The sequence below is a fragment of the Cupriavidus sp. H18C1 genome (assembly GCF_049311595.1).
In the GTDB taxonomy this organism is placed as follows: Bacteria; Pseudomonadota; Gammaproteobacteria; order Burkholderiales; family Burkholderiaceae; genus Cupriavidus; species Cupriavidus cauae.
The window spans coordinates 1,897,300-1,953,341 of record NZ_CP186008.1; the positions used below are offsets into that span (position 1 = coordinate 1,897,300).

Here is a 56,042-nt window from a genome sequence, read left to right on the forward strand (position 1 = left end):
CTGATTGCGGGGGGAATCCTGATGGTGGCGGCGCGGGGGACGAAGCGAGGGTCGGCGCAGGGCTGACGTCAAAACCGTCAATCCGTCAGCCCACCAACCCCACAGCCCGTCAGCCCGTCAACCCGTCAACCCAAGGGCCTGCCTTACTTGCCGATGCAGAACCGCGTGAAGATCGTGCCCAGCAGATCGTCGCTGGTGAACTCGCCGGTGATGCTGTTCAGGTGTTCCTGCGCCAGCCGCAATTCCTCGGCGAACAGGTCCAGCGCCTTGTCCTGCTGATCGGCGCGCTCGGCGGCGAGGTCCAGATGCGACTGGGCGCTGCGCAGCGCGTTCAGATGGCGCTCGCGCGCGAGGAACGCGCCTTCGTTGCCGGCCTGCCAGCCGATCACGCGCAGCAGTTCGCGGCGCAGCAGGTCGATGCCGGCGCCGGTGCGCGCCGAGATCCAGATCTCGGTCGGATTGGGGCCATTGGCGACCACCACGTGGGGGCGGTTGCCGCCGAAGGTGATGGCGCCGACCGCGGGCGCGAGGTCGATCTTGTTGACGATGCGCAGGATCGGCGCGCCGGGCGGCAGATGGCCCGACAGGCGGTCGTCGATCGCGTCGTCGATCTCGGACAAGCCGTGCTGCAGATAGTCGGTGGCGTCGATCAGGTGCAGCACCACGTCCGCGCGGCCGATCGCTTCCCAGGTGCGCTCGATGCCGATGCGCTCGACCTCGTCGACCGCGTCCTCGCGCAGTCCTGCGGTATCGATGATATGCAGCGGGATCCCTTCGATCTGGATGGTCTCCCGTACGCGATCGCGCGTGGTGCCGGCGATCGGCGTGACGATGGCCAGTTCCGCGCCGGCCAGCGCATTGAGCAGCGACGACTTGCCGACGTTGGGCTGGCCCGCCAGCACCACCGACAAGCCTTCCCGCAACAGCGAACCCTGCCGCGCCTGCGCCAGCACGCCGCCGAGCGCGGTGCGGATGGTATCGAGCTGGCCGCGCGCATCGGAGGCCTCGAGGAAGTCGATCTCTTCCTCCGGGAAATCCAGCGTGGCCTCGACCAGCATGCGCAGATGGATCACCTGCTCGACCAGCGCGCGAATCGCCTCGGAGAACGCGCCTTCCATCGAGCGCGCCGCCGAACGCGCGGCGGCCTCGGTGCTGGCCTCGATCAGGTCGGCGACGGCCTCGGCCTGTGCCAGATCGAGCTTGTCGTTCAGGAACGCGCGGCGCGTGAATTCTCCCGGTTCGGCCAGGCGCAGCCCGACTTCGCGGCCGGCCTGCAGGCAGCGCGTCAGCAGCATCTGCATCACCACCGGGCCACCGTGGCCCTGCAGCTCGAGCACGTCCTCGCCGGTGTACGAATGCGGGCCGGGGAAGAACAGCGCGATGCCGTGGTCGATCACCTCGCCCTTGCCGTCGAGGAAGGGCAAATAGGTCGCGCGGCGCGGCGTCAGGGACTGGCCGCAGATCGCGCGCGCAATCGTGCCGGCTTCGGGTCCGGACACGCGGACCACGCCGATGCCGCCCCGTCCGGGCGCGGTGGCGATGGCGGCGATCGTGTCGATGCTGGGCTGGGCGGTCATAGGGCGGTATTGTCGCAGATCAACGCGGCGCCGGCGTCACTGGTTGGAGGTCACTGGTTGGAGGTCACTGGTTGGACGTCACCGGTTGGAGGTCACGGGTTGGAGGCCACCGGTTGGATGTCGCCGGTTGCGCTGCCACCGGTTGGGCCGCCACCGGTTGGATGGCCATCCGGGGGGGAGCCGGTGGGTGCCATCGGCATCTCGGCTCCCTCGAAGGGCGCGTCGGCGCCTGGGCCCGACAGCAGCGCGGACAGCAGGCCGCGTGCGCTGGCCGCATCGGTCTGCGCGCCGAGCCTGGCCTGGCGGGCGACCAGCTTGCGATGCACGCGTCCGGTGTAGCGCCCGGGCAGCACCGGGCCAACCGCCTCGATCGCGTAGCGCAGGCGCTTGCCGGCGACGCGCAGCGCGTGCAGGACGTCGGCCGCCGGCGCGAGCGTCAGGTCCGCCTCCGTGCCCAGATCGCGCCAGCGCGCCTTCAGCGCCCGCACGCTGCGCCGCGCCTTGCGCACGCGCCGGCGCGCCAGCCGGCCCAGCGGCGCATTGGCCTTGCCCGGGATGCCGTCGACCGCGCGGTGCCGCAGCGCGGCCAGGTCGTCGTCGAGCACCGGCAAGGTCTGGCTGCGCTGCGCATGCAGCACCGACAGCAGCGTCGCGCGCGCCGCCTCGCGGCGGGACTGCGCGGTGTCCAGCAGCGCCAGCAGCACCGGATCGCCCGGTTGGCGCGACAGCGCGGGCTGCAGCGTGTCGGCGATCAACACGTCCCAGTCGCGCACCGGCCCGGTGGCCCGCATCAGGTCCCGCAGCACGATGCGCCAGCGCGCCGCCACCGCGCCCGGCAGCGCCGGCGCGAAGACCCAGCGCACGGCACGCAGGTGGCGCACCGCCACGCGCAGGGCATGCAGGTCGTCGGGCCGGTCGCGCCGGTCCATGGCGCGCAGCGCGTCGGCGATCCGCTGCAGATCGGCGGCGGCCAACGCGGCAAAGGCGTCGAGCGCGCGCATCCGGCGTTTCAGTGTGAGAGTGCCCATGTCGCCCTGTGGGGGCCGGCGACTCGCGCCGGCCCGCTGTCAATCCACCTGGCTACAGTGTAGGAAACGACCTCGCCTGATGCGGCGCATGGTCGTCTTTGGGCCCGGCGGCCGTCCAAAAGAAAAAGCCCGACGCTTTCGCGTCGGGCTTCCTGCGGCGAGGTGCCGGTCGGGCTCAGCCCTTGGCCGGCGCCGGAGTCTTGCCCTTGCCCAGCATCCGGTTGATCTGCCATTGCTGCGCGATCGACAGGATGTTGTTGACCACCCAGTACAGCACCAGGCCGGCCGGGAAGAAGAAGAACATCACCGAGAACACCAGCGGCATGATCATCATCACCTTGGCCTGGATCGGGTCCGGCGGCGTCGGGTTCAGCTTGGTCTGCACGAACATCGACACGGCCATCACGATCGGCAGGATGTAGAACGGGTCGGGCACCGACAGGTCCTTGATCCAGCCCAGCCACGGCGCGCCGCGCATCTCGACCGACGACAGCAGCACCCAGTACAGCGCGATGAACACCGGGATCTGGATCAGGATCGGCAGGCAGCCGCCGAGCGGATTGACCTTCTCGGTGCGGTACAGGCCCATCATCTCCTGGTTCATCTTCTGCGGGTCGTTCTTGTAACGCTCGCGGATCGCCGTCATGCGCGGCTGCAGGTCCTTCATCTTGCCCATCGACTTGTAGCTCGCCGCGGACAGCGGGAAGAACACCAGCTTGATCAGCACGGTCAGCGCGATGATCGACCAGCCCCAGTTACCCAGGATGCCGTGCAGCTTCTCCAGCAGCCAGAACAGCGGCTTGGCGAGGATGGTCAGCCAGCCGTAGTCCTTGACCAGCTCCAGGCCCGGTGCGATCTGCTCGAGCATGTGCTCTTCCTGCGGGCCGGCGAACAGGCGCGCATCGGTCGACACCGTCGCGCCCGGCGCGATCTCGCCCAGCGGCTGCTGCACGCCGACGCGATACAGGTTCGGATCGATCTGCTCGACGTAGAAGCTGTGCTGCTTGCCGGTCTGCGGCAGCCAGGCCGAGGCGAAGTAGTGCTGCACCATCGCGACCCAGCCGTTGTCCGACGGGGCGGGCAGCGTGACCTTGCCCTTGGCGATGTCTTCGAAGCTGATCTTGTGGTACTTGTCCGCGTCGGTGTAGACGGCCGGACCGGTGAAGGTGCTGTAGAACTGCGACTGCTCGACGTGGGTACCGTCGCGCGCCAGTTCCATGTACAGCGTCGGCGAGACCGGCTGGGCGCGGTTGTTCGTCACGTCGAAGTGCGTCGCGACGACATAGCTGCCCTTCTGGAAGCGGTAGGTCTTGGCGAAGCGCACGCCGTCCTTCTCGGCGGTCAGCACGACGTCGAGCGAACCGGCATTGCCCAGGTCGCGCGGACCCGGCGCGGCGGTGAACACCGTCGTGTGGTTCGGCAGGTCGCCGTTGATCAGGCCCGAGCGCGCCATATAGGTATGCGCGGCGCTGCGCTGGAACAGCACGACCGGATTGCCGGCCTCGTCCTTGTGGCGCAGCAGTTCGAGACGAGACAGGATGCCGCCCGCGGTATCGATCTCGGCACGGACCACGTCGGTCGTGATGACGATCTTCTCGCCGGCCGGCGCAGGCGCCTGCGGCGCGGCTGCCGGGGTGCCGGTCGGGGACGCGCCGCCCACCGCCTTGGGCACGTCGCTGCGCGCCTGCGGGGCGCTCGCCGGCGTGCTGGTCGCGGCCGGTTGCGAGGCGCTCGGGAAGAACATCGAGGCGTGGCCGTTGGCGCGCTGCCAATTGTCGTAGAGCAGCACGAGGGACATCGAGAAGATGACCCAGAGGATGGTGCGTTTGATATCCATGTCTCGCTGTATCTGGGAATTCAGGGTCTGGGCAGCCGGACGCTGACCGTCGGGCGGCCGGCGTCGCGCGAAGGCGGCACCGGATCATACCCGCCTTGCGCGAAGGGATGGCAGCGGCACAGCCGGCGGGCGGCCAGCCAGCTGCCGCGCGCGGCGCCATGAGCGACGATGGCTTCGCGGGCGTAATCGGAACAGGTCGGCAGGAAGCGGCACTGCGAGCCCAGGTAGGGACTCAGCGCGATCTTGTAGAAGCGCAGCAGGGCAAGCAGGATAGGCTTCATGTCGGTGCCCTCGATCAGGCGCCGGAAGGCGAGGTGAGCGCAGCGGGCGGAGCGGACGGCAGGGGCCGGGCGGCGACTTCCATCAGCTCGGCCAGTTCGGCCTGGCAGGCCAGCCGGACTGCACGGCGGCTGGGGAATTCGGTGCGCGGGAACTTGGCCTGCAATCGCAGCAACACGTCGCGGCCGACCAATTGGTCCTGCCGCTGGCGGAACAGTTCCCGCACCATGCGCTTCACCAGATTACGCTCGGCGGCGCGCGGCGCAAACTTCTTGCCGACCACGATGCCGAGCCGAGCCTGCGGCTGGCCGTTCGCACGGACGTAAAGCACGAAATGGGCGCTGCGGCGCCGCGGGCGCAAAGCAAAAACGGATGAAAACTCATCCGTCTTTGTGAGCCTCGCGGCTTTGGGGAAGGCATGGGTCGGCACGCTGGTCAGACTGGGCTGGCACGCGTTGCCGGGCCGTCCTGGGGGGCAAGGCAAGAAGGGACAGCGGCAAGGGCGGCGGCCGGGACACGACCGCGCCGGGTCCCGCCATCATGCGCCAGCGGTTGCCGGCTGCATCGATGCGGGCCGCCGTCCCGTCACCCGGCCCTTAGACTGCCAGGCGCTTGCGGCCCTTGGCGCGGCGCGCGTTGATCACGGCGCGGCCGCCACGGGTCTTCATGCGCACGCGGAAGCCATGGGTACGCTTGCGGCGGGTAACGGAAGGTTGGTAGGTACGTTTCATGTTGCACTCTCTGGTTGATCTGGGCACGCCCGGCCGGCTAGGGGCCTTGGCTGCCGCGTATGGTTCGCATGGGGGCCGCCGCGGATGCGGTACTGCCGACGCTTGTGATTGTCCTGAAGCTGACCTGACGCCGGCCTTGGGTGTCGCGATACAGGTCTCGCGACGCAGGCTGGGCGGGATGACCGCGCGGCTGGCGCGGGCGACCCGAGCTCAGGTCCGCCGCCGCTCAAGAAATGAAGCGGGTCAGACCCGGCGATGCGCATACGTGATCCCCTGCCGCATCGCAGAACCCGCCATTTAACGGATTTTCTGCGCGCCTGTCAAGGCTGCCGTGGGAGGATGCCGCTGTGCGGGTGCACGCATAGGCTGGCAAGCCCGTTTTCTTGTCCACAGTGGTGCGAAGCACATTTTGGAGTGGCCCAAACACCGCTTTTTCCGCGTGATGCGAAGGACAATCCCCTTTTAAATCAAGCGATTGCCCTCTATAAGTGCCGGCTGCGGCGCTGCACGCTTCCAGGTTGTGCACAGTCATCCACCGAATTTTCACAAGTTGTCCACAGACTTATCCTTTGTGGATAACTTGGGCCGGGGGGTACAATCCCGGTCCAAACACAACACGGCCTGCGTGGCGCACGCACAACCCGAGGTGTGCAGGACATGACGGTTAGGCGGCTTGGCGGGCGGGGGGATCCGACAAGCCGGCTGCGGTAGCGGTCATGCCGGCACTCGGGAGACAGCGGCGCCCGTTTTTTATTGGGACTCGAAAGACTGCTGACGTGACGCCAGGCAGCCGTGGCACTACCCAACAACAACCGATGCAAGATTTCTGGCAGGCGGCAGCCGCGCAGCTCGAGCGCGAACTGACGCCTCAACAGTTCAAAACCTGGATCAAGCCGCTCGCGCCGGTCGCGTTCGATGAGAACGCCCTGTCGCTGCGCATTGCCGCGCCCAACCGCTTCAAGCTCGACTGGGTCAAGAGCCAGTTCTCCGGGCGCATCACCGCGCTGGCCTGCGAGTACTGGGAAGCGCAGGTGAGCGTCCACTTCGTCCTCGACCCTACGGCGTCGGGGCGTGCGGCAGCGAACGGCTATCAGGCCCCCGGCAATCCGGGCGGCCCGTACGGTCCTGCCCAGGATCCGGCCGCCCCCGGTGGCGTGGGTCCGGCCGCCCATCTGGCGCCGGCCTACGGCGCCGGCCAGGCGATGGGCCAGCCGCCGGCGCACGGCGGCCAGGCGCCCGGGCCAGGCGCGCTGATGTACGGCGCACCGGAGCAACCCGGTGCCGGCGTTGCCGCGCCGGCCGGCTATGGCGGCATCCACGGCGGCATCGGCGCCGGCATGGGCAACCCGCAGGCCGCTCCCTACCCCGGTGGCGGCCAGCCGATCGGCGCCGACGTGGTCGATGTCGACGTGCCGCAACTGGACCCGGCCGAGGCCGCGGCGCGTTCGTATCGCGTCGCGCAGCAACCGATGCCCGGCCAGCAGCCGGCCGACACGGTCCATGAGCGTTCGCGGCTCAACCCGATCCTGACCTTCGACAATTTCGTCACCGGCAAGGCGAACCAGCTGGCGCGCGCCGCGGCGATCCAGGTCGCCAACAATCCCGGCAAGTCATACAACCCGCTGTATCTGTATGGCGGCGTCGGCCTGGGCAAGACCCACCTGATCCACGCGATCGGCAACTTCATGCTGATGGAGAACCCGCGCGCCCGGATCCGCTATATCCATGCCGAGCAGTACGTCTCCGATGTGGTCAAGGCGTATCAGCGCAAGGCGTTCGACGAGTTCAAGCGCTATTACCACTCGCTCGACCTGTTGCTGATCGACGACATCCAGTTCTTTTCCGGCAAGAACCGCACGCAGGAAGAATTCTTCTATGCGTTCGAGGCGCTGATCGCCAATCGCGCCCAGGTCATCATCACCAGCGATACCTATCCGAAGGAAATCACCGGCATCGACGACCGGCTGATCTCGCGCTTCGACTCGGGCCTGACCGTCGCCATCGAGCCGCCCGAGCTGGAGATGCGCGTCGCGATCCTGATGAAGAAGGCCGCCGCGGAAAACGTTTCGGTGCCGGAGGAAGTGGCCTTCTTCGTCGCCAAGCACCTGCGCTCGAACGTGCGCGAACTGGAAGGCGCGCTGCGCAAGATCCTCGCGTTCTCGAACTTCCACGGCAAGGACATCACGATCGAGGTCACCCGGGAAGCGCTGAAGGACTTGCTGACCGTACAGAACCGGCAGATTTCGGTAGAAAACATTCAGAAGACCTGCGCCGATTTCTACAACATCAAGGTCGCCGATATGTATTCCAAAAAGCGGCCTGCCAATATCGCGCGGCCGCGGCAGATCGCGATGTATCTGGCCAAGGAACTGACGCAGAAGAGCCTGCCTGAGATCGGCGAGCTGTTCGGGGGACGCGACCACACCACCGTGCTGCACGCGGTACGCAAGATCGCCGACGAGCGCAGCAAGGACGCCCAGCTCAATCACGAACTGCACGTTCTGGAACAGACCCTGAAGGGTTGAAAACCCGGCGCTGGGGATTTTGCGGGACGGGTAGCGCGGGCTGGCATACTGTGGTCTGCGCGCCGCGCGCGCCGCGGGCGCGGAAAAGCCCGGCGGCAACCCGCAAACCCGCGCGGGACAAGGCTTTGCGGGCCGCCGGCAAATATTGGGGGGATCGTGGCTTTTGATGCACAATATGCAGACGAGCCACACATCGTCCGGCTTTGCCGAGCCGCCCGATCCGAGGTAAAATGCGACATTAACTCCTTGATTCCTAAGTGATTTTGGAGTTGCGCAAAACACCCGGCGGACGCTGACTATAAACGACGAAGGACATATTCAATGCAATTGGTCAAAACCTCGCGAGACAATCTGCTGCGTCCGCTGCAAATCGTGAGCGGCATCGTGGAGCGCCGCCACACCCTCCCGATCCTGGCCAACCTGCTGATCCGCAAGTCCGGCGCCAACGTCTCCTTCCTGTCCACCGATATCGAAATCCAGATCACCACGCACGCCGAATGCGGCGTCGGCAGCGACGACGTGGCCACCACCGTGGCCGCGCGCAAGCTGCTCGATATCCTGCGTGCGATGCCCGACGGCGATGTCGCGCTGTCGCTGTCGGACAAGCGGATGACGGTGCAATCGGGCAAGAGCCGTTTCGCGCTGCAGACGCTGGCCGCCGAGGAATTCCCGACGGTGGCCGAGGCCACCGAGTTCAACGCCAGCGTCACGCTGCCGCAGAAGACGTTCAAGCATCTGCTGGCGATGGTGCATTTCGCCATGGCCCAGCAGGACATCCGCTACTACCTGAACGGCATGCTGCTGGTGGTCGACGGCAAGAAGCTGATGGCGGTCGCCACCGACGGCCACCGCCTGGCCTACTGCGCGGTCGAGCTCGAACAGGAAGCCGCGGGCGGCGGCGCGCGCCAGGAAGTCATCATCCCGCGCAAGACCATCCTGGAACTGCAACGCCTGCTCGAGGACAACGACGATCCGGTGCAGGTGCAGCTGGCCGCGAACCAGATCAAGTTCACCTTCGCCAACGTCGAGCTGATCTCGAAGCTGGTCGAAGGCAAGTTCCCCGATTTCCAGCGCGTGATTCCGAAGGGCTACAAGAACGCCTTCGCGATCGATCGCATCAAGCTGCAGCAGGCACTGCAACGCACCGCGATCCTGACCACCGACAAGTTCAAGGGCGTGCGCTGCATTCTCGATACGCACACCCTGAAAATCAGCTCGACCAACGCCGACCAGGAAGAGGCGCAGGAAGAGCTCGAACTCGATTATTCGGGCGATGCGCTCGATATCGGCTTCAACGTGACCTATCTGCTCGACGTGCTGGGCAACCTCAAGAGCGAGCAGGTCCAGGTCAGCCTCGGCGACTCGAATTCGAGCGCGCTGATCACCGTGCCGGAAGACGACAACTTCAAGTACGTCGTCATGCCGATGCGCATCTGATGTTCCGGTAAAGGATCGCAAGATACGCAGAATCCGGAGCATCGAACGGCAGGCTACGGCTCTCGCGGCGGGCAAACAGCCCGTGCGACCGACCCGCAGTAGCAGGGGCAGGATCATGGCGATCCGCCCCTTTGCCGTTTTTATGTAACCGCCATGCGGAGGGGCCGATGGCCGCGTCGTAACCCGGCGCGCCGCGCTCCCCGCATTTGCCGTGAGTAGGAAAACATGACCCAACAGCAGAACCCGCAACAGGAAAACAGCTACGGCGCCTCCTCGATCCAGATCCTGGAAGGCCTGGAGGCGGTACGCAAGCGGCCGGGCATGTATATCGGCGACACCTCGGACGGCACCGGCCTGCATCACCTCGTGTTCGAGGTGCTGGACAACTCCATCGACGAAGCGCTGGCCGGCTACTGCACGGAAATCCAGGTCACGATCCACACCGACAACTCGATCTCGATCACCGACAATGGCCGCGGCATTCCGTCCGGCATCAAGTTCGACGACAAACACGAGCCCAAGCGCAGCGCCGCGGAAATCGCGATGACCGAGCTGCATGCAGGCGGCAAGTTCAACCAGAACAGCTACAAGGTCTCGGGCGGCCTGCACGGCGTCGGCGTGTCCTGCGTCAACGCGCTGTCGAAATGGCTGCGCCTGACGGTGCGCCGCGACGGCCAGGCGCATTTCATCGAATTCGCCCAGGGCGCGGTGCAGAACCGCATCGTCGAAACGGTCAACGGCCCGGACGGACAGCCGGTCGAAGTCTCGCCGATGAAGGTGCTCGGCCCGACCGACAAGCGCGGCACCGAGGTGCACTTCCTCGCCGACCAGGAAATCTTCACCAACGTCGAGTTCCACTACGAGATCCTGTCCAAGCGCATCCGCGAACTGTCGTTCCTCAATAACGGCGTGCATATTCGCCTGACCGACCAGCGCACCGGCAAGGAAGAGGATTTCGCCTTCTCCGGCGGCGTGAAGGGTTTCGTCGAATACATCAATCGCGCCAAGTCGGTGCTGCATCCGAATATCTTCTACGCGAATGCCGAAAAGGAAGGCATTACCGTCGAAGTGGCAATGCAGTGGAATGACGGCTTCAACGAGCAGGTGCTCTGCTTCACCAACAATATCCCGCAGCGCGACGGCGGTACCCACCTGACCGGCCTGCGCGCGGCGATGACGCGCGTCATCAACAAGTACATCGAAGAAAACGAGATCGCGAAGAAGGCCAAGGTCGAGACCACCGGCGACGATATGCGCGAAGGCCTGTCGTGCGTGCTGTCGGTCAAGGTGCCCGAGCCCAAGTTCAGCTCGCAGACCAAGGACAAGCTGGTGTCGTCGGAAGTGCGGCTGCCGGTCGAGGAACTGGTATCGAAGGCGCTGGGCGACTTCCTGCTGGAAACGCCGAACGACGCCAAGATCATCTGCGGCAAGATCGTCGACGCCGCCCGTGCGCGTGAAGCCGCGCGCAAGGCCCGCGAAATGACCCGCCGCAAGGGCGCGTTCGACGGCATGGGCCTGCCCGGCAAGCTCGCCGACTGCCAGGAGCGCGATCCGGCGCTGTCCGAACTGTTCCTGGTCGAGGGCGACTCCGCAGGCGGCTCCGCCAAGCAGGGCCGCGACCGCAAGTTCCAGGCAATCCTGCCGCTCAAGGGCAAGATCCTGAACGTCGAGCGCGCGCGCTTCGACAAGATGCTGTCGAGCCAGGAAGTGCTGACGCTGATCACCGCGCTTGGCACCGGCATCGGCAAGGACGACTACAACCTCGACAAGCTGCGCTATCACCGCATCATCATCATGACCGATGCGGACGTCGACGGCTCGCACATCCGCACGCTGCTGCTGACCTTCTTCTACCGGCAGATGCCCGACATCATCGAGCGCGGCTATGTCTATATCGCGCAGCCGCCGCTGTACAAGGTCAAGCACGGCAAGGACGAGCGCTATATCAAGGACGACAACGAGCTGAACGCGTACATGCTGCGCCTGGCGATGGAAAAGGCCAGCCTGCTGCGCCCGGACGGCAGCGAGATCACCGGCGAAGCGCTGACCGAACTGGCGCGCCAGTACCAGCTCGCCGAAGCGGTGATCGGCCGCCTGTCGCGCGTGGTCGACAGCGACGCGCTGCGCGCGATCGCCGACGGCGTCGAACTGAACCTCGACTCCGCCGAAGCCGCCGAAGCCTCGGCCCGCGCGCTGAAGGCCAAGCTGTCGGAAATGCACGCCAAGCGCCTGAACGGCGCCGCGGTCAACGACGATGGCACCGCCGACGTCTACGCGCAGTTCGACGAGAAGAACGAGAAGCACCGCCTGATGGTGGCCCGGCGCCATCACGGCAACGTGCGCCTGTCGCACATCGATTCCGACTTCGTCCACGGCGCCGACTACGCGGCGCTGGCGCTCGCCGCCAAGACGTTCCAGGGCCTGATCCCGGTCGGCACCAAGGTCCGCCGCGGCGAAGGCGAGAAGATGCGCGAGCAGACCGTCAACGATTTCCACGGCGCGATGCAGTGGCTGCTGTCGGAAGCCGAGCGCGGCGTGTCCCGCCAGCGCTACAAGGGCCTGGGCGAGATGAATCCCGAGCAACTGTTCGAAACGACGCTGGACGTCACGCAGCGCCGCCTGCTGAAGGTACAGATCGAGGACGCGATCGCGGCCGACCAGATCTTCACGACGCTGATGGGCGACGAGGTCGAGCCGCGCCGCAACTTCATCGAGTCGAATGCGCTGGTGGCACGCAATATCGATGTGTGATCGCGCAGCGCCGTAGCACGGCGGCCTGTTCAAGCCGAGGCAAGACGCCCGACCGTTCAACGGCCGGGCGTTTTTTTATGGCCGGCTCAGAAGATTCAGAAGACCCGGGGCATTCAGGACATTCAAGGCATCACCCGATAAGTCGACTGCACCAGCCCCGAAGGAAAGCTGCGGCTCGATACCAGCGCAAGGTCGATGTCGTGCGGCAGTGCGCCGAACAACGGCCTGCCGGAGCCGATCAGCACCGGCACCGTGGTGATCACCATGTCCGCGATCAGGCCCTCGCGCAGGAATGACTGCACCAGCTGCCCGCCGTCGACATACACGCGACGCACGTTCTCGCGCGCAAGTGCCTCCATCGCTTCCGTCGGCGTCCAGTTGGCAAAGCGGACCTTGCCCTTCAGCGCCTCGGGTACCGGCGTATCCGCCAACTGCCTGGACAGCACGAGCACGGGCCGGTCGTAAGGCCATGGATCGAAGCTGAGCACCTTTTCATAGCTGCCGCGTCCCATCACGATCAGGTCCTTGTCCGCGATGAATTCCGTGTAGCCATGGTCCTCGTCGGGATCGTCGCGCTGCAGGAGCCAGCCGATATCGCCGTCGGGGCGGGCGATGAAGCCATCCAGGCTGGTGGCGATGAAGACGTGTGCGGTGGTCATTGGGTTGCCTCCAAGGGTGCGGGACCGTATTCTTGTCCGCGTATGACCCGGGCACAAGGCTCCGCACCGCCTTTCTGTGGATCGGTCGGCCGCTATGCCAGGCCATGCCACGCACATCCCACGCACATGCCAGGCACTATGCCGCGCGCAATACCCCTGCGCCGGCAATGCCGTTGCCGCCGTGTCGCGCCCGCGCTTCCCTTACCAGCGCCTGCGGTGGCCTGCCGAGCGAACGCAGGAAGGCCCGCCGCATCCGCTCCTCGTCGCCGAATCCCGTTTGCGACGCGACTCTGCCGATCGACGTCTCGCCTGCCTCGATCAGCGCATGGGCCGCCTCGAGGCGGAGCTTCTCGATCGCCTTCGCAGGCGACATGCCGGTCTGTGCCTGGAACGCCCGGCTGAAATGCCGCTTGCTCCAATGCACGTGCTCGGCCAGCTGTTCGACCGATAGCGGCTCGTGCAGATGTTCGCGCGCGAAGTCGAGCGCGAGCCGGACGCGGTCGGACTTGGGTTCGAGCGCAGCCAGCGTGGAAAATTGCGATTGCCCGCCCGTGCGGCGGTAGTGCACCACCATCATCCGCGAGATGGACTTGGCCAGCGCATCGCCGAGGTCGGCCATCACCAGGGCCAGCGCGAGATCGATGCAGGCCGTCATGCCCGCCGACGTCCACACCGGCCCGTCGTTGACGAAGATCTTGTCCTCATCGACCTGCACCGCGGGAAAGCGCTGCTGCAGTTCGCGCGCCAGCGCCCAGTGCGTCGTCGCCCGGCGTCCGTCCAGCAGTCCCGCCTCCGCCACGATGAAGGCACCGGTGCAGATGCTGGCGATGCGCCTGGCGCGCGGCGCCGCTCGTCGCAACTGCGCGATCAGCGCGGGCTCGGTGGGAGCTTGCGTCGTGGTGCCGGCGACCAGCAAGGTGTCGTAGTGCCGCCTGCCGATTGCCTGCGTCTCGATCTTGACGCGCGACGATCCGGCCACCATGCCGCCGTCGGCGGACACCACCGCAATCTCGTAGCGCGGTTGCGACGACAGCTCGTTCGCCAGCTCGAAGACGGTCAGTGCCGCCATGTCGAGGATCTGAAAGCCGGGATAGACGACCAGGGCAATGCGCGCGCTCATGATGTCCCCTTTGGAGGGTTCCGCCGATTGGATGCCGGCCATTGTAGCGGCAGGGCCGCCAATCGGCCGGCCTTTCCCCGTGTCCCTTATTGCGGTTTTTTGGTCATTTGAGCCATCGCCGGTTTCCACCAGAATGAGCTCAGACGGCAACGCATCGGGCACCAGCGGCACGGCAGGGCCAATGGGCTCCAGTGCGAGCTGCCGAATCCCCTTTGACCGATACAGCGATACAGCGATACAGCGAAACAGGACATCGACATGCAACTCACCGACAACACCATCTTCATCACCGGCGGCACCTCCGGCATCGGCCGCGGCCTGGCGGAAGCCTTCCACAAGCTCGGCAACCAGGTCATCATCGGCGGCCGCCGCAAGCATCTGCTGGACGAAGTGACCAAGGCCAACCCGGGCATGGACGCGGTGGAGCTGGATATCGCCGACCCCGCAAGCATCGCGCGCGCGGCAAGCGAGCTGACTGCCCGCTATCCCGGGCTCAACGTGCTGATCAACAACGCCGGCATCATGCCCTTCGATCAGGCCGACGCCGCGATCGACGAGGCGACCATGCAGGCCACCGTGACCACCAACCTGCTCGGCCCGATCCGCATGACCTCGGCGCTGATCGAACACCTGAAGCGCCAGCCGCGCTCGGTGGTGATCCACAACACGTCGGTGCTGGCGTACGTGCCGCTTGCCAACACCGCGGTGTACTCGGCGACCAAGGCCGCGCTGCATTCCTACGCGCTGTCGCAGCGCTTCATGTTGCGCCACACCTCGGTGCGCGTGCAGGAAATCGCGCCGCCCTGGGTCAACACGGACCTGATCCAGAAGAGCGACGACCCGCGCGCGATGCCGCTCGATGCCTTCATCGAGCAAACCATGGCGGCGCTGGCGACCGATGCGGAAGAAGTGCTGGTCGAAGCGGCACGTCCGTTGCGCGACAACCCCGGCGCGGGAGAGCATGCGCTCGTCAATGGCTTCAACGAGAGCATCGCCGCCACGCCGATCCCGGTGGGCTGAGACGCCGCCAAGCGCGTCGGCGCATGGCGCGATGGCTACCCGAGTCGCCTGAATCAGACCCCGCCTGCCGGCGGGGCTTTTTTGTTGGGGCTCGCAATTCGAGCCCGGCCCTGTCTACGGTCGATACCTTTCCACGATGTCGAGATTGCCGCTCGAATCGGCGCCGCCGACAACCAGAACGCTGCCGTCCTGGAGCAGCGATGGCGCGGCCCGGCTCCGTGGCATCGACATGCTGGTTGCTACGGTCCAGACGTTGACGTCCGGGTTATAAATTTCCGCGGTCGCCGTTGTGCCCGCCGAGGTGGCGCCGCCGGCGACAAGCACGCGACCGTCCGCCAGAAGCGCCATCGCGGGCAGGAAACGTTCGGCATGCATGGTGCTGGGCGTCCATGTCGACGCGACGGGATCATAGAGCCACGCCGTATCGCCGGTGCCGGTCATGAGGACCTTCCCATTGGCCAACAACACGGACTCGGCCACTGTGCTCGTGCCGCCGGGGGAACGCCAGCGGCGTGCTGCTGCCGGTATCGCCGACCGGATACAGCTCCGCCGCCCCGACCAGTCCTCCCGGCCCGAGACCCCCAACCAGAAGCACCTTATCGCCACCGGGCAGCAGCGTCGCCGCATGCTGACCCCGCGGAAAGGCCAGCGGCGTCGCCAGCAACGTCCAGGTATTGGTGACCGGATCGTACCGTTCTGCCGTCGTGGACGCCGCGCCGCTGGTGCTGCTGCCGATGACCAGCACCTTGCCGTCCGGCAGCAGCGAAGCGGTATGCCGGGTGCGGCTGTACGCCATGCTGCCGGCCGACTGCCAGCTGCCGGTGGCCGGATCGTAGAGCTCCGCCGTCGCCGTGTTGCCTCCGGCGACGAGCACCCGACCGTCTTGCAGACGCGTAGCGGTCGCCTCGACATGGGCACTGACCATGCTCGCCGTCGCTGCCCAGAGATCGGTGACCGGGTCATAGAGAAACGACGAAACACTGGCCGCCGACGCAAGGTAGCCGCCGGCCACGAGGACCTTGCCATTGTTCAGGGTCGTCGCGGACATGTAGTGCATGGGACCCGGCAGGGAATGCGCCGTTATCCAGCTGCCCCGCGCGGTCACGCCGATCCGGATCGTGGCCTGCGTACTGCCGGCCCGGTTGGTCGCGGTAACCGTGTACACGGCTTGCGGCTGGATCGTGGTCGCGGTGCCGGCAATCACGCCGGTCTGGCTGTTCAGGCTCAGGCCCGCGGGCAAGGCGGGACTCACCGAAAAGCTCGCCGCCGCGCCGCCGGTAACGACAGGCGTATTGGGAACGATCGCTTCGCCTGCGACATACAGCGCAGATGGCTGCGTATAGGCAAGGCCGGATGGAGCCACAACGGCGGCTTCCACGGCGATGCGCAGCATCGCCGTCGCTTCCCCGGCCGCATTGCGTCCCGTCACGGTATAGGTTGCCTCGGCCGCCGCGGCGGCTGGCGTGCCAGTGATCACTCCCGTCTGCGTATCGAACGCGAGCCCCGCGGGCAGCACGGGCGTGATGGTGTAGGCATCGATCGGTCCGCCACCATTGGTCGGTCCGTTCGCGGCAATGGGCTCACCCACGGTGTAGACGACGGCGGGCTCCCGATAAGCCAACTGGCTTGGGGCCACCGGAGTCTTCCGCACTTCGATCTGCACTCTGGCGGTCGCGCTGCCGGCGCCGTTCTGCGCCGTCACGACATGGACTGTCGACGGAGTGACCGCGGTGGGCGTCCCCGAGATAATCCCCGTGGCGGCATCGAGAACCAACCCATCCGGCAACGCCGGTGCGATGGCGTAGCGCTCGATCGCACCGCCGCTCGCACTGGGACGATTGGGCACGATGGGCTTGTCGATCTCGTAGACGGCCGACGACATGTCATAGCTGAGGCCGGCAGGCGCCTGCTGCGTCGGGGTTGGGGCCGGCGCCTGCTTGTCATCGTCATCGTCGCCGCCGCATGCGGACAGCAGCGACAGACAGCACAGGCACAGCAACAGCAGCCATTGGGTCGGCCGCTGCAATGGGTGCCGCGGGCGAATTGCGGCATGGCGCGAGAGATTTGTCATTTTTTCCCGGGTCCAAAATGCGTTGATTTACGGCGCTCCCGAATGGGCAACGGTATTGCGTGGCAAACCGATACGCAGCCGTTGCGACAATCGCATTCCAATATGGCCGAAATGCAAATCCACCTGATAAATCGGCGATGGCCCAGGAATTGGCGCGAATATACACCAGGTAATGCGCGGAATGATCGGCGTCAATAACGCCGGTTTCCGCAGGTTTCACCAATGGACGGAGCGGGTACGTGGCGCCAATGGTGTCATTCCGTGTATTGCATAAAGCAGTGCCTCAACAACGCCATGTCGTCGGCAAGTCCAGCAGGAAGTCGGCGATCACCAGGGACCTCGCCCCCGGCTTCGGCTGCCAATCGGTGACATGCCCGCCCAGCGGCGCCCACCAGGGCGCTGCGTCGGCGAGCACGGAACGGAAGTCCACCGCTTCGGACTCCACCACGCCGCGCCGCGGGTTCGCCAGCACCCATCGCATTCCGGCCACCAGACTGGAGGCGACCTGCAGGCTGGTCGCCGAGTTGTACGGCGCCAGCGCGCGCGCGCTCGATGCCGAGGTGCGAGCCGTACCAGATGCCGCCGTGGCGGCCGCTGAGCAGCAGCACGCCGAGTTCGTCCTCGCCGCTGACAATTTCGTCGCGCAGGATGCGTGCGCCGCGGACCCGGCTGGCGGCGCGCTCGTCGAGCCATGGCATCGAGGCGAGCGTGGCGTCGGTGGGGCGGTAGGCGTAGTAGACCGTGGGACGATACGGCGGCTGGCCGGCTGCATCGGCTGCATCGGCTGCATCGGCTGCATCGGCTGCATCGGCTGCATCGGCCGCATCGGCTGCATCGGCTGCATCGGCTGCATCGGCTGCATCGGCTGCATCGGCTGCATCGGCTGCATCGGCTGCATCGGCTGCATCGGCTGCATCGGCTGCATCGGCTGCATCGGCTGCATCGGCTGCATCGGCGGCACCGGCGGCACCGGCGGCACCGGCGCCCTGGGCGCCATCGTCGGTAAGGTAGGCCGCGATCGAGATCGATTCGTTGTGCGTGATCAGGTAGGCGTCGAACGGCCCGTGCGCCGGCGACCACGAGCGAACGCGTGTCCGATGTCCGGGCCGATGCATCGCGATCGCGGCACCGCAGCCGTCGCTGTGCCGGTAGCCGCCGGGAGGCAGCGCGGGTTCATGCGTGCCCCATCCGAGTTCCGCGTCCTGCAGGCATTCGGTAATGAAGCCCTGCGCGGACCAGGTGTTGGCGAATTCGCCCTCGCGCGGGAAGCCGGGCGCTTGCTGGCTATCGTATTCGCTGATCTGGATGACGCGTAGATCGAGACGGCGTGCGAGCGCGGCCCAGCCCGCGCGATGCCGCGGTTCGACCGCCTCCAGCCCGGCATGGCCCGCCAGCTCCATCAAGGCCGCCTTGACCAGCACCGAGACCATGCCCGGGTTGGCGCCATGCGCCACCAGCGCCGTCGGCAGCCTCTCGCGGCCGCGGGCGAATGCCAGCATCCGTTCGCGCAGCGCGTAGTTGCTCAGCTGCGAGGCGGGCGTGTCGCCGGCATAGTCCCAGGGCTCGATGCCGGCGTCGATGTAGAAGGCACCGCGGTCCTGCGCCAGCGCGATCAGGTCGCGGCTGCAGACCGAGGGCGCCAGGCTCAGCAGAAAGGTCCCCGGGCGCAGCAGCGGGCCAAGCACCGGCGCGAAATTGTCCGCGGCAATGCCAGCCTCCACCGCGTGGAGACGGTGCGCCGCGACGATCTGGCGACGGCGGTCGTCCAGCGAGCGGTCCACCACGGTGATCGCCGCCCGTGGCCAGGTTCGCTGCAGCAGCGGCAGCACGGCCTGTCCGATACAGCCAAAGCCGACGATGACGATGTGTTCGATCACGTTGAACTCTTCAGCTCGACAACGGCGATGCCGGTCATCTTGCGCGCCTGGAAAACCACGGCGCAGCGAACCGAATCCCGCCCCCATCGATTCGATTCCCTATCCGGACTGGCGAAGGCAATGGTATCGCCGCGTGCGGCCACTGCCAACGGGACGGCGCGGATTTCACAGTGTCCGACGGCCATCGGGCCGGCAGGCGCCATTCCGCCGGGCTATGCTGACGTGGCCGCTTCAAAGGACGGGCGTCGGTGCCGTCGCGCTTTTCAGGAGCTTGGTCACGGCCGCGAACTCCTCGTTTCCATATCCCGCGTCTTCCGCGTCGCGCAGCAGCTGCGCAATCAGCGCGGGCAGTTCGCTGCGTAGCCCCTGCCGGCGCATCGCCTCTTCGATGCGCCGGGTGGCATCGACCGAGATCGACAAGGGGCTCTGCGAGATCGCGAAATCGCCCTTCTCGATCACGTTGCCCTCGTGACGCAGGAACGCGCCGAACGAGGGAGACATCGCCTCCACGATACCGCCATAGACGCCGACGTCGAGCCCCTCTGCCTGCGCCAGCGCGGCGCCCTGGAAGAAGCCCATCGAGGCACCATAGACGTACGACAGCGTCGCCAGATCCATGGTGGCCGCGGCGGCAGCGTCTTCGCCGAGGTAGACGATATTGCCGCCGAGCGCCGCGAGCAGATCGCGCGCATCGGCATGTGCCGCACGGCTTCCGGAAACGAGGATGGTCGTATCGGGCTGGCCCATCTGCTCGGGGGGCGACCTGGATGGCGCCGTCCAGGTAGGCGGCGCCCAGCTCATGCGCCACAGCCGCCAGTTCCCTCGCATCCTGCGGGCTTCCGGTGGTCAGCTGCACCACCAGCTTGCCCTTCATCGCCGCATTGAATCCGTCTGCCGAGAGGATGGCGTGCGTGGCCGCGTAGTCGTGCACACAGATGACGACGGCTTCGGCTGCGGCGGCTGCCTGCGCGGCCGTATCGGCGACGATGGCGCCATGGCTTGCCAACGACGCGGCCTTGTCCGGCGTGCGGTTCCACACATGCACGTCCATGCCCGCCTGCAACAGCAGGCTGGCGAGTTTCGTTCCCATCTGGCCGAGGCCGATCACGGCTACCGTTTTCATCTGCGCACTCCATTCGTGTAAGCGTTGGTGCAGTATGCGAATGTACGGTTTTGGTGGTCAAGTACGCACTAAAATGACAGGTACTATCCAATTGGTAAGCATTGGAGATAAATCGAATGAAACGCAGCCAGCCTTATAACTGCGGCATCGGCCCTGCTTTCGAAGTGATCGGCGGCAAATGGAAGGCGCTGATCCTGTACGAGCTGCATGCCAAGCCCTTGCGGACCGGAGAGCTTCGCCGACTGCTCGAAGGCATCACCGAGAAGATGCTGATCCAGCAATTGCGCGAGATGGAGGCGGACGGCATCGTGCGGCGCGAGGTGTTTCACGAGGTACCGCCGCGTGTGGAATACTCGCTGACGCCGGCCGGACGGGCATTGAATCGGGCGTTGGGGCCGGTCGCCGAATGGGGGCAAAAATATGCGGCATCCCGATGACCCCCGCGCGTGGCAACGGGCCGAGTTGGTGACCCAGTTGCGCGCGCTCGGCGTGCCACCCGGCGCCGTGCTGCTGGTCCACGCGTCGTTCCGCTCGATCAGGCCCGTGCAAGGGGGGCCCACAAGGATTGATCGAGGCGCTGCGCGAAGCGGTCGGCCCCGCCGGCACGCTGGTGATGCCGTCGTGGGGCGATGACGACGACGCGCCCTTCGACCCGGCCACCACGCCGGCATCGGCGGACCTTGGCGCGGTCGCCGATGCCTTCTGGCGACTGCCCGACGTGGTTCGCAGCCACCACCCGTTTGCCTTCGCGGCGGCGGGACCGCAGGCGCATCGAATCACCGCGGATCCCTTGCCGTTGCCGCCACATATTCCGACCAGCCCGGTCGGCCGCGTGCACGAGCTCGATGGACAGGTGCTGCTGCTTGGCGTGGGCCATGATGCCAACACCACGATCCATCTGGCCGAACTGATGGCCGGCGTGCCTTACGGCGTGCCGCATCACTGCACCGTGCTGCGAGACGGCAAGCCGGTTCGCGTCGACTATCTCGAGAACGATCACTGCTGCGAGCGCTTCGGCCTGGTGGACGGCTGGCTCAACGAAAAGGACCTTCAGCGTGAAGGCCCCGTTGGCAATGCCGGCGCCCGGCTGATGCGGGCGCGGGACATCGTCGATATCGTGCTACCGGAATTGGCTCGCGATCCGCTGGTCTTCCTGCATCCGCCTCACGTTGGCTGCGAGGAGTGCGATGCCGCGCGGCGGTCGATCAGCACCAAGTAGCGCGCGACGGAGCGAATGACGTAGCAGGACACGTAGCCGGAATGGCGCGCTCAGCCGCCGATGCCGAGCAGCTCCACCTCGAAATTCAGCGTCGCGTTCGGCGGGATCGTCCCCGGCACGCCGCGCGAGCCATAGGCGGTGCTGCCCGGGCATACCAGCCTGGCCTTGCCGCCGACCTGCATCTTCTGCACGCCCTCGGTCCAGCACGGGATCACGCGATTGAGCGGGAACGAGATCGGCTGCCCACGCTTGTACGAGCTGTCGAATTCGGTGCCGTCGGTCAGCGTGCCGCGGTAATGCACCTTGACGGTATCGGTGGCCTTGGGCGAGGCGCCGTTGCCCTTGGTCAGGTGCTGGATCGACACGCCGGAAGGCAGGGTCTGGGCCGGTTCGGCGGCATGGGCGGCGAAGGCCAGCGCGCCGAGGGTGACCAGCGAGGCGAGGGAAGCAAAGGAAGCGAAGGAAGCGAAGCCGGGGGAGTCGGGTCATTGCGGTAATCCGTCGAGTCAGGGGAAGGCACAAGGATAAACCGAATGAAGCGCGGGACGGTCCGCGGTGCCATGCGGTGCCTCGCTGCACGCGCCACAGCAAGCACTGCCGCACGCACCACGGCAAGCACTGCCGCAGGCACCGACAGACCGCCCGACTTCACCCGCTCCCCCCTGTAACCGCTGGATCAAGCCGTCCGCAGCCCCTCGCGCAACTGGTACTTCATCACCTTGCCCGTGGGCGTGCGCGGCATCGCCTCGACGACGCGCACCTGCCGCGGCACCTTGTACTTCGCCAGCCGTTCGGCGCAGTAGGCCTGGATGTCCTCGACATCGACGCTGGCATCGGCCTTCGTTACCACCACGGCCGCCACGCTCTCGCCCCACTCCGGATGCGGCATGCCGACCACCGCCACTTCCGAAATCGCCGGATGGCCCGCCAGCACGTCCTCGACCTCCTTCGAATAGACGTTCTCGCCGCCGGTGACGATCATGTCCTTGACGCGGTCGACGATGAACAGATAGCCGTCCTCGTCGATCCGCACCAGGTCGCCGGTGCGATACCAGCCATCGTGAAATGCTGCCGCGGTGGCGGCGGGATCGCGGTAGTAGCCCTGCATCATCGACTGGCAGCGCATCCAGATTTCGCCGACCTCGCCCGGGACGGCCTCGTGCTGTTCGTCGCGCATGACCTTGATGGTGCAGCCGCTGACGGCGTGGCGACCGATCGAGCCCGCCTTGATCACCTGTTCCTCGGGCAACAGCGCGGTACCGGTGGGGCCCGTCTCGGTCATGCCGAAGACCTGATAGAAGCGCTCGGAGCGGTAGCGTTCGGCGAGCACGCGCTCGGTGCCGGCATCGATCGGGCCGCCGCCGTACAGCCAGGCGCGCACGCTCGACAGGTCGTAGCTGGCGAAATCCGGCCCCATCTTCATCGCCATCAGGTAGGCGATCGGCGCGCCGAAGAACAGCGTGCATCGCTCCTGCTGCACCGTCTCGAGAAACCGCACGGGATGATATTCGGGCAGCAGCACCACGGTGGCGCCGACGAACAGGCTGCCGACCAGCAGGTTGTTCAGCGGAAAGCTGTGCCAGATCGGCATCGCCAGCAGGACGCGATCGGCGGGACCAAGGCCGTAGACCAGGCTCGATCCGGTGCCGGCGAGAATCACGTTCGCATGCGAGTGCATGCAGCCCTTCGGCCTGCCGGTGGTGCCCGAGGTGTACAGCAGCTCGGCGAGATCGTCGGCAGCGACGTCGACCGGGCGATAGGCGTGCTGCTCGCCTTCCGGGGCGATGACCGGCAGCCCCGCGTCATTGCCGGCTGCGGACAGGGCAAACCCCGGCGGCGCGCCGTCCAGCTGCCGATGCAGATCGGCATCGACCAGCCACAGCCGGCTTTCGCTGTGTTCGAGGATATAGGCGGTTTCGGGCGCGGCGAGCTTGTGATTGACCGGTACGGCCACGGCACCGATATCGAGGATCGCGTAGTAGGCGATCACCCATGCGGCCGAATTGCGGCCGTGCAGCGCGACCTTGTCGCCCTTGCCGATGCCTTGCGCCTGCAGCCACGCGGCGGTGTGCTTGACGCGCCGTCGCAGCTCGTCGTAGCGGATACGCTGCGCGCCATCGACGATGGCGATATCCGAGCTGCGCTGCCGGGCGACGCTGTCCAGCGCCTCATTGATCGTCCACATGGTGTCTCCTCCTTGGGGCCGTTCCTGGTTCGGCCGTTTTGTCTACCGTCGTCTACCGTCTGGCTTGCTGCTTCCTCCCCGGTGATTCCATTCGAGCCGACGCCTTCAGGCGTGCGGTTGCGCCGTTCCCATCGCCAGCGCATCGACCGCGGCGGCGATCTCGCTGCCGCCGGTTGCCGCCCCCGTCGGCGACACCGTCGCCGGCACCAGTCCGTCGGCGCAGAACAGTTCGGCCGCGGCCAAGCCAGCCGCATCGCGCTTGATCCGCAGGCGCCATTCGGCGGCCTCGGCCAGCAGCACGGCCTGGTACGTGCGCGCCATGCCCCATGCCAGGCGCCGGCCTTGCGCCTCTTCCGGGGCGTTGATCATCGGAATCAGCGTGTCCAGTGCGTTCTCGATGCGCTGGCGCAGGCCGCGCGTCGCATCGAGCGACAGCCCGCGCAGCCGCCGCACCACGTCCTCGATCCAGGCCTCGCCATGTTCGGAGGCGCGCAGCGCGCGCAGCACGTCGTGCGCCAGCACGGAGGTCGTGCCCTCCCAGATGCAGTGCACATGCAGATTGCGGAACAGCCGCGGCAGGCCGGTGTCCTCGATATAGCCAGCGCCGCCGAAGCTCTCGAGCAGCTCGCTGCCGGCCCAGACCGCCTGCCGTGCGCAGGCCAGCTTGGTCAGCGGCGCCATCAGGCGCGACAGCGTGCCGTCGGCCCCGTGTTCGGCCGCACCGATCAGCGCCGCGGTCTGGAAGTTGAGCGCGAGCATCGCCTCGTATTCGGCGGCGATGCGCGCCAGCCAGGCGCGATGCATCGGCTGCTGCGCCAGCGGCTTGCCGAAGACCTCGCGCTTGCCCGCGTAGTCGCGCGCCAGATCGAGCAGATGGCCAACCCCGGCCGGGCCGCCCCACGAGGCCCACAGCCGCGCGATATTGAGCAGGCCCGCCATCTTGCCGACGCCCTGTCCGATCTCGCCGACCGGCACCGCGATGGTGTCCTTCAGATCCAGCTCGGCAGTGGGCAGCGCGCGCGTGCCGAGCTTGTCCTTCAGCCGCCGGACTTCGATGCCGTTCCAGCTGCCGTCCGGGCGGCGCAATTCGACCAGGAACAGCGACAGGCCGCGGCTGCCGTCCTGCGCGCCCTCGGGCCGCGCCAGCGCCAGGGCCATCTGCCCGGTGGTGGCCGAGGTGAACCACTTGGTGCCGTTCAACAACCACCTGCCGTCGCTCGATCGGCGTGCCGTGGTCGAGCTGCGGCCCACGTCCGAGCCGCCCTCCTTCTCGGTCATCCATTGGCCCGAGGTCCAGGCGTGGTGCCGGGCGGTCAGCTTCGGCACATAGCGCTGCGCGAGTTGCGGATCGTGCTGCAGCAGCAGCCGCGCGGCACCGTCGGTCATCACCAGCGGGCAGTCGGCCACCGCGCAGGCGGGGTCGTACAGGTTGACCAGCCCGGCCTGCACCACACGCGAATGCTCGCCGTAGGGCGTTTCATAGGGCAAGGCGACCAGCCCTTCCTCCTGGCCAATCTGTACCAGCCGCAGCCATGCGGGATCGACGCGCAGCTCGTCGACGCGCCGTCCCCAGGGGTCGTAGGGAATGTGCTGCGGCGGATTGCGTTCGGCCTGCTCGGCGAGCGGCAGCAGTTCGGCGACCGCGCGCTCGCCGAGCCGGTCCAGCGAAGGGCTGGCCTCGGCGAACACTTCCGCGGGAAGCAGCCGCTCCAGCGTCAGCCGCAGCGTCGGATCGGTACGAAAGCGGTTGCCGGGCTTCGGCGCGGCCTGATGGAAGTCACTCATGCCGTCTTCTCCTTGACGGGTTGGCAGCGGTGGGCTGCGGTCCAAGGGGATTGCACGCAGAAGGCGACGAGGCTGGCTACCAGGTCGGCGTCCTCCTCGTCCGGGTGCGGCGCGCTGAGCGGGCCCACCAGCGTTTCGGCAATGGCGCCGACGATGGCGGTGCCGACCAGGTGCGGATGCTGCGGCGCGATCTCGCCCGCCTCGATGCCCTGCTGGACCAGCCTGGCGAAGATCGCGCGGTAGGGCTCGCGGAACTGCATCCGCGCCACGTCGATTGGCGGATCGACCGGCTCGGCCAGCAGCGCCCAGGCCAGCTGGCGACCGCGCAGGGCACGCCGCGCAAAGGTCTCGACCACCCGGGCCAGCCGCTCGCGCACGGTGCCTTCGGTATCGAACGCGGCCGCGCAGGCGTCGATCTCGGTCTGCGCGGCCCGCTTGAACACCTCGTTGAACAGATCCGCCTTGGTGGCGAAGTAGCGATAGATCAGGCCGGCCGAGATATCGACCTCGGCGGCGATGGCCGGAATGTTGGCGGCGGCGTAGCCGCCACGCGCGACCAGCTTGAGCGCGGCCTTGATGATGCGCTCGCGGGTTTCCGCCAGGCGGGCTTCGACTTTGGGGGTTCGACGGTAGGGCATGGAAGAAGTATCTATGCTTTCATTTCTTCGTGCAAGGTTGAGTTTCTGGTTGTAGACTCGGAAAAAATTCGACGGAAAGGAGACGCGCCATGGACAGGCTGCCGCTTCGCCCCTATGCGTTCGGGTGGTTCCAGGTCGAGTACGGCGATGCGCTCAAGCGCGGCGATGTGCGTCCGGTGCGGGCCTTCGGGCAGGAATTCGTGCTGTGGCGCGATCACGATGGCACGGCCCATCTGATGGACGCCTACTGCCGCCACCTCGGCGCGCATCTCGGCCATGGCGGCCGCGTCGTCGGCAACGAGATCCAGTGCCCTTTCCATGGCTGGCGCTACGACGGCCGCGGCGAATGCACGCGCATTCCGTACAGCCCCGACGCCGCGCTGCAATCGCGCGGCATGCGCCGTTGGCCGACCGTCGAATGCAATGGCCTGATCCTGGCCTGGTGGCATCCGCAGGACCGGGCGCCGACCTACGAATTCCCGCGGCTGCCGGAATACGGCCACGGCGAATGGTCGCGCTATCACCGCCACGCCTGGCAGGTGCAGACGGTCTGGCAGGAGATCCAGGAGAACATCGTCGACAGCACGCATTTCCACTACCTGCATGGCGTGGAAAGCCTGGCGGTGGTCGACCGCTTCGAGCCGCGCGGCCCGGTGCTCGACGTCAATATCGTCCACCAGTTCAAGACGCCGCGCGGCGTGCAGCGCGGCTACATCCAGACCACGCTGTACGGGCCGTATCTGGCCACGGTGCGCTTCCGGATCGGCGATCTGGCCGAGATCCTGTTCGTCGATGCGATCACGCCGCGCGAAGCAAACGAGGTGGAATTGCGCTTCAGCCTGATGGCGCGGCTGTCGGGGATCGAGGCGCCCGACATGAGCCTGGAGCTCGTCAACGAGGCGATCCGGCAGGTCAGCCAGGACGTGCCGATCTGGAACCACAAGGCGCACCGTCCTCGCCCGAGCCTCGCGCGGGGCGATGGGCCGGTGATGAAGTTCCGCGAATGGGCGCGCCAGTTCGCGGTGGAAACCGTACCGATCCGGGAGGTGGCCTGTGGCGTCGCAGAATGAGCTGGATCCGCACAGCGTGTTCGCCTATGTCGGCAACCGCATCCTGCCGACGGCGCTGGCGCGCGGGCCGTGGAGCCCGGATGCGCAGCACGGCGGCGCGCCGGCCGGCCTGCTGGCCGCGATTGCCGAGCGCGCAATGGCCGACGAGCCGGGATGGTCGATGGTGCGGCTGACGCTGGAATTGCTGCGGCCCGTACCAATCGCGCCGCTGCAGGCCACGCACGAGGTCCAGCCAGGCGGCTCGGTGCGGCGCGTGGCCCTGAGCCTGATGCATGAGGACAAGCCGGTCGTGCGCGGCGTCGCGGTGTTCATGCGCGAACGGGCGGTCGACCTGAGCCCGGCCGCCGCCGCATGCCCGTTGCCGCTGCCGGACCAGTGCAGCGAGCCGATCCGCATCCCGGGCATGGTCGAGCAGACTTCGTTTCACTACACGGCGATGGAGAGCCGCGTGGCGGCCGGCAGCGTCGCCGCGCCCGGCCCCGCCGCCGCGTGGTTCCGCTTGGCGGTGCCGCTGATCGACGGCTGGCCCACGCCGCCCAGCGCCCGTGCGGTGGCCGCCGCGGACTTTGGCAACGGCATCAGCTGGGCAGTGCCGCTCGACCGCTTCGTGTTCGCGAACGCGGACCTGACCGTCTCGCTGCACCGGCAACCGCAAGGGGGAATGGGTCGGCGTGGATTCCGTCACGGTCGCGCAGCCGAGCGGTATCGGGCTGACCACCTCGACGCTGTACGACGAAGCCGGCGCGATCGGCGTGGCGCAGCAGAGCCTGCTGATCAAGCAGCGATAGATGGTTGCCGTGGTTGGCGTGATTGCCGTGATTGGCGGCCGGGCGCAAGCGGGCAAAGGGAACGCTACACTGGGCGTTTCCCGCAACCGCTGAACGCCCATGCAAATACGCACCTACCGCGAGTCCGACGAAGCCGAAGTGGTATCCCTGTGGAAGCACTGCGGCCTCACACGTCCATGGAACGATCCGCACCGGGACATCGCGCGCAAGCTCGCCGAACAGCCGGAGCTGTTCCTCGTGGGCGAAGTGGACGGCAGGCTGATGGCGACCGCCATGGTCGGCTATGACGGCCATCGCGGCTGGATCTATTACCTCGCCGTGCATGGCGATTTCCAGGGGGCGCGGGCATGGCCGCGAGCTGATGGCCGAGGCCGAGAGGCTGCTGATCGAACGCGGCTGCCCGAAGCTGAACCTGCAGGTCCGCGCCGGCAACGAAGCCGTGCTCGACTTCTATCGCGCGCTCGGCTATGCCGCCGATGCCACCGTCACCCTGGGCAAACGGTTGATCCCGGATAACTGAGTCCGACGACCGAGCCCGACAACCGAGCGGCCGGGCTCAGCCCATCCGGTCCGGCATGCTGGTGCCGAGCTTCCGCAGCCACGGCTCCAGCTGCGGCACGATGCTCGGGTTCAGCGCGACGCCTTCCTCCAGTTGCCTGGCCTTTCTGTCGAGTGCGGCCCAGCCCGGCAGCCGGACCTGTTCGACGCCCGGCCGCGGCGGGTTCTGCGCGCAGGCATCGGCGATCCATCCCATCTGGTGTTCGAACGCGTCCTCCCCCGGCGAATGCCTTCGGGTCGAGGATCTGCAGGAAGACCGTATTGCCCCAGCGCTGCCCGGGATCGTCGCGGCCGTGTCCGGCCAGGCCCGCGGTCAGCGCCTCGACCATCAGCGACAGCGCGTAGCCCTTGTGGCCGACGTCCAGGCCGCCGAGCGGCAGGATCGAGCCCTTGTGCGGCGCCTGCAGGACGGCGGGGTCGTCGCTGGGCTCGCCATTCTCGTCGATCAGCCAAGCGTGCGGCAGGCGCTTGCCCTCGCGATAGAGGCGCGTGGTCAGACCGACCGTGGTGATCGACGTGGAGACATCGATCAGCGCGGGGCCGCGCGGCGTCGGGATGCCGGCCGCCATCGGGCTCGGCGAGAACAGCGGGCGTGTGCCGCCGAAGGGCGCGACCATCATCGCCGCCGGCGCCGACGAGTACAGCAGCATCATCAGCCCCTGCGAGGTCGCGCGCTCCAGATAGGCCGCCAGCGCGGCGATATGGTGGCTGCGGCGGATGGTGACGGTGCCGGTGCCGTACCCCTTCGCCTTCTCGATCGCGACATCGAGCGCGCGCAGCGTCAGCCACGGCCCGGGCAAGCGCTTGCCGTCCCAGGTGGCGACGGCCGCGCGCTCGGAAATCACGTCGTAGTCCTCGGCCACCCGCATGCTGCCGCTCTCGATCTCGGCCAGATAGACCGGCAGCAGTTGCAGGCCATGCGTGTCGTGGCCCATCAGGTCGCCCTCGACCAGGACGTCGGCGACGTCGCCGGCGCGATCGATCGGCATGCCGGCGCGCGTCAGCAAGGCGACTGCCATATCGCGCAGCGCGGCCGCGTGATAGCGCGCGCGAACTTCAGAAGATGCGTTGGTCATCGGGCTTTCCTCGTATCGGTCGTGTATCGGTCGTGTCGGTCGTGTATCGGTCGTGCATCGGTCGTCTATCCGCGGCCTGTCAGTCCATCGATCTTCCAAGGTGGCCTGCGCCGGGCGATGGCGTGCCGCTGACGCGGCCCGGAGCGCGCTTCCCGATGCATCGGGGTCATGCCACACACGCCATTGTTGACCAGCACGACAAGACAGCCAACCTCGAGTCCGAATGACGGACCGGTTGGCATGCCACGTCCGGATACCCCCATCATTGACCGCTGAAATCGCGCGGGAGCCCACGGCTCTCTTCACCCACATCGCATCTGGAACCCATGACCGAACATCACATTGCCCCTGCCTCCCTGCATCGATGGGTCGTCGACCTGTGGCGCGCCGCCGGCTCCGATCAGCGCGAGGCGCAGCTGACCGCCGACCATCTGGTGATGGCGAACCTGACCGGCCACGATTCGCACGGCGTCGGCATGATCCCGAAGTACGTGCAGTCCTGGCTCGGCGACCAGCTGCAGCTGAACCGGCGCGTCAGCGTGCTGCAGGACACCGGCAGCATGCTGAGCCTGGACGGCAACCGCGGCATGGGACCGGCGGTGGCCGAGGAAGCCATGGCGCTCGCCATCGCGCGGGCCCGGGAGCACGGCGTTGCGGTGATGGGGCTGCGCCAGTCGCACCATCTGGGACGGGTCGGCCATTGGGCGGAACAGGCGTGCGCCGCCGGCATGATCTCGATCCACTTCGTCAACGTGCTGTCCAAGCCGATCGTCGCGCCGCATGGCGGCTATCAGGCGCGCTATGGCACCAATCCGTTCACGATCGGCGTGCCGGTCGCCGGCAAGCCGCCGCTGGTGATGGACTTCGCCACCAGCGCGATCGCGCTGGGCAAGGTCCGCGTCGCCCACAACAAGGGCGTAGCGGTGCCGGCCGGCTGCCTGCTCGATGCCGACGGCGCCGCGACCGAGCTGGCCTCGGTGATGTACCCGCAGAACGGCGAGCCGCAGGGCGCGCTGCGGCCCTTCGCCGAGCACAAGGGTTATGCGCTCGCGGTGATGTGCGAGCTGCTGGGCGCGGCGGTGACCGGCGGCCATACGGTCCGCCCCGAGACGCTGACGCATCCGCATGCGATCTGGAACAACATGCTGGCGATCGTGTTCGATCCCGAGCGGCTCGCGGGCAGCACCAGTTTCGGCGCCGAGCTGGAAGCGTTCGTCGACTGGCTGAAGTCGTCGTCCTTGCAGCCGGGACACGACGCGATCCGCATGCCCGGCGATCCGGAACGGGAACGCCAGCATGCGCGCGCAGGCGGCATCCCGATCGATGGCGGCACGCTGGCGCAACTGGACGATGCCGCGGCGCAGGTGCAGGCCAGGCGCGGCGAAGCGCCGGGACCGCTGTCGCGGCTCGCGATGCGTTCGGCTTGAGCGCCTGCAGGCGATGCCACCGCGCCTTGGCCTCGGTGCATCGTCCGGCTGCATCGGCCGGCGGCATCGCTCAGGGGTATCGCCCGGGGTATCGCCCCGGGGTGTCGTCGACAGGGCGTATGCTGGCACTGGTGCCGGCCGCGCCAGCGCGCCATGCTGGGCGGAGCCGGCGGTTCCCGATCGATCGATGAGGCAGACAGATGAGCAATATCGGATTCATCGGCCTGGGCGTGATGGGCGCCCCGATGGCCCAGCATCTACTCGAAGGCGGACATACGCTGTACGTCCATAGCCGCAGCGGCCCACCGCAGGCGCTGCTCGATGCCGGTGCGAAATCCTGTGCGAACGCGGCCGAGGTGGCGCGGCAGGCGGAGATCGTCATCCTGATGCTGCCGGACACGCCCGACGTCGAACGCGTGCTGTTCGGCGACGACGGCGTCGCGGCGGGCTTGTCCGGCGGCAAGGTGGTGGTCGACATGAGTTCGATCTCGCCGATCGAGACGCGCGAGTTCGCCGGCCGCATCGAAGCGCTCGGCTGCGACTATGTCGATGCGCCGGTATCGGGCGGCGAGGTCGGCGCCAAGGCCGGCACGCTGTCGATCATGGCGGGCGGCAAGCAGGCCGCGTTCGATCGCGTGCTGCCGCTGCTGCAGCTGATGGGCAGGAACATCACGCTGGTCGGCGGCGTCGGCGACGGGCAGATCGCCAAGGTCGCGAACCAGGTCATCGTCGCGCTGACGATCGAGGCGGTCGGCGAGGCGCTGGTGCTGGCGGCGAAGGCAGGCGCCGACCCGGCGCGCGTGCGCCAGGCGCTGATGGGCGGCTTTGCCAGTTCGCGCATCCTGGAGGTGCATGGCGAACGGATGATCCGCCGCACCTTCGATCCGGGCTTTCGGATCGCGCTGCATCAGAAGGACCTGAACCTCGCGCTGTCCACCGCCCGCAAGCTCGGCCTGAGCCTGCCCGGCACCGCGTCGTGCCAGCAGCTGTTCAATGTCTGCGAGGCGCTCGGCGGCGAGGCCTGGGACCACTCCGGGCTGGTCCGCGCGCTCGAACACATGGCCGACTTCGCCATCGGCGATACGCCCGCTTCGGCGAGCGGCGACAGCGCCGGCCGCGGCGCATAAGCAGCGGCAGCAGCAACGACGGCGGCAGCAACGGCGGCGGCAACGGCGCCAACAACGCGGACCACGTCGGCCAGGGACGGCTCGCGCCGCCGCGCCTGGCCGACCTGTTGGATCGCGTGGATCGCGCCGCCAATGCCCGATGCAATCGGGCCAAACCCGCATGCACGCCCCCGCACCTGCCCCGGCATCAGCACGGTGAATTTCTCGGGAATTACCCTTGTTTGCGTTCAAATACATCACACCATGATGTATCTTTCGTAGCCATCGACGGTTCCGCACCGTCGTGAGGGCGCTGGTCCCGGTCCGTCATCGGGACTTCCGCCAGCCCTGACCTGCAGCCGCCCTTGCCACGACGAGGGTCGCCTGCCGTCGCCGCGCCGGCATACGCGCCCGCGCGCCGCGACATTCCCGAGTGCCATCGCGACAAGCCTGCGCCAAGACAGGCGGGGATGGCTGTTCCGTTCACCGTTTCGAATCCTGCGGGCGCCATCATGCGAATACGCAAACAAACCGATTTCTTCTCCGGACTGATGTTCATCACCGTCGGCCTGGGCTTTTCGCTGGTCGCGCGCGGCTACACCATGGGTACCGCGGCGCGCATGGGTCCCGGCTACTTTCCGTTCTGGCTCGGCATCGTGCTGGCGCTGCTCGGCGCGATCGTGGCGATCGGCGCCATGTCGCCAAAGGGCGAGTCCGACCGGCTCGCACGCTGGGACCTGCGCACCGTGCTGTGGGTGCTCGGCTCGGTGGTGCTGTTCGGCCTGGTGCTCAAGCCGCTCGGCATGGTGCTGTCGGTGATCCTGCTGGTGCTGATCGCGTCGATGGCCAGCCACGAATTCACCTGGCGCGGCGCGCTGCTCAATGCCGCGGTGCTGGTAGTCATCAGCCTGGTTGCCTTCGTCTACGGCATCAATCTGCAAATGCCGGTGTGGCCGGCTTTCCTGTCGGCTTGAGGAGGCCCACGCTATGGAATTGCTCAACCATCTGGCGCTGGGATTCTCGACCGCGCTGTCGCTGCAGAACCTGGCCTATGCGCTGCTGGGCTGCGTGTTGGGGACGCTGATCGGCGTGCTGCCGGGCCTGGGGCCGCTGGCGACCATCGCGATGCTGCTGCCGATCACCTACACGCTGCCGCCGGTCGCGGCGCTGATCATGCTGGCGGGCATCTACTACGGCGCGCAGTACGGCGGCTCGACCACCGCCATCCTGGTCAACCTGCCCGGCGAGTCGTCGTCGGTGGTGACCACGCTGGACGGCTACCAGATGGCCCGCAAGGGCCGCGCGGGCGTGGCGCTGGCGACCGCCGGCCTGGGGTCCTTCTTTGCCGGCAGCGTCGCCACGCTGATCCTGGCCGCGTTCGCGACGCCGCTGTCGGAGCTGGCCTTCAAGTTCGGTCCCGCCGAGTATTTCTCGCTGATGGTGCTGGGCCTGATCGGCGCCGTGGTGCTGGCCTCGGGCTCGCTGGTCAAGGCCGTGGCGATGATCGTGCTCGGCCTGCTGATCGGCCTGATCGGCACCGACGTCAATTCGGGCGTGGCGCGCTTCTCGTTCGACGTGCCGGAACTGACCGACGGCATCAACATCACCGGGCTGGCGATGGGCCTGTTCGGCTTTGCCGAGATCATCGTCAATCTGGAGCAGAGGGAGTCGCGCGAGACCTTTACCGACCGCGTGACCAACCTGTTCCCGACCAGGGAAGACTTCAAGCGCATGATTCCGGCCGTGCTGCGCGGCACCGCGCTCGGCTCGGCGCTGGGCGTGCTGCCTGGCGGCGGCGCGTCGCTGTCCTCGTTCGCGGCGTACTCGCTCGAGAAGAAGACCTCGAAGCATCCGCACGAATTCGGCAAGGGCGCGATCGAAGGCGTGGCCGGACCGGAATCGGCCAACAACGCGGCCGCGCAGACCTCGTTCATTCCGCTGCTGACGCTGGGCATTCCCTCCAATGCGGTGATGGCGCTGATGGTCGGCGCGATGACGATCCACAATATCCAGCCCGGCCCGCAGGTGATGACCAGCAACCCCTCGCTGTTCTGGGGCCTGATCGCTTCGATGTGGATCGGCAACCTGACGCTGGTGATCCTGAACCTGCCGCTGATCGGCATCTGGGTCAAGCTGCTGAAGGTGCCGTATCGCTTCCTGTATCCGGCGATCCTGACGTTCTGCTGCATCGGCGTCTACTCCGTCAACAACACGGTGTTCGACGTGTTCGTCGCGGCGGCATGCGGGATGATCGGCTACATCTTCATGAAGCTGCGCTGCGAGCCCGCGCCGCTGCTGCTCGGCTTCGTGCTGGGGCCGATGATGGAAGAGAACTTCCGCCGCACGCTGCTGCTCTCGCGGGGCGACTTCCATGTGTTCATCGAGCGTCCGCTGTCGCTGGGCCTGCTGGTGGCGGCCGCCGCGCTGGTGGCGGTGGTGGCGCTGCCCGCGGTCAAGGCCAAGCGGGAGGAGGCGTTCCAGGAGGAATAGGGGGGGCCGGGAGCGGCGGCTGGTTCGCCGATGTCATTGGCTTCATGCGGCCGCTTCCTTCTCTGCTTTCCCTCTCTCCTGCCCTCTGCGGCCACCGGGAGAGGGCATCCGCTTGCCAGCTTGCCGGAACGCACGCCGCTACGCTGCGTTCCAGACGCGCGCGAGGAAGTCCCGGATCAACGGACATACCTGCGCGAAATGCGTCTCCAGCAGCCAGTGCCCGCCGTCGGTCATATGCAGTTCCGCACGCGGCAGGTCGCGCAGATAGGCACGGCCCGCCGCCTCGGGCATATAGCCGTCGTGCGGTCCCCACAGGATCAGCGTGGCCGGCTGGTGCTCGCGCAGATAGGCCTGGTAGCGCGGGAACCAGTCGAGATTCGCCTTCAGCCCCTCCATCAGCCGCACGGCCACTTCGCGCCGGACCGGTGTGTCCATCAGCCGCCAGTGCAGCGTCCATAGATCCGGCGGCACGCGCGGCACGAGTTCGGGCCGGATTTCGCCGATGAACTCGTCGCGAAAGCCATGCTCGCTGGCGGCCGCCTCCAGCGGCGCGCGATTCGCCGGCGACGGGTCGTCCCAATAGCGCCGGATCGTCTCGTACTTGGGCCCGAGCGCGTCCTCGTAGATGTCGCCGTTCTGCACGATCAGCGCGCCGATCCGCTCGGGCGCCCGGATCGCGAGCCGCAGGCCGATCTGCGAGCCGTAGTCGTGCAGGTAGAGCGCGTACCGCTGCAGCCCGAGGGCGTCGGCGAAGCGCTGCAGGAAGGCCGCGTAGGCGTCGAAGTCATAGCCGAACTGCCCGAAGTCCGGCGTATCGCTGTAGCCGAACCCCGGAAAATCCGGCGCCACCGCGTGCCAGCGGTCGGCCAGCGCCGGCAGCAGGCGGCGGTATTGATAGGACGAGCACGGGTAGCCGTGCGGCAGCAGCACCGCGGGGGCGTCCTTCGGGCCGGCTTCGCGGTAGAAGATGCGCATGCCGTCGAGGTCCAGCGTCCGGTGCGCCACGGCGTCCAGGCGAGCGGCAATTTCCGTAGCCCCTGATGTGGGGGAGACCGCGGACAGATCGTGCGGATCGTTCATCGTCGCTCCTCCCAAAGATGGATTCGGACGAGGATGCAAATTGCATTCCGACGCCTGGCGCCGCGCGCTCACGCACGCTCCCCCGCTTGTTGTCCCTTGTTCCCCGCTTGTTCCAAGCCTGTTTGCGCCTTGTTTGCCGCTCGTTTGCCGTCTTTTCGCCGTCTGTTCTCTGCCCTGCCCAGTGTCGCTGCCATCGCGATTGTGCAAACCGCGCAGTTTTTGCGTGACGCGTGCGCCTCCGCGCGCCGAATGCAAAAGCAACGGGCCGTTCCCGCAAACGATCGAGCGCCGCGCTCGTAACATGCCCTTCCGTTGTTCACCACACGGGCAGCTTGCGCGGACCCGGCCACCACCATCGCAACGTCGCGCCCCGGCACCGGGGGTGGTGGCCGGTTTTTTTGGAGTACCTGGGTACCCCACCCAGCCATGTACAGCCACGATATGAATTCAAGTACAACTGCACGACTCGGCGGCTTTATACTGCCCCGCATGAGCGACGCAAGTTCTCCCCTCCAGCCCGAATTCAAGAGTGCCGAAGAAGCAGCGGAATATGACCGCTGGTTCCGGACCGAGGTTGAAGCCGCCATTCGTACGGCCGATTCGCCCGACGCCACCTTCATTCCGCACCGGGAAGCAATGGCGCACATCCGCACCCGCCTGCTCAAGATGGGTGCCGCCAGGTCCGACAAGCCCCAGTAACGGCCCGCCCCTTCCCTGTCACGATTACCAGTAGAAGCCAGGCAATGCCTCGGGTTCATTGGCTCGATTCCGCGCTTGCGGACCTCGATACCATCCTGTCCCATATCGCCGAGCACAATGCCCAGGCAGCATATTGGCTATACGAGGACATTGACCGGATGACGGCTGCCCTGCCGGATCGTCCGTATCTATATCGACGCGGCCGTGTCAGTGGCACCCGGGAGCTGGTTATCCATCCGAACTACTATGTGGTTTATCGGCTCGTCAACGCAGAGATACAGATGCTTCGTGTCATGCACTCTCGCCAGCAGTATCCAAAGCGGGTGAAACGTTCGACCTGAGCGGGCAGCACTGCATAACTGCGGCTTGGATCAAACCCACCCCGCCCGATGCAGCTTGCGCCAGAGCGCCGTGCAGGCCAGCGCGGTGCCGGCGATCACGGCCGGATAGGCGAACGGCAGTTTCAGTTCCGGCATGAATTCGAAGTTCATGCCGTACAGGCTGAACACCACGGTCGGGATCGCGAGAATGGCACCCCAGCCCGCGAGTCGCTTGACCACCTCGTTCTGTCCCACCGTGACCAGCGCCAGGTTCACCTGCACCGCGGTCGTCAGCATTTCGCGCACGACGTCGAGCGTTCGCAGCAGCCGGCTGGCGTGGTCCTCGACGTCACGGAAATAGGCCCGCAGATCCCTGGGCACCAGTTCCTCGTGCAGGCGGATCAATTGCCCGCACATCTCCTCGATCGGATAGACCGCATTGCGCAGCCGCAGCACCTGCCGCTTGATGTGGTACAGCCGCTCGATCGCGGCGCGGTCGAACTGGTCGCGGAACAGGCCCTGTTCGAGCTGCTCGAAGGTGTCCTCGAGCCCGTTGACGATCGGCATGTAGTGATCGACCACGAAATCCATCAGCGCGTACAGAACGTAGCCAGGCCCATTGGCGAGCGCGTGCGGCTCGTGCGCGCAGCGATCGCGCACGGGGGCGTAGGTGCTGCTGGCCCCGTGGCGGACCGACACCACGTAGTTGGGGCCGACGAACAGGTGCGTCTCGCCGATCTCGACGCTGTCGCCGACCAGCTGGGCGGTATTGAGCACGATGAAGACGCTGTCGCCGTAGGCCTCGAGCTTGGGGCGCTGATGGGCGTTCAGCGCGTCCTCGACCGCCAGGTCGTGCAGGCCGAATTCGAGCTGCGCCTGGCGCAGCAGCGCCAGGTCCGGTTCGTACAGGCCCAGCCAGACGAAGGTGTCCGGCGTCTTCAGTACCTCGCTGATGTCCTCCAGCGAGACCTCGCCCAGCCGCTTGCCGCCGCGGTAGGCCACGCAATTGACGATCGCACCCATGAATGCTCCTCGGTCAGGATGCGCAATCGTAACAAGCGGCGGCGCCGGCGAAGAACGAAGGTCGACCTTGCGGCGATCCTGTCCCTGCCTGCCGCCTCGCGCAGCGAAACGTCGCGCCGTGCAGGTCACCTGATCGACAATTGTTACAGTTCGCCGGGGAGAGGCAGTTAGAATGCGATATTTCCACGCTTACCCGGCTATGTCCCAGAAGAAATCGCCACACTTCGAGCTGCGTAGTGGCAACGTCGACGCCCTCCTTCTTGCGCTCCATACTGCGGATACCTCGGCGCTGCGAGACGATCTGCTGTCGCGCTTCGAAGCTACCCCCGATTTCTTCTCGAACGATGTCATCGCGCTGGACCTGCGCTCGCTGGAAGACGGCCAGCGCCCGGAACTGGGCGCGGTGATCGACACGCTGTCCACGCTGAAGGCCCGCGCGATCGGCGTGGTGGCGCGCCAGGAGCAGCACGACTGGGCCCAGGCTTGCGGGCTGCCGATGCTGGACAGCCAGAGCCGCCGCGGCAATGGACGTGCCGGCACCGCGCGCGGGGCCGAGCCGGCCGCTGGCCCCAGCGAAGCCTCCGCTCCCGCCCCGGCCCCGGCGCCCGAGCCGCCGCGCGCCGCCACGACGCTGCTGATCGACAGGCCGCTACGCTCGGGCCAGCAGATCTACGCGCACGGCGACGTCGTCATCATGGACGTGGTCAGCTTCGGCGCCGAGGTCATCGCCGAAGGCAATATCCATATTTACGCCCCGCTGCGCGGCCGTGCGCTGGCGGGGGTCAAGGGCAATCCGGACGCGCGCATTTTCTGCACCTGCCTGGAGCCCGAACTGATTTCGATCGCCGGCATCTACCGGACCGCCGAACAGAGCCTGCCGCCCGACGTGCTGGGCAAACCCGCGCAGGTCCGGCTTGCCGACGAAACCCTGATTCTCGAGCCGCTTCGCATGAAGTGAGTCCGGCCGAGTCCCGCAACATCGCAGCGCAAGCTTCAACCCTATTACTGGACCAAGAGCCATGGCAAAAATCATCGTTGTGACCTCCGGCAAGGGAGGCGTCGGCAAGACCACCACCAGCGCGAGCTTCGCCGCCGGGCTGGCCCTGCGCGGCCACAAGACCGCCGTGATCGACTTCGACGTCGGCCTGCGCAACCTCGACCTGATCATGGGTTGCGAGCGCCGGGTGGTCTACGACCTGATCAACGTGGTGCAGGGCGAAGCCAATCTGCACCAGGCGCTGATCAAGGACAAGAAGTGCGAGAACCTGTTCATCCTGCCGGCCTCGCAGACCCGCGACAAGGAAGCGCTGACGCACGAGGGCGTCGAGAAGGTGATCAAGAACCTGATCGACATGGACTTCGAGTACATCGTCTGCGATTCGCCGGCCGGCATCGAGACCGGCGCGCTGATGGCGATGTACTTCGCCGACGAGGCGCTGATCGTCACCAATCCGGAAGTCTCGTCGGTGCGCGACTCGGACCGGATCCTGGGCATCCTGTCGTCCAAGACCAAGCGCGCCAGCGAAGGCGAGCCGATCAAGGAACACCTGCTGATCACGCGCTACAACCCGAAGCGCGTGCACGGCGGCGAGATGCTGTCGCTGACCGATATCCAGGAAATCCTGCGCATCAAGCTGATTGGCGTGATTCCGGAGTCCGAGGCCGTGCTGCACGCCTCGAACCAGGGCACGCCGGCCATCCATCTGGAGGGCACGGACGTTGCCGACGCCTACGGCGACGTGGTGGACCGCTTCCTCGGCAAGGAAAAGCCGATGCGCTTCGTCGATTATCAGAAGCCGGGCTTGCTGTCGCGCCTGTTCGGCAACAAGTAAGGAGGGCTCATCCCCATGTCGATCCTGTCCTTCCTGCTCGGGGGAGAAAAAGAAATCCGCGTCGGTCGCCAAGGAGCGGCTGCAGATCATCCTCGCCCATGAACGCACCGGCCATTCCGCGCCGGCCGACTATCTGCCGGCACTGCAGCGCGAACTCGTTGCCGTGATTTCGAAGTATGTGAAGATCGGCGATCAGGACCTGCGCGTGAGTCTGGAGCGCCAGGACAACCTCGAGGTGCTCGAGGTCAAGATCGAGATCCCGCAGAGCTGATCACCGGCGGCGGACCGCCCGGTCCGCCCGCCTCCCCCCTTGGCGGGGTGTCCCGACGCGGACGCCCCCCGCCCTCCCCCGCCCCTCCCCCTTTTCGGTTTCCCCACGCCCTCGCCGGCGCGACTTTGCACGCCGCAATGCACCATTGCGGGCAACTGTCGCGGCCTGACAACGGAATTGCACCAGGCGCGTCCATTCGGCGCCGCGGGAGCAAGGATTGGTGTCGGAACGGTTTTACGTTTTGATAAATTTTCGCGGCGTCTACCGACAACGTAGAGCCAATAAATGCCGCCGCGATCCGGCGACAGAACCACAAGACAGAAAAGGAGCACCATGAAGAAATCGGCCTTGACTCTCGCACTCGGCACCCTGTTCGCCGGCAGCGCCTACGCGCAAACCTCGGTCACGCTGTACGGGATCGTCGACCAGAGCATCCGCTACACCACCAACGCCAACGCCGACAATGACGGCCTGGTCGAACTGACCAACGGCGCCATCACCAACAGCCGCTGGGGCATCAAGGGCAGCGAAGCCCTGGGCAACAACCTGAAGGCTATCTTCCAGCTGGAAAACGGCTTCGATCCGGATACCGGCCGCGGCAACCAGGCCACCGGCACGCTGTTCGGCCGCCAGGCTTACGTCGGCCTGTCGGGCGACTTCGGCACCATCAAGCTGGGCCGCCAGTACACCGAGGGCTTCAACCTGTTCGGTGACTACGATCCGCTGACGATCGGCAACTACAACCAGAACGCCTGGCCGTTCTTCCTGACCCAGCTGCGCCGCGACAACGTCATCAGCTATGACGGCAAGTTCGCCGGCCTGAACGTTGGCGCGAGCTATGGCTTCGGCGAGCAAGCCGGCAGCGTCCGCACCAACCAGTACTGGGGTGCCCGCGCCTCCTACGCCTTTGGCCCGTTCGGCATCGGCGGCGTGTATCAGGAAATCCGCGACATCAACGAGAACAAGCAGCAGATGTGGGGCGTCGCCGGTAAGTACACCATCGGTGCAGCCAAGCTGTTCGTCGGCTACATCGGCGGCAAGGACCACACCGGCGTCATCGACAACGGCTTCCTGAACCCGGATCAAGCCACCACCGGCAACCCGATCCCGGCGGGCGGCAACCACGCTGCCAACCCGCGCAAGGACAAGATCGGCTATGTCGGCGCCAGCTACCAGCTGACCCCGGCGCTGGCCCTGACCGGCGCGTTCTACTACGACGACATCGACAACAAGGATGGCGTTGCCGGCAACGATGGCAAGCGCTACACCGGCGTGCTGCTGGCCGAATACGCGCTGTCCAAGCGTACCCAGGTCTACGGTACGGTCGACTACAACAAGGTCAAGGACGGTGCCCGCACCGAACTGCCGGGCAAGAGCAACCAGACCGGCGTGGCCGTGGGTATCCGCCACATCTTCTGATCGGCATCGTCTTCTACCGATCGACAGGCAGGAAAGCACCTTCGGGTGCTTTCTTGCTTTGGGGCAGCCCCAGGCGCCAGACCGCCGCCCCGCCCTCCTTGCGCAACGTCAGCTTGCCCCGGTGGCATCGCATTACACGGCGCACGAACATTCCGGCCGGAGCACTGCGCGACAGCGCGGCGACGGCTGCGTTGGGCGACGCGGCAGCTGTCGCAATCTCGACGCAGCAGACGCGGCGCGAGAGGCCGATCCGCAGGTGCACCGCCGCGCCGGGCGAGGCATTGAGAATCGCGCGGGCCAGCAGCCGGGTGACCGCCATTTCCAGCATGCGGGCATCGCCATTTACCCATGTCAGGGTCGGCAGCTCCTCGCAATGCAAGACCACGCCGGCCTCGTCGGCCGCGCTCCATGCCGCATCGGCGCATCCCGCCACCAGTGCCGCCAGATCGACCGCTTCGCGGCGATACGGGTGAACGGCCTCCTCGATCAGGCAGCCCAGTTCGTCGACCCGCGTCAGCGCCTCGCGCGCGTGCGCGACGACCTGCGCGGCGAACGCGGGTGCTGCCAATGCGCCGGCGCGATACAGCCCGGTGAGCGCCAGCATGTCGGTGGGCGGAACGCGCAGGTCGTGCGCCAAGCCATGCACCACCGCGCGCCATACCGGATCGCCCCGCCGCGCCGCGCTGCGGACCCAGCGGCGGCGCCATGCGCCGAGACGGGCAAACCAGTCGCGCAGTCTCATGGCAAGGACACCGCCTCCAGCCGATAACCGTGCGTATAGACGGGAATCAGCCGGAAACCGCGATCGGCGCGCAAACCGAGCTTGCTGCGCACGCGCGACATATGGGTATCGATGGTGCGCGACAACGGGGAGATTTCCCTGCCCCAGACCGCGGCAACGATATAGTTGCGCGCGACGATGCGGCCCTCGTTGCGAAACAGCAGCAGCGCGAGGTCGAATTCCTTCGGCGTCAGTTCGACCGGGCTGCCGTTAAGCGTGACGGTGCGCGCGGCGCTGTCGAACACATAGCCGCCCAGGCTGACGCGCGCGTCGGTGCCGCCGCGATGGCTGTCGACACGGCGCAGCAGCGACTGGATGCGCGCGGTCAGTTCGCCCGGCCGGATCGGCTTGACCATGTAATCGTCCGCCCCCGCGCACAAGCCGCTGACCACATCCTCTTCGGCGCCGCGGCAGGTCAGGAACATCACCGGCACGCGCCGGTCCAGATTGGCGCGGGTCCAGTGCAGAACTTCCTTGCCGCTCATGTCCGGCATCTGCCAATCGAGCAGCAACAGATCGAAGCTCTCGTCGCGCAAGCGCAGCAGCAGCTGCCGGCTCAGTCCGAAGCTGACGCAGCAATGGCCGGCCTCGGTCACGATTTGCTGGATCCACGCGGCCTGCGCGGGTTCGTCTTCGAGCGATGCGATCTTCATGCGCAAACTCCGTTCACGGTGTAGAGCGATCGAACTCCGGCCCCTATGCGGCCGGTCCCTTCCCATCGAGCATCGAACCACCCCGCATTTAAGACGGCGCGCGGCCGTTTACAAATAGGGAATTGCCTCAATTTGAGGTTTCAACAAAATCTCACTTTCGGCATACCGGGGTCTGAACGTACGATGCCTGCGCGGATGGCAATCGCCGCGCCAGTGCCAGCGGCAATCGACCACGAAGGCGAATGCATGCGCTCTCGCGATCCGCGGCCGGTGGCCGGCGACAGCCCTGCCGGCAGGCTTCCCAGTCGCGCCCGGGCGCCACCGCAACCGGCGCGCAATCGAATCGACACGCGAGGAGAGCAGACGCCATGAGAATCGCCGCGCTGCAGGACGATCCCACGCAAGCCGTCGTGCTGGAACAAACGCTCAGCCTGCAAGGCCATCGGTGCATCCGCTTCCGGGAGGGGGCGGACCCTGATGATGGCGTTGCGCCAGGAAGCGTTCGACATGCTGCTGCTGGATTGGGAGGTGCCGGGAATCGCCGCGCAGGACGTGCTGCTGTGGGTACGGCGCACGCTCGGCAGCCGCTTGCCAGTGATGTTGCTCGGCGATGCCGACGAGGAGTGCCAGCTGTGCCGCGGTCTAGCCGAAGGCGCCGACGCGTTCATCACCAAGCCGGTGCGGCGCGCCGAACTGGCCGCGCGCGTCCAGGCACTGGCGCGTCGCATGCTCGAAACCGGGGGAAGGCTGCTTCGATCTGTCGGTCGGGGCCTACCGCTTTTCGACCACCGACCGGCGCGCGTATCTGACCGGCGCCCCCGTCATGCTGTCGCCGAAGGAGTTCGATCTGGCGATCCTGCTGTTCCGGCATCTGGGCCAGCTGGTGTTGCGCCAGACCATGATCGACGAGGTCTGGCGCCGTCCGCTGCCGGACGGTTCCCGCACGCTCGACAGCCATCTGTCGCGCGTGCGGACCAAGCTGGCCCTGTGGCCGCACAACGGCGTGCGGCTGACCACGGTGTATTCGGCCGGCTGCCGCCTCGATGTGGTCCACCCCATCTAAGGAGCGAACCATGGCTTCCCTCGCCAGACGGCTGCTCGCGGAAGCGGTCGGCACGTTCGGATTGATCTTTGCCGGATGCGGCGTGGTGGTGCTGGCCGGCTGCAAACCGGACACCGCCGCGGACCTGCTGTGCATCGCGCTCGCCTTCGGGCTGGCGGCCTATGCGATGGCGCGGGCGGTCGGACCGATCTCCGGCGCGCATCTGAATCCGGCCATCAGCCTCGGACTGGCAGCGGCACGGCGCTTCCCGTGGCGCGACGTGATTCCCTATGGCATCGCCCAGCTGGTCGGCGCGGTGGCCGCGGCGACCTTGTTGATGCTGGCGGCGCAGGGCCGGCCGGATTTCGCCTTGTCGTCCGAGCGCTTCGCCGCCAACGGCTACGGTCTGCATTCGCCCGCGGGCTACGACATGCCGAGCGCGCTGGCGATCGAATTCGCGGCGACCGCGATGCTGGCGCTGGTGACCGCCAGTGTCACGCGCCGGCGGCGGCTGATCGCGGCGGGCCCCGTGGTACTGGGACCGGCGCTGGCGATGGCGCATCTGCTGGCCTTGCCGGTCACCTATGCCGCGCTCAATCCAGCCCGCGCCACCGGCCAGGCCCTGTTCGTGCAGGGCTGGGCGATGGCGCAGCTGTGGTTGTTCTGGCTGGCGCCCGCGGCGGGCGGGCTGATGGGCGGGCTGATCGCGTTCTGCCTGCTCGACGAGGACGGCTTGCTGACCGAACCGGACGAGCTGACGGCGTTGGCATGCTGGGCCGCGGCCGACTCGGCCGAGCCCGGCTGCGATCGGCAACCGCCGGCATGAGGGGGGCAAGCGATCGCGGGGCGGCGGTCCGTCGCGCAGACCGGATTGCCGCGGCGGCTCAGTCCGCCTTGATGCCGGCTTCCTTGACGATGCGGCCGTTGTCGTCGTACTCGGCGCGGATTGCCGCGGCAAACTGCGCTGCGCTGCCGCCGGTCGGCACCTCGCCGCCCTTGAGCAGGCGTTCCCGGACCTCCGGCGCGGCCAGCGCCGTGTTCAGTTCGGCGTTGAGACGGGCGACGATCGCGGCCGGCGTCTTGCCGGGCGCGAACACGCCGAAGGTGGAAGTCAGATTGGCCTTCGGATAGCCCAGTTCGGCGAAGGTCGGTACCTCGGCCAGCGCGTCGATGCGCTTCGGAGCGCCGACTGCCAGCGCGCGCAAGGCGTCCGGCCTGCATCTGCTGGGCCAGCGCGGGGCTGGCATTGGTGCTCATCACCTCGAACTGGCCACCGAGCGCGTCGTTCATCTGCTGGCCGGCGCCCTTGTACGGAATCAGCGTCAGGTCCGCTTTCGACCTGGCCTTGACCTGCTCGAGCACGACATGGCCGACCGTGCCGAGTCCCGAGGTCGCCCACCGGACCGCGCCGGGCTTGGCCTTGGCTTGCGCGACCAGGTCCTGGAAGGTCTTGCCGGCGAAGCTGGAGGTGGCGACCACGATCACCGGGGAATACATCACGCTCATCACCGGCGCGATATCGCGCTGCGGGTCGTAATGCACCTTGCCGACGTGCGGGTTCAAGGTCAGCGGACTGGTCGACGAAAAGCCGATCGTGTAGCCGTCCGGCGCCGCCTTGGCGACCGCGTCCATGCCGATGCTGCCGCCGGCGCCTGCCTTGTTCTCGACCACCACCGACGTCCCCATCTGGTCGGACAGCCGCTCGGCAAGCGCGCGCGCCACCGTATCGCTGATGCCCCCGGTCGGATAGGCGACGATCAGGCGGATCGGGCGCGACGGATAGTTGTCGGCGGCGGACGCCGGCGCGCTGCCGATGGCGGCAAACGACGTGACGGCGGCAAGGGCGGCGAGTCCGGGCAGGCGGAAGGCAAAGGGCATGGTGGCAGCGACAGGGATTTGTAGATGTGGGATGGCCGGGGATGCCCGGGGATGGCTGCCATAACCGGCATGAGCCTCCATCCACGTCGTCCGGCAAGCCGGCGCAGGCCGGCGTCGGGCGCTATCTTAGCCCAAGGCACCGGGCTGCCACTGTGGCACCCAGGAGACGAACAACTCGTTGGCCCGATCGTACAGGCGCCAGGTGGTGCCGCACTCGCGGCACTGGAAGGTCAGCATGCTGAACGGCACGCCAGCCGCGCTCTGGCTGACCAGCGGCGCGGTGTGCTTCAACGCCAGCCGTTCGTGGGGCTCGCGCCGGCGCATGTCGGCGGCCAGCGCGAGGCAATGGGCGCAGGCCTCGGGTATGCCGGGCGCGGGCAATGCATCGCGGGAGCGGGAAGGAACGTCGTTGGCGGGCACGGCGGGAGGCGGGGCGGCAACACCCCGCGATGGAAATCGGCAACGCCGCCATGATGCCGCAAATCCTTGCACCGCTGGCGGCCCAGCTTGCGCGCGATCGGTGACGATGGCTTGTGAAACGAGGATCCAGGCCTGTGAAGACGTGCCGCTTCAAGCGGAATCTGCAGATTGCCGAAAGTTCTTTTTTGACGAGTTCGTCACACTCTCGCCATGCGTTCACCGCATGGCAGCGACGCGACGGCCTCGACGGCGGTGCGCCTGGCCATGCCCCTGCCAGACACCAGCCTCCATCATGCGCGTTCCTCTGACCATCCACCGATTTGCCGGCATCCGGGACGTCCGGCAGGCCGTGCAGCGCCGCCCCGGCGAGCTTCTGCAGGCCCTTCATCGCGACAGTTCCCACCACATCGTCCAGCTTGGCTCCAACCGCTATCGCTTCGAGCTCGTCGAGGGCAGATCGGGACGGTGGGAAGGCGCCCTGGTCGAAGTGCCATTCAGGCACATGACATGGCGGCAGCAATTGCTCGCCATCGTACGGACCTTGTGCCGGCTGCTTCCGTGCGGGTCCGTACGCGCCGCGCGCGTCCGGCATACCGTCGGACATTTCACGCAGCCGGGAGAACGGGCCGGACTCGTTCCCGAACTGGGCTTTGTGCCCGCGGATGACCGGCTGGCCTGGCTGTACCACGTCTGTCGGACATTGCGTACTTCTCCAAATCCCAACGTCGACATGCCTGCCAGCCTGGACTTCCGCGATGCGGCCGTGTCGGACGAAGATCTGAAACTCATCGACAAGCAGCTGTGCGGCTTGCCCGATGTGCTGTCCCTCGACCAACTGGAACTGATCCTCGAACCACTGTGTTCGCTCGCGCTGGCCCGGGGCACGCCTGCGCGAACGCGGCGCGACGGCATGGTGGCGTCGCTCTGCGACAAGTTTGCCGGGACACATCGCTTCGACATGGCGACCGCCAAGCGCATCGTGCAACTGAGCCGCGGGTTGTGCGCCGGACCGGCATTCCAGCGGTGGCTGGAAGACGGCGCGACCCAACTGGCCGATGCCGTCGTGGCCGCGGTCAATCCCAGCGCAATGAGCCGGCCCGCCACGCCGCTTGCGGACGCCGACGCAAATACCCTCAATGGTTTCAATCTGATCAGCCGGCACCTGAAGGATCTCGCCGCCATCCTGCCGGGCTTGCCGCCAGCGGCAGTGAGCCCGATGTTGCGGTGCATGGCCGACATTGCGGACCTTCCCGATGGGGACCGTGTGAGCCGGATCGAGTTGACAGCCATCGTCGCGCGCGCCCACGCGCTGGCCCTCGAACGGCATAGGGCAAGCGACGAAGCGCCGGATGCGCCACGCAAACCGGCGCGCGTCTGGGGCAAGCGAGCCGACATGCCGATCCGCGCACATCAGTAAGATTCTTCCCCGTCACCCTGTGACGCGTCCCGATCCTTTGCTAATCTGGAATGGCGTACCGCCGACTCGACTGGCGGACCGCCCGCCGCCGCGGATGCCGGCGCGGGCCGCAGTCCTTCCCCGACCCGACCAGGAGTGGATGATGAAAACTGCACGACAGGTCCTTGCGTCCAAGCCGACGCAAGCCATCTACAGCATCCAGCCGAGCGCGACCGTCTATGCCGCGCTCCAGTTGATGGCGGAAAAGAGCATCGGCGCGCTGCTGGTGATGGAGCACGGCAAGATCGTCGGCATCCTCAGCGAACGCGACTACGCGCGCAAGGTGATCCTGATGCAGCGAACGTCCCGCGAAACCCTGGTGCGGGACATCATGACCACCGCGGTGGTCTATGTCCGCGCCGATCAGACCACCGACGAATGCATGGCGCTGATGACGCAGCACCGCCTGCGCCACCTGCCGGTGATGGAAAACGACGAGCTGATCGGCATGCTGTCGATCGGCGACCTGGTCAAGGACATCATTTCCGAGCAGCGCTTCATCATCGAACAGCTGGAGCAGTACATCGCGGGAAGCCGCTAGCGCCCCGGCGGCCAGCGCTCGGGCGGCATAGTCGGTAAACGCATATAATTCTGCGTTTACTGAATAACAGATGAAGCCGGTCCATCAGGGCCGGCTCCGGCCGCGCTCCCCGGCCGCCCGCCGCCGCTGCTCCGATGTCCCGCCCCGCCGTACCAGACCGCCCTACCCCCGCCTCCGCTTCCACCCCATCATCGATTGCACCGTCCGGCACCGCGCTCCCCGCGTCGGGGCAGACCGTTGCCGCCGCGGTGGACCACCGCGCGATCATGCGCGTGATCGGCGGCATCGTGCTGTGCATCCTGCTCGCGGCGCTCGATCAGACCGTGGTGATTCCGGCGGTGCCGGCGATCGCGCAGGATCTCGACGGCTTCGGCCATCTGTCCTGGATCGTCACGGCCTATCTGATTACGTCGACCGTCACCACGCCGCTCTACGGCAAGCTGTCGGACTCGTTCGGCCGGCGCCGGCTGCTGCTGGTCGCAATCGCGCTGTTCGTACTCGCCTCGCTGGCCTGCGCGATGGCGGGCTCGCTGCAGCAGCTGATTCTCTTTCGCGCGTTGCAGGGCATCGGCGGCGGTGGCCTGATGTCGCTGGCGCAGGCGGCCATCGCCGACGTGGTGTCGCCGCGCCAGCGCGGGCGCTACCAGGGCTATCTGGCGGCGGTATGGGCGGTGGCGTCTGTGGCCGGACCGCTGGTCGGCGGCTGGGTATCGGACCATCTGTCGTGGCGCTGGCTGTTCTGGATCAATCTGCCGCTTGGCCTGCTGGCGATGTGGTTGTGCCATCGCTGCCTGCGCGCCCTGCCCGGGCCGGCCGGCAAGGCGCGCGTCGACTGGGGCGGCGCGTTGCTGCTGACCGTGGCGATCGTGTCCTTCCTGCTGGCGATGAGCTGGGGCGGCGAGCGGTACGACTGGCTGTCCGCACCGATGGCCGGATTGGCGGCGCTGACCGCGCTGAGCGTGCTGGCACTGGTCTGGCAGGAACGGCGCGCCAGCGATCCGATGCTGCCGCCGCGCCTGTTCGCCAACCGCAGTTATGTGTTGGGCGTCGGTGCCTCGGCGCTGGCCGCTTCCGCATTGTTCCTCTGCGTCTTCGCGCTGCCGCTGCATTTCCAGTTGGTGCGCGGCGCCGATGCGGCGATGTCGGGCATGCTGGTGGTGCCCTTCCTGCTGTCCACCGTCGCCGGCAACTTCGTGGTCGCGATGTTCGCCCCCCGGCTTGGCCGGCTGCGCGGGCTGCTGACCATTGGCTTTGCCGCCGCGGCGCTGGGCCTGGCGTCGCTGTCGACCGCGACGCCGGCCAGCCCGTTGGCGCTGCTGCTGGCGGCGATGATCGTGACCGGCGTCGGCCTTGGCATCTGCATGGTCGGCACGCTGATGAACGTGCAGAATGCGCTCGAGCGCCGCGACACCGGCGCCGGCACCGGGGCACTGCTGGTGCTGCGCTCGCTGGGCAGCGCGCTCGGCGGCGCGATGGCCGGCACGCTGCTGAGCCTCGCCTTCCGCGGCGCCTTGCAAGCGGCCGGGCACGACAGCGTGGGCGCGCCGCTGGATCTCGGCGCCCTGCGCCATGGCAGCGAGGCATTCGCACAGCTGGCGCCCGAGGTGCAGCGGCTGCTGACCGGCGGCGTCGAGGCGGGTTTCCACTGGATCTTCGCGACCGGCGCCGCGGCCGCCCTGCTGGCGCTGGGCCTGGTCCGGCGGACGCCCGACGTCGAGCTGCGCGGCGCCGTGTCGGATCACGTCAAGCCGTTGGCGATGGAATAACCGGGCCACGGCCGAGCGCAAGCCGGTTGGTCTTGGTCCCTTGGTCCCTTGGTCCCTTGGTCCCTTGGTCCCTTGGTCCCTTGGTCCCTTGGTCCCTGGTCCCTTGGTCCCTGGTCCCTTGGCCCCTGGTTCCTTGGCCCCTTGGCCCCTTGCAGCCCTTGGACCCTTGGACCTTTGCGGTCCCTGCCCTTCACCCTTGGCGCCATCGCCCGGCGTAGACTACGGGTCACCGTTCGCACCGTTCGCACCGTTCGCCGGAGATCGACGCCATGACCCGCTTCCCCTTCTCTAGCCAGCCGCCACGCCGCCACCGCGCTGCCCTGCCCTTGGCCGCCGCGCTCGCGCTGTCCGCGACGCTCGCCCATGCCGCCGGCGAGCCGGGCGCGAACCGCCCTGCCGGCGCTCCGACGACGTCCCAGGCGTCTCCGGCATCGTCGGCCAGTTGTCCGGCCACGCTGAACTTCCGTTTCCCGCGGCTGCAGGACGAGGCCGAACAGAACCTGTGCCAATACGCCGGCAAGGTCGTGCTGGTGGTCAATACCGCCAGCTATTGCGGCTTCACGCCGCAGTACGAGGGCCTGGAGGCGCTCTACGCCAAATACCGCGAGCGCGGGCTGGTGGTGCTGGGCTTCCCGTCCAACGACTTTTCACAGGAGCCGGGCTCGGAAAAGGAGATCGCCGACTTCTGCTTCAACACCTACGGCGTCAAGTTCCCGATGCTGGCGAAGACGCATGTGCGCGGCGACCAGGCCAATCCGATGTATGCGCGGCTCGCCAGAGAAAGCGGCACCGCGCCCAAATGGAATTTCCATAAATACCTGATCGACCGCGACGGGCGCGTGGTCGCCAGCTATCAAAGCTCGGTGAAACCGTCGGACCGGCAACTGGTCTCGCGCATCGAGCAATTGCTGGCCGCACCGCGCCAGGCGAATGCGGCGGCGGCGAATTGATCGGCTGACGATGGCCCGAAGCTGGCCCGAACCGCCGCAAGAATCTGCAGAACACCACCAAGCAAAACGAGGAGAACGATGAAGCTGGCAAGAATTGGCAGCGCCGGTGCCGAGCGGCCGGGACTGATCGATGCACAGGGCCGCGTGCGCGACCTGTCGGCGCTGATCGGCGATATCGACGCACGCGCGCTGTCGCCGAACTCCCTGGCCGAACTGGCGGCGCTGGACCCCACCACCCTGCCGCTGGCCGAGGCGCAGCGTTTCGGCACGCCATGGACCGGGATCGGCAAGATCGTCGCCATCGGGCTGAACTACGCCGACCACGCGGCCGAGGCCAACATGCCGATCCCCGCGGAGCCGATCGTGTTCCTGAAGGCGACCAGCTCGCTGAACGGCCCGAACGATCCCGTGATGTTGCCGCGCGATTCGGTCAAGACCGATTGGGAGGTCGAACTCGGCGTGGTGATCGGCACGCGCGCGCAGGACGTGCCGGCGGCGTCGGCGCTCGAACACGTGGCGGGCTACTGCGTGGTCAACGACGTCTCGGAGCGCGAATTCCAGATCGAGCGCGGCGGCACCTGGGACAAGGGCAAGGGCTGCGACACCTTCTGCCCGGTGGGACCGTGGCTGGTCACGCGCGACGAGGTGCCCGATCCGCAGGCGTTGTCGCTGTGGCTCGACGTCAATGGCGAACGGATGCAAAGCGGCACCACCGCGACGATGGTGTTCGATGTCGCCACGCTGGTCAGCTACGTCAGCCGCTTCATGACGCTGCATCCCGGCGATCTGATCTGCACGGGCACGCCGCCGGGCGTCGGCATGGGCTTCAAGCCGCCGCGTTTTCTGCGGGCCGGCGACACCATGCGGCTCGGCATCGACGGCTTGGGCGAACAGACGCAGCGCGTGCTGCCCTACACGCGCTCGGTGTGATGGCGCACTGAACGAGCGCTGAACAGGCGCGAAACGGGAGGGGACTCTGATCCCATCGAGGCGATCGAGTTCCCCCAACCCTGCGCGCGTCATGGTGGACCGTACCCCGTTAGCAACAGTTCTGAAAACAAATGCGGCGCAAAGAGCGAATCGCATAGGCACTCGCGATCCTAAGTGGAATACTGTGCTTCATGGACTAAGCCAGTACGAGTGTCGTCATGTCAGAAGTTGATCCCCCCATTCTTGTGTCCCGCCTCGGAGCCGATCTCACCCCGGCTTATTGCGAGTTGTCCGATACCCTGGACAGCCGCGCCGAACTCGAGGCGATTCGCCGCACCATTCACCAACACCCCGAACTCGGATTCGAAGAGCACCGCACCGCCGAACTGGTGGCGCAGCGCCTCGAGCGTTGGGGCTATGCGGTGACGCGCGGGGGTCGGCGGCACGGGCGTGGTCGGCACGCTGCGCAACGGCGACAGCGGACGCAGCGTCGGCATCCGCGCCGACATGGACGCGCTCCCGATTCTCGAATCGACCGGCCTGCCGTACGCCAGCGTCCATTGCGGCAAGATGCACGCGTGCGGCCACGACGGCCATACCGCGATCCTGCTGGGCGCCGCGCGCCAACTGGCGCGCACGCGCAATTTCGACGGCACCGTCCATCTGATCTTCCAGCCCGCCGAGGAAATCGGCGCCGGCGCCAGCGGCGCGCAGCGGATGCTGGCGGACGGCCTGTTCGAACGCTTCCCCTGCGATGCGATCTTCGGCCTGCACAACCATCCGGGCGTGCCGGCCGGCACCTTCATGTTCCGCGCCGGCCCGATGATGGCGGCCTGCGATACCGTAACGATTACGATTCGCGGCAAGGGCGGCCATGCCGCGCGGCCGCACCAGTCGATCGATCCGATCCTCGTCGCCGGCAGCCTGGTGATGGCGCTGCAGACCATCGTGTCGCGCAATATCGATCCGAACGAAACCGCGGTGGTGACGATCGGCTCGCTGCATGCCGGCCACGCGCCCAACGTGATTCCCGAAAGCGCCAAGCTCGAACTGAGCGTCCGTTCGTTCAGCCCCGAGGTGCGCACCACGCTGGAAGCGCGCATCCGCCAGCTGGTGACCTCGCACGTCGAGGGCTATGGCGCCGCGGTCGATCTCGATTACCGCCCGGGCTATCCGGTGGTGGTCAACAGCGAAGCCGAAACGGAGTTCGCGCGCCAGGTCGCCGAGGAGCTGGTCGGCCCGGACAAGGTCGTCGGCCAGATTCCGCTGATCTCCGGCAGCGAGGACTTCGCCTATTTCCTGCAACAGCGTCCCGGCTGCTTCGTGCGCCTGGGCAATGGCGCCGGCCGTCCGCTGCTGCATAACCCCGCCTACGACTTCAACGACGACAACCTGACGGTGGGCGCGGCGTACTGGACGCGGCTGGTCGAGCGCTATCTGGCCGCCTGACCGGCGGCCTCTCCAGGCAACCCAATCCAAAAGGCAAACCCGCTCAGCGAAAGAACGCGCTGGGCGGCACGCCGAACTGCCGCCGGAACATCGCCGCGAACGCGCTGGGACTCTGGTACCCAAGCTCCAGCGCGACCTCGACGACCTTGATGCCCGCCGCCAGCCGCTCCAGCGCGGCCAGCAGCCGCGCCTGCTGGCGCCACTGGCCGAACGTCATGCCGGTCTCGCGCGCGAAGCGCCGCTGCACGGTCCGGCCATCGATGCCCACTCGCCGCGCCCAGTCGGCCAGCGTCATCGGCGTGTCGGGCTCTTCCAGAATCGCGGCACAGATGCGCCGCAGCGCAGGGTCCGCGGGATGCGGAAGATGCAGCGGCAGCGCGGGCAGCAGCACCACCTCGTCGAGCAGCAGCTGCATCAGGCGGCCGTCGCGCGAATCGGGCGCATAGGGCGGAACGATGTCGATCGCGGCCAGGATCAGTTCGCGCAGCAGCGGCGAGACGCCCAGCACGGTGCAGCGCGTCGGCAATCCGGCGGCAGCGTCCGGGCGGATATACGCGGTGCGCATGCGCACGTGGCCGACCATCCGGATCCAGTGATCGGTGCCGCCCGGCACCCAGATCGCGCGCGTCGGCGGCACGATCCATTGACCCTCGTCGGTCCCCACGACCATCACGCCATGCACGGCATGCAGCAGCTGCGCGTGCGGATGGCGGTGGCGCGTCGTCAGATGGCCGGGCTGATAGTCGGCGGCCATCGCAGCCACCGGCATCGGGCCGCGGTCGTAGGCCATGTAGCGCGGCGGCGAGGGCAGGGCGCCGGGTTGCGTGCCGGGTCGGGTGTCGGGTGGGGAAGCGGCGTCGGCCATCTCGATCGATATCCCGTATGTGGCGAAAGCGTGGCGCATCGAGCGCGCGCAATAGGGCCATTATCTGTCCGTTTCGAGATGGTTGTAGTCTCAATCTCGCAGGACAGGCGCCGACACAAGGAATAGCATCACCGTGTTCGCGCGCGTGCGGCCCCGCTGCCGTGTTGCTCCCGCGTCTTCAAGCGCGCCCGGACGCTCCCAAGAAAAAGTCCAACCAGAGACCTTTGCCATGGCTTCGCGAATCGATTCCCTGTCTGCCGAATTGGGCAATGTGCCCGATGCCGCCGTGACGCCCGCCGCGCCCGCGGCACCGGCCGCGCCGAGCGCGACCGCTGCCAGCGCCGGCGAGCGCACCGGCTTCCGCGTGCTGTCCGCCATCAGCTTCGCCCACATGCTCAACGACATGATCCAGTCGTTGATCCTGGCGATCTACCCGATGCTCAAGGGCGGCTTCAACCTGAGCTTCGTGCAGATCGGCCTGCTGACGCTGACGTACCAGATCACCGCCTCGCTGCTGCAGCCGCTGGTCGGCCTGTACACCGACAAGCATCCGAAGCCGCATTCGCTGGCGGTAGGCATGGGGTTCACGCTGGCGGGATTGCTGCTGTTGTCGGTCGCGCCGAGCTATGGCGTGCTGCTGGTCGCCGCGGCGCTGGTCGGCACCGGCTCGTCGATCTTTCATCCGGAATCGTCGCGCGTGGCGCGCATGGCCTCGGGCGGGCGCCACGGGCTGGCGCAGTCGATCTTCCAGGTCGGCGGCAATGTCGGCAGCGCGGCCGGGCCGCTGCTGGCGGCCGTGGTGGTGCACACGCAGGGCAGCATCGCCTGGCTGTCGCTGGCGGCCCTGCTGGCGATCGCGGTGCTGTGGCGGGTCGGCGGCTGGTATGGCCAGCGGCTGGCCGAACATGCCCGTGCCGCGCGCAAGGCGATGGCCAGCGCGCCACGCCTGCCGGCCCGTACCGTGGCCCGCGCCATGGCGGTGCTGATGGTGCTGCTGTTCTCGAAGTACTTCTATATGGCGTCGCTGGGCACCTATTACACCTTCTACCTGATGGAGCGCTTCGGCGTGCCGCAGCGCTCGGCCCAGCTCTATCTGTTCGCCTTCCTGTTCGCGGTCGCGGTCGGCACCATCCTCGGCGGCCCGATCGGCGACCGCATCGGCCGCAAGCGCGTGATCTGGTTCTCGATCCTCGGCGTCGCCCCGTTCACGCTGATGCTGCCCCATGCCGACCTGTTCTGGACCGCCGCGCTGTCGCTGGTGATCGGCTTCATCCTGGCCTCGGCGTTCTCCGCGATCCTGGTGTTCGCGCAGGAACTGATCCCGGGCAAGGTCGGCATGGTGTCGGGCCTGTTCTTCGGCCTGGCCTTCGGCATGGGCGGCATCGGTGCCGCGGTGCTCGGCGGGGTCGCCGACGCGCACGGCATCGAGACGGTCTACCGCTGGTGCGCCTACTTGCCGTTGCTCGGCGTGCTGGCCGTGTTCCTGCCGGAAACCCGCACGCGCGCCTCGTAATCCGGATCGAGGCGCGACAGCAGGGCGGTCGCGGCGGCCGGCGCGCGCTCCTTGTCGCCGTTGATGAAGAAGACGAAGACGTCGCGGCGGCGTGCCGGGGCGTCGTTGTCCTCGACCCGAGGCAGCCCCTGCGGCGCCTCGCCCCGCGCCCACGCCTTGCGCATGCTCGACCCAGGCGTCGAGCAATTTCGGCGCGTAGCCGTACTTCAGCTTGGCGTTGCTGCGCATCAGCCGTGCATAGACGAAGTCGCCGGTCACATCCGCGAACGAGGGGAATTTCTCGGCATCGGTGAATACCGTCGCCGCCTTGTATCGGCGGGCCAGCGCCAGGAACTCGGGGCAGGCAAAGCTGGCGTGGCGCACTTCGACCACATGGCGCAGCGCGATGCCATCGGCTTCGGGCGGCAGCAGCGCGAGAAAGGCTTCGAAATCCTCGGGATCGAACACCTTGCTCGGCGCGAACTGCCAGACGATCGGCCCGAGCTTGGCGCCCAGTTCCGTAATGCCGCTGTCGACGAAGCGCTCGACCGACTCGCCGGCCTCGGCCAGTACCCGGCGGTTGGTCGCATAACGCGACGCCTTGACCGAGAAAACGAAATCGTCGGGTGTCTGCTCTTTCCACTTGATGAACGACGCGCGCTTCTGCGTGCCGTGGTAGGTGCTGTTGATCTCGATCGCGGTCAGCCGGCGGCTGGCGAACTCGAGCTCGCGCGCCTGCGTCAGGTCCTCCGGGTAGAACGTGCCGCGCCAGGGGGCATAGGTCCAGCCGCCGATGCC

General features: G+C 67.2%; 47 protein-coding genes and 9 pseudogenes (2 of these 56 only partly in view). 30 read left to right on the forward strand and 26 right to left on the reverse strand.

Going from position 1 to position 56,042, the window contains the following annotated elements; genetic code table 11:
- Positions 1–66: the 3' end of an MFS transporter gene (locus tag OJJOAM_RS08835; RefSeq protein ID WP_422647731.1), read on the forward strand. It extends 1,179 nt beyond the left edge of the window; the window shows 66 of its 1,245 coding nt (coding positions 1,180–1,245); its start codon lies off the left edge, out of view; it ends in the stop codon at positions 64–66.
- A gap of 77 nt (positions 67–143) precedes the next feature.
- Here OJJOAM_RS08835 and mnmE read toward each other — a convergent pair whose 3' ends face one another.
- The 6 genes from mnmE to rpmH all read right to left on the reverse strand — a co-directional run bounded on the left by mnmE (position 144) and on the right by rpmH (position 5,452).
- Positions 144–1,577: a tRNA uridine-5-carboxymethylaminomethyl(34) synthesis GTPase MnmE gene (gene mnmE, locus OJJOAM_RS08840; RefSeq protein WP_422647732.1), complete on the reverse strand. Its 1,434-nt coding sequence runs from the start codon at positions 1,575–1,577 to the stop codon at positions 144–146.
- A 92-nt stretch (positions 1,578–1,669) separates the two neighbouring features.
- The gene (locus OJJOAM_RS08845; protein WP_422647733.1) at positions 1,670–2,605 is read right to left on the reverse strand and encodes a CHAD domain-containing protein; all 936 of its coding nucleotides are present in this window, start codon (positions 2,603–2,605) and stop codon (positions 1,670–1,672) included.
- A 175-nt stretch (positions 2,606–2,780) separates the two neighbouring features.
- Entirely contained in the window at positions 2,781–4,442 is a 1,662-nt protein-coding gene (gene yidC, locus OJJOAM_RS08850; protein ID WP_422647734.1) for a membrane protein insertase YidC, read from the reverse strand.
- 20 nt (positions 4,443–4,462) lie between these two features.
- Positions 4,463–4,723, reverse strand: a complete 261-nt coding sequence (gene yidD / locus OJJOAM_RS08855) for a membrane protein insertion efficiency factor YidD (protein WP_149317364.1) — start codon at positions 4,721–4,723, stop codon at positions 4,463–4,465.
- Positions 4,724–4,737: 14 nt separating this feature from the next.
- Positions 4,738–5,151: a ribonuclease P protein component gene (rnpA, locus tag OJJOAM_RS08860; RefSeq protein ID WP_149317610.1), complete on the reverse strand. Its 414-nt coding sequence runs from the start codon at positions 5,149–5,151 to the stop codon at positions 4,738–4,740.
- A 166-nt stretch (positions 5,152–5,317) separates the two neighbouring features.
- Complete coding sequence (gene rpmH / locus OJJOAM_RS08865) at positions 5,318–5,452, reverse strand: 50S ribosomal protein L34 (RefSeq protein ID WP_006578231.1); 135 nt, start codon at positions 5,450–5,452, stop codon at positions 5,318–5,320.
- A gap of 815 nt (positions 5,453–6,267) precedes the next feature.
- Between rpmH and dnaA the strand changes: the two genes are divergently transcribed.
- From dnaA to gyrB, 3 genes are all read left to right on the forward strand, one after another.
- Entirely contained in the window at positions 6,268–7,977 is a 1,710-nt protein-coding gene (gene dnaA / locus OJJOAM_RS08870) for a chromosomal replication initiator protein DnaA (RefSeq protein WP_422647735.1), read from the forward strand.
- Between the two features lie 321 nt (positions 7,978–8,298).
- A complete protein-coding gene (dnaN, locus tag OJJOAM_RS08875) occupies positions 8,299–9,414 on the forward strand; it encodes a DNA polymerase III subunit beta (protein ID WP_422647736.1) in 1,116 nt (371 codons plus the stop codon).
- A 225-nt stretch (positions 9,415–9,639) separates the two neighbouring features.
- Positions 9,640–12,165 carry a DNA topoisomerase (ATP-hydrolyzing) subunit B gene (gene gyrB, locus OJJOAM_RS08880; protein WP_422647737.1) on the forward strand — a complete coding sequence of 842 codons (2,526 nt, stop codon included), beginning with the start codon at positions 9,640–9,642 and terminating at the stop codon, positions 12,163–12,165.
- Between the two features lie 122 nt (positions 12,166–12,287).
- On the opposite strand, the gene OJJOAM_RS08885 is transcribed toward gyrB, so the two are convergent.
- On the reverse strand, positions 12,288–12,824 hold the full coding sequence (locus OJJOAM_RS08885; protein WP_422647738.1) for a dihydrofolate reductase family protein: 537 nt from the start codon (positions 12,822–12,824) through the stop codon (positions 12,288–12,290).
- Between the two features lie 136 nt (positions 12,825–12,960).
- On the reverse strand, positions 12,961–13,944 hold the full coding sequence (locus OJJOAM_RS08890; protein ID WP_422649544.1) for a GlxA family transcriptional regulator: 984 nt from the start codon (positions 13,942–13,944) through the stop codon (positions 12,961–12,963).
- A 258-nt stretch (positions 13,945–14,202) separates the two neighbouring features.
- Here OJJOAM_RS08890 and OJJOAM_RS08895 point away from each other — a divergent pair, with 258 nt between their 5' ends.
- Complete coding sequence (locus OJJOAM_RS08895; protein WP_422647739.1) at positions 14,203–14,964, forward strand: SDR family oxidoreductase; 762 nt, start codon at positions 14,203–14,205, stop codon at positions 14,962–14,964.
- 114 nt (positions 14,965–15,078) lie between these two features.
- On the opposite strand, the gene OJJOAM_RS08900 is transcribed toward OJJOAM_RS08895, so the two are convergent.
- The 5 genes and pseudogenes from OJJOAM_RS08900 to OJJOAM_RS08920 form a co-directional block, all read right to left on the reverse strand.
- Positions 15,079–15,405 (reverse strand): hypothetical protein, encoded by a 327-nt coding sequence (locus OJJOAM_RS08900; RefSeq protein WP_422647740.1) that lies wholly within the window; start codon positions 15,403–15,405, stop codon positions 15,079–15,081.
- Complete coding sequence (locus OJJOAM_RS08905) at positions 15,371–17,035, reverse strand: putative Ig domain-containing protein (RefSeq protein WP_422647741.1); 1,665 nt, start codon at positions 17,033–17,035, stop codon at positions 15,371–15,373. The genes OJJOAM_RS08900 and OJJOAM_RS08905 overlap by 35 nt, the downstream gene beginning before the upstream one ends.
- A gap of 254 nt (positions 17,036–17,289) precedes the next feature.
- A complete protein-coding gene (locus OJJOAM_RS08910; protein WP_422647742.1) occupies positions 17,290–18,912 on the reverse strand; it encodes a saccharopine dehydrogenase NADP-binding domain-containing protein in 1,623 nt (540 codons plus the stop codon).
- A 231-nt stretch (positions 18,913–19,143) separates the two neighbouring features.
- A complete protein-coding gene (locus OJJOAM_RS08915) occupies positions 19,144–19,659 on the reverse strand; it encodes a hypothetical protein (RefSeq protein WP_422647743.1) in 516 nt (171 codons plus the stop codon).
- 70 nt (positions 19,660–19,729) lie between these two features.
- Positions 19,730–20,035, reverse strand: a pseudogene (locus OJJOAM_RS08920) (NAD(P)-binding domain-containing protein); the annotation flags it as partial.
- Positions 20,036–20,151: 116 nt separating this feature from the next.
- Between OJJOAM_RS08920 and OJJOAM_RS08925 the strand changes: the two are divergent.
- Together OJJOAM_RS08925 and aac(3)-IVb are read left to right on the forward strand one after the other, a co-directional pair.
- Positions 20,152–20,472: a winged helix-turn-helix transcriptional regulator gene (locus tag OJJOAM_RS08925; protein ID WP_422647744.1), complete on the forward strand. Its 321-nt coding sequence runs from the start codon at positions 20,152–20,154 to the stop codon at positions 20,470–20,472.
- Positions 20,456–21,254 (forward strand): annotated as a pseudogene (aac(3)-IVb, locus tag OJJOAM_RS08930) (aminoglycoside N-acetyltransferase AAC(3)-IVb). Before OJJOAM_RS08925 ends, aac(3)-IVb begins: the two are co-directional and overlap by 17 nt.
- A 50-nt stretch (positions 21,255–21,304) precedes the next feature.
- Here the strand turns inward: aac(3)-IVb and OJJOAM_RS08935 are convergent.
- The 4 genes from OJJOAM_RS08935 to OJJOAM_RS08950 form a co-directional block, all read right to left on the reverse strand.
- The gene (locus tag OJJOAM_RS08935) at positions 21,305–21,688 is read right to left on the reverse strand and encodes an FKBP-type peptidyl-prolyl cis-trans isomerase (protein WP_422649545.1); all 384 of its coding nucleotides are present in this window, start codon (positions 21,686–21,688) and stop codon (positions 21,305–21,307) included.
- Positions 21,689–21,930: 242 nt separating this feature from the next.
- On the reverse strand, positions 21,931–23,439 hold the full coding sequence (locus tag OJJOAM_RS08940) for a class I adenylate-forming enzyme family protein (protein WP_422647745.1): 1,509 nt from the start codon (positions 23,437–23,439) through the stop codon (positions 21,931–21,933).
- Positions 23,440–23,544: 105 nt separating this feature from the next.
- Positions 23,545–25,224 carry an acyl-CoA dehydrogenase family protein gene (locus tag OJJOAM_RS08945; RefSeq protein WP_422647746.1) on the reverse strand — a complete coding sequence of 560 codons (1,680 nt, stop codon included), beginning with the start codon at positions 25,222–25,224 and terminating at the stop codon, positions 23,545–23,547.
- Entirely contained in the window at positions 25,221–25,862 is a 642-nt protein-coding gene (locus tag OJJOAM_RS08950; RefSeq protein WP_422647747.1) for a TetR/AcrR family transcriptional regulator, read from the reverse strand. Before OJJOAM_RS08950 ends, OJJOAM_RS08945 begins: the two co-directional genes overlap by 4 nt.
- A gap of 89 nt (positions 25,863–25,951) precedes the next feature.
- Here OJJOAM_RS08950 and OJJOAM_RS08955 point away from each other — a divergent pair, with 89 nt between their 5' ends.
- From OJJOAM_RS08955 to OJJOAM_RS08965, 3 genes and pseudogenes are all read left to right on the forward strand, one after another.
- Positions 25,952–26,932 (forward strand): Rieske 2Fe-2S domain-containing protein, encoded by a 981-nt coding sequence (locus OJJOAM_RS08955; RefSeq protein WP_422647748.1) that lies wholly within the window; start codon positions 25,952–25,954, stop codon positions 26,930–26,932.
- 16 nt (positions 26,933–26,948) lie between these two features.
- A pseudogene (locus OJJOAM_RS08960) lies at positions 26,949–27,530 on the forward strand (acyl-CoA thioesterase domain-containing protein); the annotation flags it as partial.
- A gap of 289 nt (positions 27,531–27,819) precedes the next feature.
- Positions 27,820–28,240 (forward strand): annotated as a pseudogene (locus tag OJJOAM_RS08965) (GNAT family acetyltransferase).
- On the opposite strand, the gene OJJOAM_RS08970 reads toward OJJOAM_RS08965, so the two are convergent.
- Positions 28,206–29,354 carry an Ldh family oxidoreductase gene (locus tag OJJOAM_RS08970; protein ID WP_422647749.1) on the reverse strand — a complete coding sequence of 383 codons (1,149 nt, stop codon included), beginning with the start codon at positions 29,352–29,354 and terminating at the stop codon, positions 28,206–28,208. The pseudogene OJJOAM_RS08965 and the gene OJJOAM_RS08970 overlap by 35 nt on opposite strands.
- 326 nt (positions 29,355–29,680) lie before the next feature.
- Between OJJOAM_RS08970 and OJJOAM_RS08975 the strand changes: the two genes are divergently transcribed.
- The 4 genes from OJJOAM_RS08975 to OJJOAM_RS08990 all read left to right on the forward strand — a co-directional run bounded on the left by OJJOAM_RS08975 (position 29,681) and on the right by OJJOAM_RS08990 (position 34,377).
- On the forward strand, positions 29,681–30,781 hold the full coding sequence (locus OJJOAM_RS08975) for a malate/lactate/ureidoglycolate dehydrogenase (RefSeq protein WP_422647750.1): 1,101 nt from the start codon (positions 29,681–29,683) through the stop codon (positions 30,779–30,781).
- Between the two features lie 200 nt (positions 30,782–30,981).
- Positions 30,982–31,908, forward strand: coding sequence for a 2-hydroxy-3-oxopropionate reductase (locus OJJOAM_RS08980; protein ID WP_422647751.1), 927 nt, complete (start codon positions 30,982–30,984; stop codon positions 31,906–31,908).
- A gap of 491 nt (positions 31,909–32,399) precedes the next feature.
- On the forward strand, positions 32,400–32,861 hold the full coding sequence (locus OJJOAM_RS08985) for a tripartite tricarboxylate transporter TctB family protein (protein WP_422647752.1): 462 nt from the start codon (positions 32,400–32,402) through the stop codon (positions 32,859–32,861).
- A 13-nt stretch (positions 32,862–32,874) separates the two neighbouring features.
- Positions 32,875–34,377 (forward strand): tripartite tricarboxylate transporter permease, encoded by a 1,503-nt coding sequence (locus tag OJJOAM_RS08990; protein WP_422647753.1) that lies wholly within the window; start codon positions 32,875–32,877, stop codon positions 34,375–34,377.
- A gap of 138 nt (positions 34,378–34,515) precedes the next feature.
- Here the strand turns inward: OJJOAM_RS08990 and OJJOAM_RS08995 are convergent, their stop codons facing one another.
- A complete protein-coding gene (locus tag OJJOAM_RS08995) occupies positions 34,516–35,352 on the reverse strand; it encodes an alpha/beta fold hydrolase (RefSeq protein WP_422649546.1) in 837 nt (278 codons plus the stop codon).
- A 594-nt stretch (positions 35,353–35,946) separates the two neighbouring features.
- Between OJJOAM_RS08995 and OJJOAM_RS09000 the strand changes: the two genes are divergently transcribed.
- Entirely contained in the window at positions 35,947–36,156 is a 210-nt protein-coding gene (locus tag OJJOAM_RS09000; RefSeq protein WP_422647754.1) for a hypothetical protein, read from the forward strand.
- Positions 36,157–36,200: 44 nt separating this feature from the next.
- Positions 36,201–36,497, forward strand: coding sequence for a type II toxin-antitoxin system RelE/ParE family toxin (locus OJJOAM_RS09005; RefSeq protein WP_422647755.1), 297 nt, complete (start codon positions 36,201–36,203; stop codon positions 36,495–36,497).
- A 30-nt stretch (positions 36,498–36,527) separates the two neighbouring features.
- Here the strand turns inward: OJJOAM_RS09005 and OJJOAM_RS09010 are convergent, their stop codons facing one another.
- Entirely contained in the window at positions 36,528–37,499 is a 972-nt protein-coding gene (locus OJJOAM_RS09010) for a magnesium and cobalt transport protein CorA (RefSeq protein ID WP_422647756.1), read from the reverse strand.
- Between the two features lie 199 nt (positions 37,500–37,698).
- Between OJJOAM_RS09010 and minC the strand changes: the two genes are divergently transcribed.
- The 4 genes and pseudogenes from minC to OJJOAM_RS09030 all read left to right on the forward strand — a co-directional run bounded on the left by minC (position 37,699) and on the right by OJJOAM_RS09030 (position 41,021).
- Positions 37,699–38,457: a septum site-determining protein MinC gene (minC, locus tag OJJOAM_RS09015; protein ID WP_422647757.1), complete on the forward strand. Its 759-nt coding sequence runs from the start codon at positions 37,699–37,701 to the stop codon at positions 38,455–38,457.
- Positions 38,458–38,518: 61 nt separating this feature from the next.
- Complete coding sequence (gene minD / locus OJJOAM_RS09020) at positions 38,519–39,331, forward strand: septum site-determining protein MinD (RefSeq protein WP_174106089.1); 813 nt, start codon at positions 38,519–38,521, stop codon at positions 39,329–39,331.
- A 15-nt stretch (positions 39,332–39,346) separates the two neighbouring features.
- Positions 39,347–39,602 (forward strand): annotated as a pseudogene (gene minE / locus OJJOAM_RS09025) (cell division topological specificity factor MinE).
- A gap of 333 nt (positions 39,603–39,935) precedes the next feature.
- Positions 39,936–41,021 (forward strand): porin, encoded by a 1,086-nt coding sequence (locus tag OJJOAM_RS09030; protein WP_422647758.1) that lies wholly within the window; start codon positions 39,936–39,938, stop codon positions 41,019–41,021.
- Positions 41,022–41,034: 13 nt separating this feature from the next.
- On the opposite strand, the gene OJJOAM_RS09035 is transcribed toward OJJOAM_RS09030, so the two are convergent.
- Together OJJOAM_RS09035 and OJJOAM_RS09040 are read right to left on the reverse strand one after the other, a co-directional pair.
- Positions 41,035–41,763, reverse strand: coding sequence for a hypothetical protein (locus tag OJJOAM_RS09035; RefSeq protein ID WP_422647759.1), 729 nt, complete (start codon positions 41,761–41,763; stop codon positions 41,035–41,037).
- Positions 41,760–42,455, reverse strand: coding sequence for a response regulator transcription factor (locus OJJOAM_RS09040; RefSeq protein ID WP_422647760.1), 696 nt, complete (start codon positions 42,453–42,455; stop codon positions 41,760–41,762). The genes OJJOAM_RS09035 and OJJOAM_RS09040 overlap by 4 nt, the downstream gene beginning before the upstream one ends.
- A 507-nt stretch (positions 42,456–42,962) precedes the next feature.
- Here OJJOAM_RS09040 and OJJOAM_RS09045 point away from each other — a divergent pair.
- The 3 genes and pseudogenes from OJJOAM_RS09045 to OJJOAM_RS09055 all read left to right on the forward strand — a co-directional run.
- Positions 42,963–43,106: pseudogene (locus tag OJJOAM_RS09045) on the forward strand (DNA-binding response regulator); the annotation flags it as partial.
- 172 nt (positions 43,107–43,278) lie between these two features.
- On the forward strand, positions 43,279–43,518 hold the full coding sequence (locus tag OJJOAM_RS09050; protein WP_422647761.1) for a winged helix-turn-helix domain-containing protein: 240 nt from the start codon (positions 43,279–43,281) through the stop codon (positions 43,516–43,518).
- 10 nt (positions 43,519–43,528) lie between these two features.
- On the forward strand, positions 43,529–44,323 hold the full coding sequence (locus OJJOAM_RS09055; protein WP_422647762.1) for an aquaporin: 795 nt from the start codon (positions 43,529–43,531) through the stop codon (positions 44,321–44,323).
- 58 nt (positions 44,324–44,381) lie between these two features.
- On the opposite strand, the pseudogene OJJOAM_RS09060 reads toward OJJOAM_RS09055, so the two are convergent.
- Together OJJOAM_RS09060 and OJJOAM_RS09065 are read right to left on the reverse strand one after the other, a co-directional pair.
- Positions 44,382–45,375 (reverse strand): annotated as a pseudogene (locus OJJOAM_RS09060) (Bug family tripartite tricarboxylate transporter substrate binding protein).
- Between the two features lie 126 nt (positions 45,376–45,501).
- Positions 45,502–45,795 (reverse strand): hypothetical protein, encoded by a 294-nt coding sequence (locus OJJOAM_RS09065; protein ID WP_422647763.1) that lies wholly within the window; start codon positions 45,793–45,795, stop codon positions 45,502–45,504.
- Between the two features lie 292 nt (positions 45,796–46,087).
- On the opposite strand from OJJOAM_RS09065, the gene OJJOAM_RS09070 reads away from it, so the two are divergent.
- From OJJOAM_RS09070 to OJJOAM_RS09095, 6 genes and pseudogenes are all read left to right on the forward strand, one after another.
- The gene (locus OJJOAM_RS09070; protein WP_422647764.1) at positions 46,088–47,212 is read left to right on the forward strand and encodes a hypothetical protein; all 1,125 of its coding nucleotides are present in this window, start codon (positions 46,088–46,090) and stop codon (positions 47,210–47,212) included.
- Between the two features lie 142 nt (positions 47,213–47,354).
- A complete protein-coding gene (locus tag OJJOAM_RS09075) occupies positions 47,355–47,792 on the forward strand; it encodes a CBS domain-containing protein (RefSeq protein ID WP_422647765.1) in 438 nt (145 codons plus the stop codon).
- Positions 47,793–48,058: 266 nt separating this feature from the next.
- Positions 48,059–49,558 carry an MDR family MFS transporter gene (locus OJJOAM_RS09080; RefSeq protein ID WP_422649547.1) on the forward strand — a complete coding sequence of 500 codons (1,500 nt, stop codon included), beginning with the start codon at positions 48,059–48,061 and terminating at the stop codon, positions 49,556–49,558.
- Positions 49,559–49,827: 269 nt separating this feature from the next.
- Positions 49,828–50,508 (forward strand): glutathione peroxidase, encoded by a 681-nt coding sequence (locus tag OJJOAM_RS09085; protein WP_422647766.1) that lies wholly within the window; start codon positions 49,828–49,830, stop codon positions 50,506–50,508.
- Positions 50,509–50,586: 78 nt separating this feature from the next.
- Positions 50,587–51,438, forward strand: a complete 852-nt coding sequence (locus OJJOAM_RS09090) for a fumarylacetoacetate hydrolase family protein (protein ID WP_422647767.1) — start codon at positions 50,587–50,589, stop codon at positions 51,436–51,438.
- 218 nt (positions 51,439–51,656) lie between these two features.
- Positions 51,657–52,887 (forward strand): annotated as a pseudogene (locus OJJOAM_RS09095) (M20 aminoacylase family protein).
- A 43-nt stretch (positions 52,888–52,930) separates the two neighbouring features.
- Here OJJOAM_RS09095 and OJJOAM_RS09100 read toward each other — a convergent pair.
- A complete protein-coding gene (locus tag OJJOAM_RS09100; protein ID WP_422647768.1) occupies positions 52,931–53,752 on the reverse strand; it encodes an AraC family transcriptional regulator in 822 nt (273 codons plus the stop codon).
- Between the two features lie 229 nt (positions 53,753–53,981).
- Here OJJOAM_RS09100 and OJJOAM_RS09105 point away from each other — a divergent pair, with 229 nt between their 5' ends.
- Positions 53,982–55,265: an MFS transporter gene (locus OJJOAM_RS09105; protein ID WP_422647769.1), complete on the forward strand. Its 1,284-nt coding sequence runs from the start codon at positions 53,982–53,984 to the stop codon at positions 55,263–55,265.
- Here OJJOAM_RS09105 and OJJOAM_RS09110 read toward each other — a convergent pair.
- A pseudogene (locus tag OJJOAM_RS09110) lies at positions 55,202–56,042 on the reverse strand (DUF72 domain-containing protein); it runs 42 nt beyond the window's last position. The gene OJJOAM_RS09105 and the pseudogene OJJOAM_RS09110 sit on opposite strands and share 64 nt — an antisense overlap.

Bases quoted from the DNA above. Each gene is read 5' to 3' on its own strand.
- rpmH (WP_006578231.1), bottom strand. From the start codon at position 5,452: ATGAAACGTACCTACCAACCTTCCGTTACCCGCCGCAAGCGTACCCAT.
- OJJOAM_RS08945 (WP_422647746.1), bottom strand. From the start codon at position 25,224: ATGAGTGACTTCCATCAGGCCGCGCCGAAGCCCGGCAACCGCTTTCGT.
- dnaN (WP_422647736.1), top strand. From the start codon at position 8,299: ATGCAATTGGTCAAAACCTCGCGAGACAATCTGCTGCGTCCGCTGCAA.
- OJJOAM_RS09035 (WP_422647759.1), bottom strand. From the start codon at position 41,763: ATGAGACTGCGCGACTGGTTTGCCCGTCTCGGCGCATGGCGCCGCCGC.
- OJJOAM_RS09000 (WP_422647754.1), top strand. From the start codon at position 35,947: ATGAGCGACGCAAGTTCTCCCCTCCAGCCCGAATTCAAGAGTGCCGAA.
- OJJOAM_RS08885 (WP_422647738.1), bottom strand. From the start codon at position 12,824: ATGACCACCGCACACGTCTTCATCGCCACCAGCCTGGATGGCTTCATC.
- OJJOAM_RS09105 (WP_422647769.1), top strand. From the start codon at position 53,982: ATGGCTTCGCGAATCGATTCCCTGTCTGCCGAATTGGGCAATGTGCCC.
- mnmE (WP_422647732.1), bottom strand. From the start codon at position 1,577: ATGACCGCCCAGCCCAGCATCGACACGATCGCCGCCATCGCCACCGCG.
- OJJOAM_RS08940 (WP_422647745.1), bottom strand. From the start codon at position 23,439: ATGTGGACGATCAATGAGGCGCTGGACAGCGTCGCCCGGCAGCGCAGC.
- OJJOAM_RS08970 (WP_422647749.1), bottom strand. From the start codon at position 29,354: ATGACCAACGCATCTTCTGAAGTTCGCGCGCGCTATCACGCGGCCGCG.
- OJJOAM_RS09100 (WP_422647768.1), bottom strand. From the start codon at position 53,752: ATGGCCGACGCCGCTTCCCCACCCGACACCCGACCCGGCACGCAACCC.
- OJJOAM_RS08845 (WP_422647733.1), bottom strand. From the start codon at position 2,605: ATGGGCACTCTCACACTGAAACGCCGGATGCGCGCGCTCGACGCCTTT.
- OJJOAM_RS08995 (WP_422649546.1), bottom strand. From the start codon at position 35,352: ATGCGCATCTTCTACCGCGAAGCCGGCCCGAAGGACGCCCCCGCGGTG.
- dnaA (WP_422647735.1), top strand. From the start codon at position 6,268: ATGCAAGATTTCTGGCAGGCGGCAGCCGCGCAGCTCGAGCGCGAACTG.
- minC (WP_422647757.1), top strand. From the start codon at position 37,699: ATGTCCCAGAAGAAATCGCCACACTTCGAGCTGCGTAGTGGCAACGTC.
- OJJOAM_RS09090 (WP_422647767.1), top strand. From the start codon at position 50,587: ATGAAGCTGGCAAGAATTGGCAGCGCCGGTGCCGAGCGGCCGGGACTG.
- OJJOAM_RS09005 (WP_422647755.1), top strand. From the start codon at position 36,201: ATGCCTCGGGTTCATTGGCTCGATTCCGCGCTTGCGGACCTCGATACC.
- OJJOAM_RS08980 (WP_422647751.1), top strand. From the start codon at position 30,982: ATGAGCAATATCGGATTCATCGGCCTGGGCGTGATGGGCGCCCCGATG.
- yidD (WP_149317364.1), bottom strand. From the start codon at position 4,723: ATGAAGCCTATCCTGCTTGCCCTGCTGCGCTTCTACAAGATCGCGCTG.
- OJJOAM_RS09055 (WP_422647762.1), top strand. From the start codon at position 43,529: ATGGCTTCCCTCGCCAGACGGCTGCTCGCGGAAGCGGTCGGCACGTTC.
- OJJOAM_RS08905 (WP_422647741.1), bottom strand. From the start codon at position 17,035: ATGACAAATCTCTCGCGCCATGCCGCAATTCGCCCGCGGCACCCATTG.
- minD (WP_174106089.1), top strand. From the start codon at position 38,519: ATGGCAAAAATCATCGTTGTGACCTCCGGCAAGGGAGGCGTCGGCAAG.
- yidC (WP_422647734.1), bottom strand. From the start codon at position 4,442: ATGGATATCAAACGCACCATCCTCTGGGTCATCTTCTCGATGTCCCTC.
- OJJOAM_RS09085 (WP_422647766.1), top strand. From the start codon at position 49,828: ATGACCCGCTTCCCCTTCTCTAGCCAGCCGCCACGCCGCCACCGCGCT.
- OJJOAM_RS09080 (WP_422649547.1), top strand. From the start codon at position 48,059: ATGCGCGTGATCGGCGGCATCGTGCTGTGCATCCTGCTCGCGGCGCTC.
- OJJOAM_RS08955 (WP_422647748.1), top strand. From the start codon at position 25,952: ATGGACAGGCTGCCGCTTCGCCCCTATGCGTTCGGGTGGTTCCAGGTC.
- gyrB (WP_422647737.1), top strand. From the start codon at position 9,640: ATGACCCAACAGCAGAACCCGCAACAGGAAAACAGCTACGGCGCCTCC.
- OJJOAM_RS09070 (WP_422647764.1), top strand. From the start codon at position 46,088: ATGCGCGTTCCTCTGACCATCCACCGATTTGCCGGCATCCGGGACGTC.
- OJJOAM_RS08895 (WP_422647739.1), top strand. From the start codon at position 14,203: ATGCAACTCACCGACAACACCATCTTCATCACCGGCGGCACCTCCGGC.
- OJJOAM_RS08975 (WP_422647750.1), top strand. From the start codon at position 29,681: ATGACCGAACATCACATTGCCCCTGCCTCCCTGCATCGATGGGTCGTC.
- OJJOAM_RS08890 (WP_422649544.1), bottom strand. From the start codon at position 13,944: ATGAGCGCGCGCATTGCCCTGGTCGTCTATCCCGGCTTTCAGATCCTC.
- OJJOAM_RS09075 (WP_422647765.1), top strand. From the start codon at position 47,355: ATGAAAACTGCACGACAGGTCCTTGCGTCCAAGCCGACGCAAGCCATC.
- OJJOAM_RS08990 (WP_422647753.1), top strand. From the start codon at position 32,875: ATGGAATTGCTCAACCATCTGGCGCTGGGATTCTCGACCGCGCTGTCG.
- OJJOAM_RS08915 (WP_422647743.1), bottom strand. From the start codon at position 19,659: ATGGGCCAGCCCGATACGACCATCCTCGTTTCCGGAAGCCGTGCGGCA.
- OJJOAM_RS08985 (WP_422647752.1), top strand. From the start codon at position 32,400: ATGCGAATACGCAAACAAACCGATTTCTTCTCCGGACTGATGTTCATC.
- OJJOAM_RS08925 (WP_422647744.1), top strand. From the start codon at position 20,152: ATGAAACGCAGCCAGCCTTATAACTGCGGCATCGGCCCTGCTTTCGAA.
- OJJOAM_RS09040 (WP_422647760.1), bottom strand. From the start codon at position 42,455: ATGAAGATCGCATCGCTCGAAGACGAACCCGCGCAGGCCGCGTGGATC.
- OJJOAM_RS09030 (WP_422647758.1), top strand. From the start codon at position 39,936: ATGAAGAAATCGGCCTTGACTCTCGCACTCGGCACCCTGTTCGCCGGC.
- OJJOAM_RS08950 (WP_422647747.1), bottom strand. From the start codon at position 25,862: ATGCCCTACCGTCGAACCCCCAAAGTCGAAGCCCGCCTGGCGGAAACC.
- OJJOAM_RS09050 (WP_422647761.1), top strand. From the start codon at position 43,279: ATGCTGTCGCCGAAGGAGTTCGATCTGGCGATCCTGCTGTTCCGGCAT.
- OJJOAM_RS08900 (WP_422647740.1), bottom strand. From the start codon at position 15,405: ATGACCGGCACCGGCGATACGGCGTGGCTCTATGATCCCGTCGCGTCG.
- OJJOAM_RS09010 (WP_422647756.1), bottom strand. From the start codon at position 37,499: ATGGGTGCGATCGTCAATTGCGTGGCCTACCGCGGCGGCAAGCGGCTG.